Below are 57,671 nucleotides of genomic sequence, written 5' to 3'. Positions count from 1 at the left end.
TTGAAAGCGGCGAACTACTGGCGCCGTCTGAATTTCACGGCCCAGTTCGGTTTAAGGGCGCCGCGGATTTAAAGACGATGGCCAAAGAGGGAGTTGAATACATCGAACTGCGGATGCTCGACCTCGACCCAACCAGTCAAATCGGGATCCGGACCGGGACCCTCCGTTTTATTCGCCTCCTGGCCGGCTACTTCATCATGAACACTGCCCTGGCGCCTAAGGAGGTCCCGGGGGTGATGAAGCGGGCCGACGAAATGAACGAAACGGTCGCCTTAGAAGACCCAACCAAGCCAAGCACCTTCGCCGCCACGGCCAAGGCCTTTATTCGCCACCTGCGGATCTTCGTTAACGAACTGCAGGCCGGCCCGGAATACTTGGAAATCATTGACGACCTGGAATACAAGGTTGACCACCCCAAGACGACCTTGAGTGGCCAACTAGTTGAGCGGATGAAGGATGGTTCACTGGTTGACTACGCACTCCACCAGGCCCGCAAGCACCAGGACGGGGCGATGCTGGCTTTGCGCCCGTTCCGCGGCTTCGAGGAAAACGGGGGCCGCTTGTCGGCCGATGAATTAGCTAGCCAACTTTTTGGCGGAACTTGGAAAACGGAAGAAGCATAATGATTAGGGTGGGCAATCACCAACCTGAGCGACTGGATTTCGCGCTCTGGTTGCGGTGATTGCCCACTTTTTTATGCTTATAATTGCATGAAAAATCAAAAATATTAAATTTAACTGGTTAAATATAAAATAATGGTGTATACTTTTAAAAAATCATGAGAGAGTTCAAATTGAACTCATAAGGAGGAATTGTTATGGCGTGGAAGAAATGGTTGAAAATGTTAATGGTGGCGGCCCTAGTGGTGATGGGGGCGGTGAGTTTAGCCGGGTGTAGCTCCTCTAGCGACTCCAGTGTCCAAGACATCAAAAAGAAGGGTGAGTTAGTCGTGGGAACCTCGGCCGATTACCCACCGTATGAATTCCAGATCGTTAAAAACGGTAAGCAACAAATTGTCGGTTACGACGTTGAACTAGCCCACTTAATCGCCAAAAACATCGGGGTCAAGAAGGTTAAGTTCGTCAACATTGCCTTTCCATCCCTGATTAGTGAGCTGCAAAACAAGAAGTTCGACATGGTGATGGCCGGGATGGTTTGGACCAAGGAACGGGCCAAGGCGGTTAGCTTCTCGAGTACCTACCACCACGGGGGTCAAGTTCTGTTGGTTTCTAAGGCTAACGAAAACAAGTACAGCGGCATCAGCGCCTTGAAGGGAGCCACGTTGGGTGCCCAACAATCCTCCGAACAAGAAACGATCGGGAAGTCCCTTTCCGGGGTAAAGTTGGTCACCGAAAGTTCAATCACGACCCTGTCCCAAGAGGTGAAGGCGGGGACTTTGGATGGGTTGATATTAGCCCAGACCTCGGCGGACGCCTTTGTGGCTGAACACCCTAATGATTACGCCATCGCCAAGAACATTACCTTTAAGATTAGCGCCAAAACTTCTGACCCGCGGGTCGTGGTTCGCAAGTCCGATAAGGCCCTCTTAAAGGTCGTCAACAAGACGATCAAGGACGCCAAGAAGTCCGGCGAATTAGACAAGCTCTTCAAAGAAGCCCAAAAGCTACAATACAGCAACAACCAATAAACGATCGATAGAATTAAAAAGCTGGGGATAACGTCTATCCAGACGAAACCTCCAGCTTTTTGAATTAATTTGCTTACTCTAACTTAGCCCACGGCTTGGTTTTTGGCTGAGTCACACTCTCAATAACGTGCTCCTAACCACGGGTCTAGTAGCTAAGTACGGGTAAAGAACACCGCGTTCCGCGCTAATCTTTCCCCTAGCTTAGCCCATACGACCCGTCAAGGAGGTTAGTCGCACTCAAACGTGAACTACTCGGCCATAAATGACCGAGCTTCTGGGAACACGAAGTAGTATTTAGGATGTTGCTTCTGTATTCAGAATACCTAAACTTACAGAACTCCGTTCTTTTACCACGGCTAGTCCCTAGCCAACGGCTTTTAATCCTCTATGGAGTATATTAACTGCCGCATTAATATCTCGATCGTGATGAGTACCACATTTAGGACAAGTCCATTCTCTAATTTCAAGTGGTTTCTTCCCACTATGGTAACCACACGTGCTACAGATCTGACTGGTGTAATTAGGATTAACAGTAATTAACTGTTTACCGTACCAATCACACTTGTATTCCAGCATGGTTCTAAATTGGTACCAACTGGCATTCGCAATAGCTTTAGCTAAATGGTGATTCTTTTGTAGATTCTTGGCTTTCAAATCTTCAATGACAATCACATCGTATTTTTTAACTAAGGCTGTTGTTAGTTTGTGTAAGTAATCTTGACGTTGGTTCGCTATCCGTTGTTGGTAGCGAGCCTTTTGTTTTTGAGCCCGTTGCCAATTCTGATAATCATTGAGATCCATTTTTACGTCTTTATGATTATGGTTCCATTGGCGAACAGCTACGGTTGCTTGATATTTTCGGCGACTATACTTGCTTTGCCACTTTGTGGCTTGCTTTTCCAACCACTTAGCATTGAAAGTACCAAACTTTTCACCGTCAGAACTAATCGCTAAGTCAGCGATCCCAACATCCAGGCCAACGGTCTTGCCTGTTTTTGGCAATGCTTCTGGAGCAACAGTCTCGACCTGCAAAGATAAGTAGTAGCGACCAGTTGGACCATAGCTGACGGTATAACGCTTAATTTTGCCATTTACAGCTTGAGAGGTCTTACTAGTTCGAATGCTTCCTAACTTAGGTAGCTTCATTCTTCTCTTGGCAATCACTGTGCAGACCGACCGACCAGTATATGACTGTTTGGCGGCGTGCCTGCTTTTAAAGCGTGGATAGCCACCACGATGTTTAAACAGCATCTTAAAAGCTTGGACTAGATTATGGTTCACCACAAGGAAACTAGTCGCATCGCTGTCTTTAAGATAGGGATATTCTTGTTTCAACTGTTTAAGCAAGTAATTCATTCCATATTCATTTACAAAATGACTGCTAGGATTGTTTTGATAGCGTTGCTTAGCCATATCTAGCATGAGATTCCACACTCTACGGTCATTGCCGAACATTTGCCATAGTTGAGCTTGTTGTTGCTTGTTAGGGTACAAGCGTAGCTTGACCCCTTTAATTAATTTGGTCATTCTAATTTCACCTCCTTTTTGCGTTGATCATCAATATACTTGGCTACTGCTTGTTCATTAACGCTCCCAATGCTTTCAACATAATAACTTGGTGACCATAGGTGACGACCTTGCTTTTTCCAGTAGCTAGTTTGTAGTTCTGGACATTCTCGGAAGAGGTGCCGTGCAGAAATGCCTTTAAGCCAGCGCATGATGTTAGTTACAGACAGTTTTGGCGGAGCGCTCACTAGTAAGTGGATATGGTCATCTTTACCAATCTCCATATGAGCAATCGTAAATCCATATTTTGAAGCTATATCATATAATGATTGCTTCAAGACTTCTTCTACGTGTCCTTTCAACACTTTATTACGATATTTAGTTCCCCAAATTAAATGATAATTAAGATTGTAGACTGACGTTCTACCATATGTAATTCTTTTTGTATCTTTCATACCAATAATTATATTACATTACGGTTCGATCATGTGCCCTAAGGGCACAAAAAAAGGCAATTCATCACGTCCTTAAAAGAACGTGTTTCCTTGCCCGCTTTCAAAAAAAGCCCCCAGCATCTGCCGGAAGCCTTAGTAGTGCGGCGAAGAGGACTCGAACCTCCACGGTCTCAATGACCACAAGATCCTTAATCTTGCGCGTCTGCCAGTTCCGCCACCGCCGCGTCAACAAGAAGTACTATACCCGCATCAGTGAATCGATGCAAGCCCCTTTTGAATTTTTTTGACAAGGGTGGCGATTAATGTCAATCTAGTAGGGAGAAAAGGGGGAGAATAGTTTGAACGAACACCGATCGACGACGGGCCGCCCGGGGATTTCCTTACCCCACCAAGAGGGGGACATTGGTGACTTCTTGAAGGTCTTTGCCTGCACGGCGGTGATGGTCCAGCCATTGCTTGCCCAACTGGTGAGACTTTCGACTGGGCCAACGCAGCTTGGCCTAGCGATCTTGGATAACCTGGTTAAGTACACGGCACCCGCCTTCATCTTTGGCATCTTGTACACGACCATCCGTACCCATAGCGGCGCCGGCGTTTTTAATTACCGCCACTACCTGCGCCAACAGTGGGCGGCACTTTTTTGGCCCACCATATACTGGACCAGCGCCTACTTACTTTTATTACCCAAGCTCCAACAAGAGCAACACTACCATAATTGGACCAGTTTCGCCTGGCAATTCGTGAACGGTAACGCGGCGCCCCACCTTTGGTATAACACGATGATGCTCCAGTTCATCATCTTGATGCCCTGTTTTTGGGCCCTCCACCGCTTGGTTGGGAAACGTCCGCAGCGGGGGTGGGTAGTGGCTATCGGTACCGCCTTAATTACGCTAGCCTGGTTGGCTTTGTACCAACACCTAGTGGGCCAGAACCCCGGCCATTGGTATTTGCTCGATCGAGTCTGGGTGAGCTTTTTAATTTATGCGGTGGGCGGGATATTATTAGTTAACTTCCGGCGCCCCTTGCTGAATGTTTTACTGCGCTTTTGGCTACAAGCAACGGTCTTCACCTTGGCTAGCCTTGCCTGGATGATCGTCCAAATGAGAGGCGAGTGGGCCAATTTAAGCGTCGTCAGTTACTACAAGCTTTCCGCCACTCTCTACGCCCTCGGGGTCATCAGCTTAGTGACCATTTGGTGGGTGGTGAACCAATTTGGCCAGTGGCGGGGGAACCTGCGGATTATGCACGGGGTGGCAACGTATGCCTACCGCGCTTACCTAGGCAATGTCTTTTGGCAGACCTTGCTTTGGGATTGGTGGGGTCGTCAATTAGCCACCACGCACCCATGGTTAGCGTTGGCGCTCCTCTGGCCGGCTACTTGGTTGTTAGCGTTTGGTTTTGCCTACCTGTTACACCTGATATGGGGGCGCCGGCCGGTTAAACAAAAATGATTCAAGAACCACTAATTGATTGAAAGCGTTTAATTATCTGGTTTGAAAGGGAATAATTAAAATAGACCACTTGACGAATCGACCAAAGACCGTTATGGTGAGGGTAGTTTAGTTGCCTAGCCAGAATCGTTGGAGGGATTATGCTCAATCTTAATACAACTGCCGCCCAGGTTCCCCAAGAAGTGGCCCGCTTAGACGCCACCACCCAGCGCCAGCTAAACGCCAACGCCGCGGTGCTCGTGCGGGGGCTGCGCCAGGACCTGGACATGACCACGGGAGAATTTGCGACATACGTAGGCTTAACGCCAACTTTAATTTCGTCCATTGAAGAGGTTCAGATTAACGTCTCCTACGCCCTGGTGGCTGACATCGCACACCGGGCGGGAAAACGGCTTAACATTGAGTATCGGTGATTTAAGGGACTGGAAAAGAGCTGTTTTTCCGGTCCTTTTTTATTTTTATTTGACGATAACGACATAAAGTTATATCCTAGATGTGTCGATAACGTTATAAAAAGGAGAGATATCATGGCACAATTAAACCACATGGATAAGCAATTTAAGACCCTCGCTGACTTTTTGGGGACCCACTTTATTTACACCTACGATAACGGCTGGGAATACGAATGGTACGCTAAAAACGACCACACCGTTGACTACCGGATTCACGGTGGGATGGTCGCCGGCCGCTGGGTGAAGGACCAAGAAGCCCACATTGATATGCTGACTGAAGGAGTATACAAGGTTGCTTGGACGGAACCGACTGGGACCGACGTGGCCTTGGACTTTGTTCCAAACGAGCACAAGCTCAACGGGACGATCTTCTTTCCCAAGTGGGTCCAAGAGCACCCGGAAATCACGGTTTGTTTCCAAAACGAGCACATTGATTTAATGCACGAAAGCCGGGAAAAGTACGCGACCTACCCGAAACTGGTGGTGCCAGAATTTGCCACCATTACTTACATGGGGGATGCGGGCCAGGATAATGATGAAGTCATCAACGAAGCCCCGTACGAAGGGATGACCGACGACATCCGTAACGGTAACTTCTTTGACCAAAACTACCGTCGTCAAAAATAGCAAAATAAGAGGAGGTCGGGAAAAAACGATTTTTCCCGGCCTCCTCTTTGGTATAATGTCGTTAATTAACGGGGAAGGGAAGTGATGGGGGTGCCCGCCAAACGAATTTTACCCTACGTCATCTTAGGGATCATTGAAGAACATGGCCAGCTATCCGGCAAGGATATCACCAAGGAATTTACGACCGACATTGGGGAGTTTTGGAAGTCCTCGCACAGCCAAATCTACCCGGAACTGCGGCGGATGACCACCGACCATTGGCTAGCCGTGGTCCCGGACCCGGATAACGATAAGGAAATCCACTACCAACTAACTACGGAGGGGCGCCGGATTTTAAACCAGTGGTTACAAACGCCGAATCAGGCTTTGCCGGTGTCCAAGGACCTTTTTTCGCTCAAGATGTTTTTCATTAAGGACCAAGACGACCCGCGGATGGCCGTGCTAATTGAAAACCAACGCCGCTTGGTGGAAGCAAGCCTGGCCCACTTAAACGAACGTAAGAAGCGGCTGTTTAGTTCGCCCCAAGCGATTCGGGAAAGTTACGGCCACTACCTAATTCTGGAGCGGGCAATCAGCCGCCAGCAGGCCCAATTGCAGTGGCTAGCGGGGTTGACCCCGCCAAAGAAAGGATGATGACGATGGCAGAAGAATGGACCCTAGTATTAGTTAAGCCGGACGGTGTCAAAAACCGCCACGTGGGCGAAGTGATCACTAGAATTGAACGCAAGGGCTACCAGATTATTGACTTAAAGATGATTGAGCCTACCGAAAACAAGTTACGCCAACATTACGCCGATAAGGTCAACGAGCCCTACTTTGCTGGGTTAATGTCTTACATGACCGAGGGGCCAATCGTGGGCATCATCGTGGCGGGGACCAACGTGGTCAAGGCCATTCACCGGATGGCAGGGGCCACCAATCCCGTTGAGGCGGCCTGGGGGACTATCCGGGGCGACTTTGGCCGCGAATGGCCGGACGGTAACTTGCGCAACGTCGTTCATACCTCTGACAACCCGGCCAATGCGAAGCGGGAAATCGAGATTTGGTTTCCGGAGCGAACCGTGGTTGATCAATAGGATGAACAACCTAAGATTAGTTTAGAGTGAAAACATAATAAGGGGCTGAGAGAATGGCGTGTCTCTCGGCCCCTTAATATTTGCTGGTGATTCTATTTTGTAGCTGCTTCTACCCGCCGTTGGTGAACAAAGCGGGTTAAAAGTAAGATGATGACGATTAAAACAACGATGACGAGTAAGCGGGTGTAGTTTCCCTTAAACAAGGCGTCGCCCCCAAAGGCGTAGAGGGCCGAAGTTGGGAACATCCCCACGGCCACCATCAGGATGAAGTTCTTACGGGGGATTTTCATCGTCGCGCAGGCGTAGTTAACTAGCACCGACGGGATGATGGGGACCATGTACCCCACTGTCAACCCTAGGGCGGGATGGCGGTAGTGGGTTAAGCTGTCCAAAATCTTGTTTTGCTTAAATTTATGGGAGAGTTTGACGTGCGATAACAGGGCGGCGACGGCACAATTGCCCAAAATATTCCCCGCCCAGTTAACCAAGAGACCGATCCACGGGCCGTAACAGAGACCGACAAAAACGCAAATAACGGCGTTGGAGAGGCCCGGAATCGCGTTCATTACCCCCACTAGGAGTAACATGAAGATCAGGTCGCGAATACCGTTGCTGCGAATCATGGTTAAGAGCTCGGCCCGGTGAGAGGGGGTCAGGTCCATTAGGAGGCGAATTTCAGGCATGAAGTCGTGCACGAGGGCCAACACCAAGAGGATGATGGCGATCACGCCCGGCCCAATTAGCCAGTACTTATTTAAACGGTGGTTTTCCATGAACTATTTTCTTTCTAAGTTGCTGGCGTAGATGGTGGCCAGGGTGTGGTTGAGCAGGGGGTCGTGGGCGTACAGGTAGGTGCCGCGGACGCCTCGCTTTAGGATGACGTTTAACGCGTTTAGGATCAGACGTTCCTGGTAGTGCTTAACCTCTGCTGGGTCGGTAAGGTCGTCCCGACGCTTGAAGGCCTCACTGTCGGTGAAGCGGTCCAAGTTGACCTGGAGGCGGTTAGTACCGGGAACTTGGGCAATCACCGGCCCGATGATGATCCCGGCGTAATTAAGATCAAAGCCTTGGCAAGTGTAGATCGACCCCACTTCATTGATGGTGCTGGGGATTTCTGCCCAAGGCGTGGCGGTGTAATTGTACTGGTCCCAGGGCATCTTGAAGCGTCCCTCTTGGATGTAGTGCTTACCCCCATCTAAAGTGGAGGGGTACCCCGAGGTTGACAGAATCCGGGAGAGGCCGACCGCCGCGTCCCGTTTAAAGACCTGTTGGCGCATTTTCTCAGCGTCTGTAAAGACCCGGAAGTCGTAGTGGTCGCGGGCATCGGCGGGCAAGGGGTTAATAACGCCGTCGGTGAAGTCGTTCATCCACTGCAAGAGACTGGTTGAGGCGCTCATCCGAAACTGGTGGGTTAAGGTAACTTCTTGGTGAGGATAGCGGTGAGTGATCTGTTCCAAACGGTCCCTAGTCCAAAAGCTCTTCATTCGCAATACCTGGTAGGGGTCAAAGACTAAGATTACCACCCGGGCCCGCTTAATGATTTCTGCTAACTGGTTTTCGTGGTAGAAGTTATTGTAGTGATCGGGCTTGGACAAGAGGAGATGGGCCTCGTCAACGACCACCACGTCGACAGTTTGGTGCTGCTTATCCAGCTGGTTGATAAACGAGGTGGGCCGCATGAAGTTCTTCTTGAGTAGGGCGGCCTGGTCGCCTGCAATTTCCTTATAAACCTTTAAAACCTCCGGGTGATTAACCAAAAAGTAATTGGTGGTCTTAAAGAGGGGGCTGGTTTGATCATTACGCGTCCTTACCTGGAGCTCATTAAAGAGGTGGGATAAGACCACGCTTTTACCGGTACCGGCCTCACCGTAAATGGTAAAAACGGCCGGAGCCGTCCCGGTCAGGTGCTGGTTGGTAAAGTTAAGAATTTGGTGGAGGAGTTGTTCTTGTTCCGGTGTGAGGGGTAACAAGGGGGATAACTTAGCCACCGCTTGGTTGGTATCAGTTTGCATAGGGGACGTCCTTAAACATTTCTTTATGTTTACCATGGTACTGATTCTGCCGGGGAGCGTCAAACGATCGGGCTAAATTATCCCCGGTGGTTGGTAAAATGGTGTAAAATAATGAATGTAAATTATCGACGCATATCAAATTAAGGGGTGTTTAATAACATGAACCTGCATCCAGATTACCTGTTAAACGAAGTCAACGAACCCGAAGACATCAAGGGGATGACCCTCCAACAGCTTCAACAGTTGGCAACGGAAATGCGGACCCTCGTCTTGGAACGCGACGAAAAGATTGGCGGTCACGTCGGTCTAAACCTGGGCACCATGGAGCTGACGATTGCCCTCCACTACGTCTTTGATTCTCCACACGACAAGGTGATTTGGGACGTCTCCCACCAAAGCTACGCCCACAAGATGCTGACCGGACGTAAGCTGGGCTTTTTAGATCCGGACCACTACGAAGACGTCACCGGGTACACAAGCCCTGAGGAAAGCGATCACGACCTGTTTGAAGTTGGTCACACCTCCACTTCCATTGCCTTGGCAGTGGGTGAGGCCGAAGCTCGCGACTTGCAAGACCCGCAGTCCAAAGACGACGTAATTGCCGTGATCGGGGATGGCTCCTTATCCGGTGGGTTAGCCTTTGAGGGACTGAACAACGCCACCAAGGTTAAGGGAAACTTGATCATCGTCGTTAACGATAACGAAATGTCGATCGACGAAAACCAAGGGGGGCTTTACCAAGGGCTCAAGGAACTGCGCGCATCAAATGGTCAAGCAGCGAACAACATCTTCACCTTTATGGGCCTTGATTACCGCTACGTAGAAGACGGTAATGACTTAGCCACCATGATCGAAGCCTTTCGGGGTGTCAAAGACGTTGACCACCCAGTTGTTTTACACGTCCATACCCTGAAGGGAAAGGGCTTTAAGCCGGCGGAAGAGGAAAAAATGCGCTATCACTGGCGCAGCCCCTTCAATCCAAAGACGGGTGCAGACCTTCAACCAGCCCCAAAGGAAACCTACTCCGGCGCCATTATTGATGAATTAGAACGTTTAATTGAAGCCGGTACCCCAATTGCGGCCATTAACGCCGCTATCCCGGGAGCCTTTGACCTCAAGCGCTTCGAAAAGAAGTACCCGGACCGCTACTTTGACGTGGGAATCGCCGAACAAATGTCAGTTTCTTCGGCCGTAGCGATGGCCCAAGCCGGGATCCGACCGGTACTGTTTGAAAACTCGACCTTCTTACAACGGGCGTACGACCAGTTAATCCACGATATGGCCCTCAACGGGGAACCGGTCGTGATGATCGTTCGCAACGGGTCCATTAAGGAAAACTCCGCCACCCACCAAGGCTCCTTTGACATTGCTTACCTGTCGAGCCTGCCAAACGTTGATTACCTAGCCCCAACCAGCGTGGAAGAGCTAATCTCAATGCTTGACTGGGCACTGACCCAGGCCGAAAACCCGGTCATCATCCGCCAACCAGAGCAAAAGCTGCTCCACCGGCCGGCCACCCAGGATAACTACGACACGATCGATTACGAAATCGCCCACCAGGGGAGCGAAGTAGCGATCATGGCCGTGGGGGGCTTCTGGGAACTAGGTGAAGAGGTCCTTGCCCAACTCAAGAGCAAGCTCAACATCGATGCCACCCTGATCAACCCGAAGGCGGTCACCAACATCGACCAACAAGACCTCCACTACTTGCAAGAAGATCACGATCTGGTGGTCACCTTGGAGGACGGGATGGTTGCCGGCGGTTTTGGCGAAACGATTTCGCGCTACTACGGACCAACCAACATGAAGGTGCTCAACTTTGGTTCCCAGCGTGAATTTGCCGATAACGTACCGCTTGACGTCATGTACGAGTGGTACCACTTGACCCCTGAACAAATCGTTGACGACATTGAACGGGTCTTGCACTCAAGTTTATAAAATATTGAAAGAGGTCTGGAGAAAGCTGTTTCTCTGGGCCTCTTGTTGTATTCACGAATGTTAGACAGATAACGTACTCCTCCCTAGCTTAGCCATACGACCCGAATTGGAGGTTGGTCGCACTTCTAATAACGTGCTCTCCAACCACAGGCCTAGTGGCTAAGTCTGACCGGAGAACGATGCGTACCGCATCAACCCCCGTTCTATCCTTAGCCCACGGCCTGCTTGATAGGTTAGATCGCACTCTCTTTTTTTCGTCATTTCCTCCCCTTTTCCCGTACTTAGTTAGTGAGACCAACTACGGGAGGAACAAACCATGTCATTTAAATTCCAAGCACTGGGGCTGGCCCTCACTAGCGGCTGCCTCTTAACCACTGCCACCACCATCACCACTAGGGAACCCCTGGCGCCAGCCAGTAAATCGCCAGCCATAGCGGTGCAGGCCGTTAAACCGGAGTCGGAGGTGTCCAAAGGGGTGGTTAACAGTCCGGCGCCCCAATTAAGTTCACGGGTGGCAACACCAAGTAGTGCGTCAACGCCAAGCTCGTCAGCCAGTTCTGCCCCCACTAGTGCTCCGGCTTTTTCAACTAGTACTACTAGTTCAGTCAGCGAGGTTACTAAGGGTGAGGAGGAGACGACGCCAAGCACCGCGGTATCAAAGGCGAGCGCCGTTACCGTGGCGAGTGCCGCCCCGATGCAACCGCAAGCCAATCAGCCAGAACAGGAACCTACCAGCGCCGCGACTTCAAGTGGGACCAGCGAGAATGAAGCGGCGTTGGCAAGTGATAGTTCGGCTAGTCAGGTGGCAGGGAGTTCGGTTTCTTCGTCGGCCGCCAGTGATGAGCAGGCACCTTCGTCAAACACAGCCGCCGTTAGCCAACCGAGTGGTAGTAGGTCTACCGAAGCATCCGTTACAAGTGCGGCCACTTCCTCGTCACCGGTGGTCGCAAGCTCGTCAGCAACCGAAAGTGCTGCTAGTTCCAGTGGGGCGGCAACGAATTCGACAAAGGAAGGGCGCCCGGTGAACGCAGGGACCGTTGACCAAGTACTCGCCAACATCCTGGGTAAAAAGGCGGCAAGCTCATCAAGCGCCCCCGCTGACGAACGGAGTGGGGATCACCAAGCCTTAAAAAGGGGCGGTGCTTCGTCCACCAACACCCCCCAACGCCAACTCCCCCAAACTGGTAATCAGGGAACGGGCCTGACCATCGCCGGGCTAGGTTTATTTGCAATGGTTGGTAGCGCCCTTAAACGGAGTTGGGTGAGCCAAAAAGTTTAAGAAATTCACATGATTAGCTTGCAATCGCTTAGTTCTAATGGTAATCTAATAAACATATTAAAGACCTGCAAGGAGGAGCCAACATGATTAAGCAATTATCCAACGTTATCGTTACTAGCTCCACCTCAACCACAACAACAACGCTTGTTGGTTGAGGGATTTTGACATGGTCTAATTAGCAGTCAAAAATACCAGGTCCGCTCAACCACCAACATCCTTTCGGTGTTTAATGAGCGGGCCTGGTTTATTTTTACCTGGAAATGAGGAATGCGGAATGGATAAAAAACCTGAACTAGAGCGGTCGATGACGCCGGGTCAGATGGAAATGATTGCCATCGGGGGAACGATTGGCTCGGGGCTATTTATGGGGGCCACGTCAACGATTAAGTGGACCGGGCCCTCGGTCCTATTAGCCTACGCCTTTGTCGGAATGGTTCTGTACGGGGTCATGCGGGCCCTTGGGGAAATGGTTTACCTGACGCCGGGGACCGGGTCGTTTGCCGACTACGGGTCGAAGTACATTCACCCGGTGGTTGGTTACCTGGTGAAGTGGAGCAACGTCTTCCAGTTTATTATCGTTGGGATCTCCGACATCATCGCAATGTCGCAGTACCTAAATTACTGGTGGCCCAACCTGCCAGACTGGGTGTCGGGAATCGTGATGGTCGCCATCTTAACGGCGGCCAACCTGGCCAGTGCCAAGGCCTACGGGCGCCTGGAATTCTGGTTTGCCATGATTAAGGTGGTCACGATCATCGTCATGATCATCTTAGGGTTAATGGTGATTGTGCTGGGGTTCGGGAACCACTGGCACCCAGTTGGGATCTCTAACTTGTGGAGCCACGGCGGCTTCTTCACCGGCGGGTGGATGGGCTTCATGTTCTCCCTGTCCGTGATCGCCGGGTCCTACCAAGGGATCGAATTGTTGGGGATTACGGCTGGTGAATCCTCTTCACCAAAGTACGCGATTGTTAAGTCCGTCAAGTCCGTTATCTGGCGGATCCTGATCTTCTACATTGGGGCCATCTTCGTGATCGTTTCGATCTACCCGTGGAACCAATTGAGCTCGGTTGGCTCACCGTTCGTGGAAACCTTTACTAAGGTTGGGATCACCGGAGCCGCTGGGATCATCAACTTCGTCGTCTTAACGGCCGCCCTTTCCGGGGCCAACTCCGGGATCTACTCGGCTTCACGGATGTTGTTTAAGCTCTCGGTTGACGGGGAAGTTTCCAAGGTCTTCTCCAAGCTGTCCAAGCGGGTGGTGCCAAACGTGGCGATCCTGACGATTTCCGGTTGGATCTCCGTTGGCTTCATCGTTAACTTTATCCTCTCCGCCGTATCTGCCAAGACGCAAAACCTTTTCGTGATCGTGTACTCCTCCTCCGTTTTACCGGGGATGGTACCGTGGTTTGTCATCTTGATGTCGGAATTAAACTTCCGCAAGCAACACCCGGAAGCCTTGAGGGAGCACCCGTTTAAGATGCCGCTCTTCCCGGCTTACAACTACTTCTCCTTAATCGCCTTACTGTTGATCTTGATCTTTATGTTCTTTAACCCAGATACGCGGGTTTCCGTTGCCGTAGGGGTCATCTTCTTAGCACTGATGACGGCAATCTACTTCAGTACGGTGCACAAACGTAAGCAAGCTCAGGCTGAATAAAGGAGCAATGCCGTTATTAAATTCAAGGATGTGGGAAAGTTACGCTTTCCCCATCCTTTTTTATTCCATGGAATTAGCTTTAAACCGAAATTTGGTGCTTCCTTGGTAAAGAGAGTAAAATGAACCATAATAATTCCAATGAAGGGGGCCTTGAAATGGCTAGCTACAATCAAACACTTGCCATGCGCTACAACCGACAGGGGGAGGAGGCCGTCGTTGATGGGCATCTCCACTTAGCGATCAAGTACTTTACGGACGCCATCGCCCTCTGGCCAAACGCCGAGTCCTTTGGCAACCGGGCCTTTGCCTTTTTAGAGAGCGGGGATAGCCGGCCGGAGTGGCGAATGGCCGTCGACGACTTTTTAGTGGCCGCCGTGATTGCCTTTGACGATTACTGGGGCGAAGAAGAGAGTGGGTATTTAACCAACCGGGAACGTCGCGATTACGCCGATTACATTGAGCGGTTCTTAGCCGGCGCTAGCTACACCAGCCTCTTTTTAACGCTGCCGCCAATGGACGAGGAAACCCGTAGTTATTTCCGCCTTTGCTTTTTGGCGATGCTCAACTACTACGATTTCTATGAAGCCCTGCAAGAAGAGCAGGTGGCCAACGACCGCTTCGCTAGCTTCATTAACTCACTTGAGGAGCACGACTTTGATCGCGAAATGGAGATCAACACCGCCCAGATTATTCCTAATTACCGGCAAATCCTTGGCGATTCCCAGCGGGCCGGTCAATACTTGAAGAATTCCCGTCGCGAAGACGCCCGCATCTTAGCGGACCGAAAGATCGGTCAACTCTTTGATATGATGCAAGAAATGCTACGCCGCACCAAAAAGGAGGAATTCTAATGCCCTGCACCACAATTTTGGTTGGTAAAGACGCCAGTCTCGATCACGCCCTGTTAATCGCCCGTCAAGAAGATTACGGTAACGCCTTTAACCCCCAGTCCTTTCGGGTAATTTTACCCCAGGACCAACCCCGCCACTACGCTTCTAAGACCACCGACTTCATCTGTGATTTACCGGAAAACCCGTTACGCTACACGTCCACTCCTGACGTCGATAGTAGCGCCGGTGTCTTTGCGGCGGGGGGAATCAATCAGGCCAACGTGGCAATGACGGCGACCGAATCATCGACCACCAACTCGCGTATCTTAGGGCTCGACCCCTTTAACCAGGAAAGCGGGATTGGTGAAGAGGACTTCGTGACCCTGGTCCTCCCGTACGTTCAATCGGCACGCGAAGGGGTAGAGCGACTGGGTCAGTTGTTAGAACAATACGGGACCTACGAAGCCAACGGGATTGCCTTTGCCGACCAAGACGAGGTCTGGTTTTTAGAAACGATTGGCGGTCACCGCTGGGCAGCGGTCCGGATCCCCGACGACGCCTTTGTAATCGCACCGAACCGGTTTAACATCACCGACTTTGACTTTGAGAGTGCGACCACCTTGGCTAGCCCCGACCTCAAGGACTGGATTGACCAACACGACTTAAACCCAGCCGATGATGGCTATAACCTACGGCAAATTTGTGGTTCCCGCACTTACCGGGACATGCGCTATAATAACCCGCGGGCGTGGTACGTTCAGAAGCTATTCGGGGTGGAAACAGGGGCGGACCCAACCCAAATGGACCTACCCTTTATCTGCCACCCCAAGCACCGGTTGGCGGTTGAAGACATCAAACAGGCCATGTCATCACATTACCAAGGTACCCCGTATGACCCCTATGGTGGTGAGAAGGGGGGCCAGGTCCGTTCAATCGCCTTGAACCGGAACCTAGAACTACACGTCTTAGAAATCCGGGCGGGAGTGGCGCCGGAAGTGGCGGCGGTCCATTGGCTGGCCTTTGGTCCCAACACCTTTAACGCCCTGGTTCCCTTCTATGCCAACGTTACCGACACCCCGAGTGCCTACCGGGACACGAGCGGTCAGTACGACCCGACCAAGGCATACTGGCTAGCCCACACCCTGGCGGCGATTGGCGACCACCACTACCGGGCTTTGGCCCCTAAGGTTGAGGCCTACGAGCAAACGGTAACGGCGCTGGGCCGTCAATTACAAGTGGCCGCCGATGCGAAGGCGGCGGGAGAAGCAGACCTGCCCGCCTTTTTAACCCAAGTCAACGACCAAATGGCTAAAGCAGCGGTCGAGGAGGGGACTAAGCTCCTTGGTGACTGCGTAAAGGAGGCCTTTTTAAACGAGCACCTGCAGTTTTAGAATTAAGTAGCGAACAGGCGTTCCAACGGGTATAATGGGGGTGAGACAACCCAACACCTACGAGGAGGAAAATCATGAAACGCCGACGTAACAAGAAGCAGGGCTGGCGCTGGTTAATTGCCTTCGTCATCCTCTTCGCCCTTGCCTCGGGTATCCCGGGCAAGGCATCTTCTACGACCACCACTAGTTCACCGAGTGCCCAAACCCTGGTTGCCAAGGTCAACTCCCTGGTGGAAAACCTAAGCTACCGGTCGCGCTCGTCGTCAACCAGCGGCTCGAGCACGATGGTCACCCCGAGCAAGCAAAAGGCCGAGGCGGTTTTAACCGCCAACGTTAAGCAACAACTGGGGAGTTCGATCACTTGGAATGGCGATGGGGCCTTCATTATCAACAACAATAAGACCAAGCTCAACGCCAAGATCAACAACGCGCCCTACGCCGTTGACCGGCTCGACAGCCAGGGACGTGCTTGGCAGGGCGATGCCTGGTTAAACAAAACGACGCGCCAATACAAGAATCGTTCCGAAACCGGGAACGGCGCCACTAGTTGGAAACCGGTCGGCTTTATGCAACTGACCAACTTAAAGAACGGCCCGACCCACGCTTATGACCGGGGGCACCTACTCGGCTACGCCTTGGTCGGGGGGCTCTCCGGTTTCAACGCTTCGGAGTCCAACCCGAAAAACATCGCCACCCAAACCGCTTGGGCTAACGAAGCCCGGTCAACCGATTCAACCGGGCAAAACTACTACGAAGGCCTAGTTCGCAAGGCCCTCGACCGGGGTAAGCAAGTCCGCTACCGGGTAACCGACATTTATGACGGTAATAACCTAGTTCCGTCCGGCGCCCACATTGAGGCCAAGTCAAAGGACGGGAGCCTCCAGTTCAACGTCTTTGTTCCGAACGTTCAAAATAACATTACGATCAATTACGCCACCGGGAAGGCCACCGCTACTAACTAAGCAAAAAGACCACTTTCAACCGTCAGGGGAGAAAGTGGTCTTTTTGCTTAGTTAACGTGATCCTCAGCTATTTTTGCTTAGTTTACGTTGCCTACTTCAAAAAGCCCGGGGCGAGAAACTCGGCGTCCGGGTAGTGGTAAAAGCCCTGGCCGGCCTCCCTGCCGTAGTGGCCAGCATCGATCATTTCCTTGAGCTTGTCGGCGACTTGCTTGGCCATTTCATCACCGGTGGCTTGGTGCTTGTTTAAAGAGATTTGGTAAGCGGTCCGTAAGCCCACCGTGTCCAAGATAATGAACGGGCCGGACGGGGAGCCGGTGGAAATCATCCAGTCCTTATCAATTTCGTGGGGGCTAGCGATGCCGTTGACCCACAACGCCATTGCGGCATCGAGAAACGGAATCAGAAGTGAGTTGAGCACGTAGCCGGGTTGCTCTTTGTAAAGGTGGATCGGCACCATTCCGATGGCCTTAGCAAAGTCAATTACCTCCTCCACCAGTTCCGGCTTGGTGTCCGGGTTACCGACGATTTCGGCGACGTTGTACTTCCAAATTTCGTTAGCAAAGTGGATGTGCAAGAAGCGGCGCGGGTCACCAAAGAACTTCACCAATTGACTAGGCATGAAGGTCGAAGAGTTGCTGGCCACGATCGTCTTATCAGGGACTACGGCCTTGAGTTCCTCGTAGAAGGCTTCCTTGACTTCCATGGCTTCCGGCACCGCTTCGATGACTAAATCGGCGTCTTCAACGGCTTCTCTTAGGTCGGTCGTGACCGCGACAATGTTGGCCAGGCCGGCATTAAAATCGGCCTCGGAAAGCTTGAGGTCACGGTGGTAAGCATCCTTTAAGGCGTGCAAACGAGTTTCGGCGCTCTCAACGTGGCGGTTCCAAACGGTGACCCGCATTCCCTTGAGGGCGGATTGGTAGGCAATTTGGCTCCCTAAGGTGCCGGCCCCGGCGATGGTTACATTTTTAATGGTCATAGTGGTCTCCTTTCTTAAAGCAAACGATTAGTTTTGTAATTAGTATATCACGAAATCGTTTTCAAGCTAACGATTAGTTTTGTAATTAGTATATCACGAAATCGTTTTCAAGCTGACGTGGTTAACGGTCCGGCGCCCTGCTTGAGACGAAAAAATGAGGAAATCACGATCCCACCGGGCGAGCGGGGGAGTCTTGTGGTAAGATAAAATTATCATGTGACTAAGGCAAACCACGATGTTTGTCGGTCCGCCCTTGGAAGCGACACCAAATCATCAATGATTTATCAATCGTTTAGCAACGAGGGGAGGGGGTGGCAAGGAGTAATTATGAGAATTACGGCGCCCCCCTTAACGAATCATAATTTACAACAAAGAAGGTTTATTCGATGACAAGCACCAAGACGACCCCCCAACCACGGGACCTGCACAAGATCCACGTTCTCCACGATGGGCAACCGGCTGAACTGGGGATTAAAGAGATTTTTGATCCGGAAAAGTATTCCCAGCTGATCGCCATGACCGGAGCGGTGACGCCTGACTTTATCAACACCTACTTGTCCGATTTTGTAAAGGTCGAAATCGGACTGGGCGCCCGCCAGACGGCGACCGGGTACACCGCCACCGAAACGATCACTAAAGACGCCCTGGCAACGGCGATGTTAAACGCCGCCAACAAGGAAGCGGCCAAGCTTTTTCATGCTTTAACCAGCCAAATGCAGTTAAACGCCGTGTCCGGGCTGTTAAAGCTGGACATTTCGCCAACCCAAGCGGTCCACTCCCGCTTTTACCTGCTCAGTAACCCGACTACCGAGCAAACCCGGGTAGTGTTGGGGTCGGTTAACTTGACCGAAGATTCCTTTGACCCGGCCCACAACCGCTTTGAAGAGGCCCTCATCTTTGACAACCACCCGCTTTACGAAAGCTTGAATAACCACTTTAAGGTTGACATGCTACCGGTGATGCAGCCCTACTTCACTAATGAACTACTCAACGCCGCCGAAAAGCAACTCAAGGCCCTGAAAAAGGACAAGGATGCCGACGCTAGCCAGGTGGTGATCCTCTCTAACGAAGAGACCGACCGGATCGCCCAGGTGGAGTTGACCAACCTCTTAGTCAACGACGTGCAACGTCAGCTTGACAAGGAACTGGTCGACCCGGAACTGCCGCTGGGCTTGCGTAACGTAACGGTCAATTACGCCACCGAAAAGGACGAGGCCGAGCGGGCGATTGAACAGCGTGAAATGATCCTGAAGTTGGAAAAAGAGGCCGTTTCACCGCGGGCAGCCCACCCGAAGCTACGGGAACGGGCCCAGATCAACAAACGGGTGGTGGAAGCCTTCGAACAGGCGGTGACCCCCGAGGACTTAGCGGTCGAAAAAAAGTACACCACCTTCTTGTACGACCGGCCCCTGGAACGCAACATTGCCCGTAACACCACTGGCCTCTACACCCCCAACGACACCGGCACCTACCCCTTGCCGTTTGGGAAGCTGGCAACCGTTTCTGAAATTCGGGAGGGGTTGCACCAAATTGACGCCGTGATCCAGGGCTATGCCAAGTTCGTGGTCGATTACACCCCGGAATACGGGCGCCGGTTCTTTGAGGCAATCCTCTACGGCTTTGCGGCGCCGTTTTTATGGGAAATCCGCACCAAGGCTAGTTTGAACCCCGAGGACGGTAATGACGTGCCTAACTTCTTGATCCTAGGGGCGACGGCCGGGGCAGGGAAGTCGACTCTCTTACGGATCATTAACCAGCTGACCTGGAACACCGCCAACTCGATGATTGACTTCGGCACCATTTACGACACCGATACCCCGCAGCGCAAGGCCAAGACGGTCCAGGCCCTAGAATTGTACATGAAGACGGGCTCCAGTTACCCAGTCCTAATTGATGAAATTGAACCCTACTTCTTCCAGCAACCGCAGTACAGCCGCCACTTGGTCGTCGACACGATGAACCAGTTGGTTAACAGCCCCAAGCCGATCGCACCATTGATCGGGACCACTAACTACAACGGGGGCTTTTCGATGGCCAGAGAAACCGCCCGGCGGACCTACTACCTGCAACTGGATAAGGTGATTGACGACCAGCAAAAATCGGAGGCCACCAAGTACATTTACAACGTCCGCAAGATCTTAAACAACACCCTCTTCAAGGACTTTGTCGTCCGGATGGCCAACCTCTTAGAAGACGACCAAACCCCGTGGCGGACCTACAATAAGGAAACCGGCCTGCTCGACTTCTTGGCCATGCCGCGGCGGATCTTCAAGGAGTACTACCAAATGGTCGACCAACCGCTGCCGGACTACTTCAACGACGGGATTTTCGATGACTTCCGCGAGAGCTCACGCAATCGTTGGGCTAAGCTGTACTTAACCCAAGAGAGCGACTTTGTCTACCGCAAGGAAAACGACAGCCTGCTCTTTGATATCTCCAAGCTCAACTCCTTTAACGGCTTTACCCAAGACGCCGTCGAAGAGTACCGCAACTCCTTACCAATCGAAATTTGCGTCGACGGGATCAACGGTAAAACCGGGAAGTTTGTCGAAATTAAGGCCGGCGCCTTTTACCACTGGTTGGGGATCAACAACCCTCACATGGCGTTGCCAGCCGGGGTGACCGTCCACGAAACCTATGACGTCGCAGAGACGCCACGGGTGCCGTCGGCGATTGAACACGGGCAGGTTTCAAAACCAAAGAAGAAGGGCTTTTGGGCCCGGTTGTTTGGCTAGCATAACTCAATTCAATGGTCTCCAGTCGCACGTAGCGAACCGTGCTGAGGGCCTCTTGTTGTTTGTGCACACATAATCTAACTAGCCAAGCGGAACCGGAAAGGGTATGATGGTCAAGGAAGCAAAGAGGCGGTGACCATGTTCAAGAAGGTTTTACGCCGTGTGGCCATTGGCTTAGCGGTCATCATCGTCGTACTGGCGGGGGTTCAGTTGTACTTGCTGCGGGGAACCCCGGGTAAGGCCATCACCCCCACCAACTCATCGGTAAAGTATTCCGCCACGCCCACCCTCCTGATCCCAGGCTGGGGTGGAAACACGTGGACCTATACGAAATTAATTGACTACTACCAGGACCAAAACATCGCCACGAACGTAATGGTGGTCCGGGTAGCACCCACCGGAGCCGTCCAGGTTTCGGGTAGCTTGAAGGGCAAGCAAAACCCACTGATCCAGTTCATTTACGACTGGAATTATTCCACCACTTACCAGCCCCAGGTGCGGGAGCTAACCCAAGTTTTGCAGGTTTTAGCCACTAAGTATCACGTTCAAAAACTAAACGTGATCGCCCATTCCTACGGGGGAACCGAGCTTTTGCATGCCTACATCGGGTCCAAAACCCTGCAACGAGAAATCGCCTTGCAAAAGGTGGTTTTTTTAGGGGTCCCGGTTGACGAATCGTTTGGGACCAACACCAAGTACACCAAGTGGTTATTCAAAAAGTCTCACGATCAAATGTTTAAAACGATGCTCAAGGAGGTTAAGGAAGCACAGCTACCAAGGGGACTAGTCTTTTATAACTGGATGGGAAGCGACGAGGGGAAATCGACTACTGACGGCGAAGTTCCCCAAATCCAATCACTAATGTTAAAAACCCTGATTAAACACAAACACGTCCACTATCACCAACACATCTTCACCGATACGACCCACACGGAGCTTCACCAACGGGTCAAGATTATCAAGAAGATTGCCCACGTGATTTGGGGGAAGGAGTAGGTGTCTTTTGCAAAAGGAATTTCATCAAGTGACTGGGCTGTTGTGGAAGGGCGAAGAGGAAATGGCCCTTTACCGTCAGTTAAAAGCCCTCGCTGAGCAACGGGGTCAGTCGGTCAGTAAAACCGCTAAGGACTTGGTCAAAGCCGGGCTAAGAAAAGAAGTTGGCCCAACCAAAAATCAATAAGGAAGAGAGAACAACATGCTGTACGCATCCAACGTGCTGGAAGAAGATATTAAATTAAGTGAGGAAAAGAAACCTAGTCCCACTAGTTTACGCGACTGGACAATCCGCCCGTTTACGATTAACGGGATCTCAATGGTCCTCGCCGTTAATCACGAAACCCTGATGCCCGCCATCATTCCGGGAGTGGAATACCTGCGGGTCGGGGTTGAGTTTGTCTTAGCCCAAGTGGTTAAGCAAATCTGCAGCCGCTTGGCCATTAACCCGGATAAGGCGACCCGCTACACCGATCAAATCTTAAACGGCGGGGTGGCCTACCGGAACACGAGCAATGACTTCTTGTTAGAGCGGGCCTTCCGTTACTACGTGGACGCCTTTAGCAAGATCACCCCGGAAGAACTAGAAAGCTACGAGGAAAACGACCTGTTAATGGGGTTAGCGATGGAATCGGTCACCCTCGCGGACCGGGAACGGTTTGGCCGCCAGGAAACGCCGATGATCAACTTTACCGATCAAATCGTCAACCAGGTCCGGATCCCGATGATCACGAACAAGGGGAATTACTTTGTACGGCGTTGGGTGGACTTAAACAACTCCCCAACCTACTTAGCTAACTTTGACGAGCAGGCCCCGGAAGTCCAAGCGGTGTACGACCAATTGATCGACATTAACACCGAACTAATCGCTGACCTGATGACCTGGGTGGAAACCTACACCACAACGGATGAAAAGACCCGGGCCCAGATCAAGGAATTGCTCGATCAATACCTAAACGACTACTTAACCCAGCGGCGGCCGATGTGTGTCATTGATGACCTAACATCGCCCACCGACTTCCTCCTCCAGTGGGAGGCCTTCGCCCCAGACGACGCCGATCCGGAGCCGATTTTATTAGCGTTACGCTACTTGATTATGTACATGCAGACCACCGAAATGCTTTCGATTAAGGATAGCCACGTCCTCATGCGGGCGGTCCAAGTGGTGATCGCCAACCGGTGGGGGGAATCCAACATCGATCTAAACCTGGGCTACAAGGACATGATTGCCCAACCGGATAAGACCACCCAGGAATTCATTGACCTAATGAAGAAGTTTCCGGACTCCTTTTTCGAATTCTTACGTAACCTCTCGCCTCGCGAACGCCTGACGATGATCGACCAGCTGGCGCAACTGAATAAAGAAGACGCCGCGAAAAATTGGAAGGGTGACAATCTTTGAAGAGAAGATGGCTATTCGGCACGGCTCTTGGCTTGCTTGCGGGAATCGGGATCACTGGGGTTCGCCCCCGGAATGTACACGCCCCGGAAGTAATTTCAACCACCAAGCGACTTCAATTAACGCTCAAGGACGTGCTTAAATCCAACCACGTCAACGGGATTCTTTTAATTGGTAGCGATGACACACCCACCGTGATTCAAAACTCACTGGTGGGGGCCAACAGTCAACGGGCGGTCTCTAGCCACCGTTACTTCCCGACTGCGTCGCTGCAAAAACTGTTGACGGGATTAGCCATCTACACCCTCGTCAAGGAGGGCAAATTATCGGTTAACACCACCCTGGCGACTTACTACCCCCAAGTGGCCCACGCGAAGGAAATTACGATTGGGTGGCTGATGAGCCACACCTCGGGGCTTGCCGACACCCAGACGGTCGCCCCACGGGTCCTCATGAGTCAAAGCGAACAGGTCAAATACTCCTTGGCCCACTATAAGTCGAGTGGTAAAGAAACTTGGAACTACTCCAACATCGATTACGTCCTCTTAGCCGCGATCGTTTCCAAGGTCAGCGGCGAAAGCTATGATCAGTTCGTTCGGGACAAAATCCTGGCGCCGTGGGGGATTAAGGAGATTAAACCCTTTAGTGCGCTGAAGGCCAGCCAGGTGTCTAAGAGCCTTTTGCCAACGGCCTCTTGGACGAGCTTGCGGCGGGCGATGTCGGCGACCTTTGGGGCCGGGAACTACTTGGCGACCCCGGTAGGTTATTGGCAATTGATTAGCCACTTGATGGACGACCAGGCAGCCAGCACCTGGCTCCATAAGTACGCCGACCAAAAGACGGTTAGCTACTTTGGCGGGATTTACTTTAGCGGCAATAGTTTCCACGCCAACGGAGGCTACGCTGGTTACTCGGCGATTGCCTCGGGGGACTTTTCGACCCAGCAGCGGATGATCTTTTTCACTAATAACATCAACCTAGGGACCGCAAAAACAATTCGGACGCAACTGAACCGCTATTACTACAGCAAACTGGCTCAGGAACTCGATTAAGGAGGATGTAGCATGTTAAATAAAGACTTTAAGTATCCCGACACCGTTGCCTTTGACTTCGTTATTGACGGACTGAAAAAGCGCGGGGTGGACCTCCACCAGTTGAGTGGGATCGCCTATGATTTACAGCACAACTTCGTGCCCACCATTACCCAGGAGGAGTGCTACCAAGAACTGCTGAACGTGTTGCACAAACGCGAACTCTTGAACAACGCGATGGTGGCGTTGGAACTCGACCGCCTGGCCGAAGAGGGGCAAATTAAAGAGCCCTTATTGACCATCATTAGAAACGACTCCGGCGTCTTCGGGGTTGATGAAGCCCTGGCCCTGCAAACCGCCAACATCTACGGCACGATTGGGGTAACCAACTTCGGTTATCTCGACCGGGTCAAGTACGGGATCATCAAGCAATACGATGAGGATAACGACCAGGTCAACACCTTCATCGATGATTTGCTAGGGGCGATTGTCGCCGCCCTGTGCGGTAAGTTAGCCCACAAGTACGCATAGGAAAGTGATTGGGGAATAACCTTCTCGGCAGGTCGTATGACTAAGCTAGGACGAACGGTTAGTGCGGTACGCACTGTTCTTCGGCCTGCTTAGACACTAGACCTGCGGTTATTTTCCACGCTATCTATCTAACATTCGTGAATACAGCAAGAGGCCGGGGAAAACGGAATTTTCCCCGGCCTCTTCAGTTGAGTTAGAAAATCATCTGCAACCCCATTAGGATCACAATTAAGGAAATAACTGGCTTGCAAATCCGGTCAAAGGTTGCCCGGTTAACCCGGGATAAGACCCGTGGGGCTATAAGCGCCCCGGTTACGGAGCCGATTATCAGTAACAGGGCGTAAAAGTAGCTAACGCCCCCGCCAGTCATGTGCATCACGGCACCAATTAAACTCGTCCAAACGAGGATGAAGCTAGACGTGGCCACGGTGCCCAACATATCTTCGCCCATCGCTAGCAGGCCGGCCATGATCACGCCGCCACCGGAAAGCCCACCGATGCCGATCATTAAACCGGACAAGATGGCGTAATAGGCTGCCTTGACCCGGTCGACGTGGATATCTTCCGTTTGGCGCACCTTGCGAAAGTACATTTGAACCCCTAACACCACCAAGACGAGTCCAATCAGCGGGGCGTAAATCTTTTCGGGAATGTAGCGGGCCAACAAGGAAGCTACGATCACGGTTGGTAAGGCGAAGTACAGAAACTGGCGGGCTAGTTTGACGTTGACGTTGCCGTGACGGTAAAAGGACAGGGCACCAAAGCACAGGGCGGGGATGGCGGTTAGAAGCGAGGTATCCACCGCGTGGGCGGCACTTAACCCGCACAGCCCCGTTAAAACCCCAAGGTACAAAGCGGCCCCGCCACCCCCGGTTGAGATAACGAAAAAGCCAATCAGAAAACCACACACCACTACCAACAAATTTAACGTCAAATCTGCCGCCTCCTTTAACTAAAAACACGCTTATTATACACTATCACCCCCACCTTGGCGCACTAGGGTGGGGGTGAGTTTAGTTTAATTGCCGCTTGGCAACGTCGGTTTTTAATAGTTGGTAGAAGGCCGCAAAGAGGGGCACGGTGAACATCATCCCTAGGATCCCGGAAACCCCGCCACCGACCATGACGGCCACGAAGACCCACACGCTGGGCAGGCCAATCGACTTGCCGACGATCAACGGGTAAGTAACCCGGTTATCGAATTCCTGGAGGGCTAGAATCATCACCAAGAAGATCAGGGCCTTGACCGGGGAAACTGCGAAGATCACGATGATCCCCACGCTGGCCCCCATCAAAGCCCCGATGATCGGTACGAGGGCGGTGACGGCCATCACCGCGCCGACCATTGGTGCGTAAGGGAGTTGGAGAATTAGCATCAAGACGGTGCACGAACACCCGAGCACCACGGCGTCTTTAACTTGCCCCACGATATAGCTAGAAAAGGACTGGTCAAACACCGTCAGTACCCGTAAAATCCGGGCCACTTGCCCCGGCAAGTAGGTGGTCAATAAGAGCTTGAACTGGCGGGCGAGACGGTCTTTAAAGAGCAAGAGGTAGATCGAAAAGAAAATCGCTACGACGGTCGTAGTCAGGGCGGAGACCATCTTGCTAGCGGTGGACATGACCGTGCTAAAGGTGCCACTGGCCCCGTTTAAGAGGTAACTTTGCACCTTAGTCCAATTAATCTTGGAGAGGTCAATTTGTTGCCAGAGGCTCTTTAAAAAGCTCTCGTTTTCTAGCCAGTTGATGAACTGGGGGATGACCTTGCTTTGCCCGGAGAAGAGCAACTTAACACAAGCTACTAACTGGGGGGCCACCACGCTAGAAACCACCCCAATCACCACCACGATTGATAAGTAGGCGAGGCAAAGGGCGGTGACCCGGGCAAACCTTTGGGCCCGCTGTCCCTTAAAGACCCGGTGGTATAAACCTTCGTAGCGTACCATCAACAGGTTAACGATGTAGGCAATCACGCAACCAATCAGGAGGGGCATGGCTGCCGCCAATAATGTTTTCAACAGGCCCGCAACGTTTGGCCAATAGGTAATCGCCAGGTATAAGGCGAAAATAGCCACCACTAAGGGGGCATAAGGGAGTTTGAATAATTTACGCATACAATCCTCCTAACGGTAGACGAGGGTGGCAGCGCCCATCCCGCCGCCAATGCACAGGGTCCCCAGCCCCCGCTTGGCGTTTTGGCGCTTCATTTGGTAGAGTAGGGTCACCAAAATGCGGGCCCCGGAGTCGCCCAGGGGATGACCAAGGGCAATTGCCCCACCGTTGACGTTCACCTTGCTCTCCTCGAAGCCCAATTCGCGCTGGCAAACGATCGCTTGGGCGGCAAAGGCTTCGTTAATTTCGATCAGGTCAAGCTGGTCGGGCGTCATGTCAACCTGGGCGAGCAGCTTCTTGGTGGCCGCCAAGGGGCCGATCCCCATCAGTTCCGGCTTGACCCCGGCCAAGGTGCCGGCCTGCCAGTAGCCGAGAATTTCCTTGCCTTCCGCCAGAGCCCGGCGTTCGCTCATTAGGATTAAAGCAGCGGCGCCGTCATTTAATCCGGAAGAATTGCCGGCCGTCACGTCGCCACCTTCTTTAAAGACCGGCTTTAAGGCCGCTAATTTTTCCATCGTCGTGTCGCGAATCGCCTCGTCTTCTGTAACTTCAAGTTGGTGGCGCTTGCCCTTGACGGTCACCGGCACGATTTCGTCTTTAAAACGCCCCGCGTCTTGCGCCGTCCGTGCCCGCACTTGGCTTTGCAGGGCGAAGTGGTCGAGGTCTTCTCTAGTCACCTGGTATTTTTCGACCAGGTTTTCGGCCGTGCAACCCATTGGGTAGTGGAAGAAGGCGTCTTCCAACCCGTCCTTATACAGGGCGTCGACCAGTTCGGCATTACCGTATTTGTAACCAAAGCGGCCCTTGGGCATCAAATACGGGGCCGTCGACATGCTTTCGGTGCCCCCCGCCACCATCACTTCGGCGTCCCCCATGGCAATCAGCTTGGCCGCTAGGTTAACGGCGTGCATTCCGGAGCCACACATCACGTTAACGGTGGTGGCCGGAACGGTAACCGGCAACCCGGCGGCAATGCTGGCCTGGCGGGCGACGTTTTGCCCCTGGCCGGCCTGGATGGCGCAGCCCAGGTAGACCTCATTCACTTCTTCGGGAGCAACCGCGGCCCGCTCTAAGGCGGCCTGGATGGCAATTGTTCCCAACTGGGCAGCGGTCAGTGTGGCCAGGGCGCCACCGAGCTTTCCAATCGGCGTCCGTGCAGCTCCAACGAAAACAACTTTTTCCATACTTATCAACCCTCATTTGTTTAATATTAACAGTCTCATCTATTTTAACGAAAAAAGCGGGGAGTGACCACTTTGATCACTCCGCCGCCATCAATTAGTTCTCCAGGTAGTTGAGAACGTCGGCTAAGATTTCCTCGGCTTGGGCCTGGCCCTGTTCGTAGAGCTGGCGAATTTTTTTAACGTTGCCCTCTAGACGCTTGACCTTAATTGGTTCTGTCGGGGCGATCACGAAGGCTTGCCGGTCTTTTTCAAGTTGATCGAGCGTTTCGACCTGCTGGTTGTAGACGGTTGGCCGGTTAATCCCGGCATCCACGAAGGCCGGGTAGTCCTTAAAGGAGTGCTGGTACATCTCACTAAGCACCCGGCTGGTCGGCTTCTTGCGGTAGTCACGCGGCCGGGTCCGGACCACCACGATCTTGTCAAAGTCCTGCTCTTGGGCGATGTCGAAGGGGATTGAATCGGCAACGCCCCCATCTAAACAGGGACCGGCGGTGGTTACCTGGGGCTCGGAAACGAAGGGCATCGAAGAAGAGGCCTTCAGGTCGGTGATGAACTCTTCGCCCGTCGCGTTTGTGAAGGTGACGGCCTTCCCGGTTTCTAGAGCGGTGGCGACGATGGTGAAATCGGACGCCGAACGCTGGTAGGCCCGTTCGTCGAAGTTGTGCCAGTCCCAGCCGTGGTCTTCAAACAAAAAGTCCAAGTTCAAAATTTCCTCGCGCTTTAAAAGGCGCAGGGGGGAGATGTAATTGCGGTCGTGACGGTAGTGGGTGTTAACGTCAGCCATTCGTCCGTACTGCTTAGAAACGAAGTTCGCCCCGCACAGGGCCCCGGCGGAGACCCCAATTACCGATTTGAATTCAACGTGGTGTTTTAAAAAGGTATCGGTAACACCGGTGGAGTATTGACCGCGCATCGCCCCACCTTCTAAAACTAAGGCTGCGTTATATAACATGAAATTCCCTCCTGTCGACTAGATACAGAAATTATAGCACCACCGGATTGCCAACATAAGTGACGAAAACCCTAATTTTGCCTAAAAGCGCCTTCATCAATGGATTTTCATTTGGAGGTTGGCGGACTGAAAAGCGGCGATGAGGTCTCGCATGGCGTCGGTGAGCGGACGGTCCTTTTTGGCGCCAATAAAGTAGCGGATTTGGATCAGCGAGGGGTCGAGTGGGTAGAGGTTGATCGGCGTTTCCTTAATCCGTTTGAGGATGCTGGCGGCCGAAATCGTCAAGCCCACCCCCTGAATGGCGAGGTTGGCGACCGTGATGACGCTGTTTGAGACCATCACCACCTTGGGAACCAGCTTCCGGTTTTGAAAGAGGCTGTTAACCTGGTGGCGAATTTCCGATTCGGCGGAGCTCAAGACGAAGGGTTCTTGCAAGAGGTCGTCTAGGTTATACGTTGAAGGGTCGAGGATGAAGCGACCGGGTTGGTAAAACTTGGAGGTGGCGGGGATGATGACGTAGTAGTTCTCGCCGCCGTTAATGTAGGGGTGAATCCCGTAATTTAAGGTTTCGGGGGTTTGGCCCATGTAAAGGTCGGCCTGGTCATTTAAAATCCGCTCCTCGCTTTGGTGGGGGAAGCCTTCGACCACTTGGATCCGGACGCTGGGGTGGTCCTTTAAGAAGCGGGGGAGGATTGCCGGCAACAAGAAGGTTCCCAGGCTCTCTAAAACGGCCACCCGGATGATTTCGGTGCTGTCGTTGGTGTAGCGGGCTAATTGAAGTGCAAGGCGTTGATGTTCGGCTGACAGGTTCTCGAGGTACTGGTAGTATATTTGGCCGGCTTCCGTTAAAGAGAAGGGTAAGCGGTGGCGGTTGATAATTGGGGCGCCCAATTCCTTTTCGATCCGTTTGATTAGCTGGGTCAAATAGGGCTGGAAGATGTAAAGCTCGCTAGCCGCCTTAGTGAAGTTGCTGTGCTTAAGCAAGACCTCTAAGTAGTTGAGCATCAAATCCGGGTCACGCACGTTAACCATCCTTTCGATAACATTTTAGTTATGATCCAATAATAACACAGGTCGTTCCCATTTCCGTTCGGAAGCGCTACAATTTACTCGAACATGAGATTGCTTTCACAAGGGAGCGATGAACAATGAAAGCAGGAACGTACAAAGTAAAAGCTAAGGGGCACGGCTCATCCTTCATGCCAATGGAGGTCACGCTAAGCGACGATGCGATTCAACGGATTCGAGTTGACGCCAGTGGGGAAACAAGCGGGATCGCCGACGAAGTTTTTAAACGGCTTCCGGCTAAGATTGTGAAGGGACAAACGCTAAACGTGGACACCGTTGCCGGGGCGACAATCTCCTCACGTGGGGTCGTTGACGGGGTGGCCGAAGCGATTACCCTGGCCGGTGGCGATGCCGCTGAGTGGAAGCAACGGGCCAAGCCAGAAGCAGCGACTCAGGCCGCTCAAGTTGAGGAATATCAAACCGACGTGGTGGTAGTTGGGGCCGGTGGGGCTGGCTTGGCGGCCGCTACCCGGAGCCTCCAGCACGATAAGCAAGTTGTTATTTTAGAAAAGTTCCCGCAACTAGGGGGCAACACCACCCGGGCCGGGGGACCAATGAACGCCGCCGATCCGGACTGGCAAAGGGACTTTGCCGCCTTGACCGGGGAAAAAGAGACCCTGAAAGAGTTGGCTAACACGCCATTAGAACAGATCGACCCCGAATACCGTGCCGACTTTGAACGGTTACGGGAGCAAATTAAGGAATACATTGCTTCCGGAGCCCAGTACCTCTTTGATTCCAACCTCCTTCACGAAATCCAGACTTACTTAGGGGGGAAGCGTGAAGACCTCGCCGGTCATGAAATTCACGGTCGGTACCAGCTGGTCAAGACCTTGGTCGATAACGCTCTGGACTCGGTCAAATGGCTAGCTGACCTTGGGGTTAAATTCGATCAAACCGACGTAACAATGCCGGTTGGGGCCCTGTGGCGGCGTGGCCACAAGCCGGTTGAGCCAATGGGGTACGCCTTCATTCACGTCCTGGGCGACTGGGTTACGGAACACGGTGCCACCATCCTGACCGAAACCCGTGCCGAACACCTCCTGATGGAAAACGGCCGGGTAGTGGGGGTCGTGGCCCACAAGACCGACGGGACTAAGGTGACCGTCCGTGCTAAATCCACCTTCTTGACCGCCGGGGGCTTTGGCGCCAACACGCCAATGGTCCAAAAGTACAACACCTACTGGGAGCACATTGACGACGACATTGCCACCACTAATTCACCGGCCATCACCGGTGACGGGATTAGTTTAGGCCAGGAGGCAGGCGCTGAGTTGACCGGGATGGGCTTTATCCAGTTAATGCCAGTCTCCGACCCGGTGACCGGGGAACTGTTTACCGGCCTGCAGACGCCACCGGAAAACTTCATCATGGTCAACCAAGAGGGCAAGCGGTTCGTCAACGAGTTTGCGGAACGCGACACCCTGGCCGCCGCCGCGATTGCCCAGGGGGGCCTCTTCTACTTGATCGCCGATGATAAGATCAAAGAGACGGCCTACAACACGACCCAGGAATCAATTGACGCCCAAGTCGAAGCCGGCACCCTCTTTAAGGCAGATACGTTAGCGGAACTAGCCGGGAAGGTGGGGATGGACCCGGCCACCCTGGAAGACACGATTAACAAGTACAATTCTTACGTCGACGCGGGCCACGATCCGGAGTTTGGCAAGAGTGCCTTCCACCTTAAGTGCGAAGTGGCGCCATTTTACGCCACCCCGCGCAAGCCGGCCATCCACCACACGATGGGGGGCTTGGCGATTGATGAACACGGTCACGTGCTAGACAAGGCGGAGCGAGTAATCGCCGGTTTATACTCCGCCGGGGAAAACGCCGGGGGCCTCCACGCTGGGAACCGGCTCGGTGGTAACTCGTTGGCTGATATCTTTACCTTTGGCCGCTTGGCCGCCGATACCGCCGCACAAGAAAACGGCTAGGGGGACAGGACAAATCTAAACATTTGTGCAGTCTCTAAAGCTTCCTGTCGTAAAAAACCGAAATAAAAAAGATCCTGGGAAAGTCTTTATTCCCGGGATCTTTTTTCTACTGATTACTCTTCAAATCAAACTTAACCGTCTTATCGTTCCAAACCGAGGTCTGGTATTGGAGCTGGAGCTTAGAGACGCTCGTGCTTGCCTGGCCGACCATGTTACCGGTCACCGAAGCCCCCTTGTCTAAGGAACCGGCGTTTAAGGTGTTGTCGACGTCGGTGTAGATTTCATCGAGGTCGGTGTTATTCCCGTCGGCGTCGAGCTTAAAGTCATAAGGGTTGTAGTCTTGCGATTCGTCGGTATCGTTGGTGATCGTCACGTTGACAATCACGTATTGCTTACCGGAATCGGGCTGTTCGTACTCGTTACCGGAACTGTACGAAACGCTATTGACCTTAATCTTATAACCCTTATACGAGGCGGTTTGGCCGACCTTGTATACCTTATCGAGTGGGGTGGCCGAACTGCTCGAGCTCGAGGCGGACTTGTCTGAGCTATCCGATGAACCGGAGCCACCCATCCCCGCGGCGACAATCACCACTAACACCACGACCACTAACCAGAACCAGACCCGTTTATAAAAGGGCTTCTTTTCTACGTACACGTGACCGTTATCATCCTTAATTTTTCTTGCCATGAGGCTTCCTCCCGAATAGCAGCTTTTAACGTCGATCAGTAATTGGACGTAGGGGTGCACCCATTTAACCAACCCCCATTGGTTAACGGACCCCGCATTCTTCGATCTAGATTTTCTATCTATATTATAAAGGGTTTGATAAACCGCTTCCACCCCTATTTTATTTGGCGAGGGGGGTTGCTCATTTCTTTTGGCGACTGCTATATTTAGGGTTAACACTTTAGAAGAAGAGAGGGGATTGAATGACAGAATCAAACAAGGGGATCCTCCTGGCCATTTGCGGAGCGTCCCTGTGGGGGGCCTTGGGAGCTGGCGCCCAGCTAATCTTTTCACACACGTCAATGACCGCATCCTGGTTAGTGGCCGTCCGCCTGATCTTTGCCGGCTTAATCATGACGGCAATCGGTTTGGTGCGCAACCCGGGGCAAACCAAGGGGCTCTTAACTAATAGGGGCGACCTAGGGATTTTAATTGCATTTACCTTTTTGGGGATGCTGAACTCCCAGTTTACCTACATGAAGGCGGTACAAACGAGCAACGCTCCGACCGCCACGGTGATTCAGTACCTACAACCGGTGTTAATCATTGTCTGGTTTACCCTTCGTAACCGGGCCTGGCCCAGGCGGCTAGACATACTTTCGATTACAATTGCTCTGGTGGGGACCTTCTTTTTGGTCACCGGCGGACACTTGAACTCGCTATCCCTGACGCCGATCGCCCTGTTTTGGGGGTTAATGTGTGCGCTGGCGGCCGCCATCTACACCGTCTTACCCCAGGGCCTGTTAAGTCGCTACGACACGCTAACCGTCTGCGGCCTAGGAATGCTGATCGGGGGGATTTGCATGAGCCCAGTTTTGGTCCTTACGCCCTTACCCAATATGACGGCCTTCGATTGGGGAACCCTTGTCTACATCGTTATATTCGGAACGATCCTGGCCTACACCCTCTTTTTGAGCAGCATTAATTACATTTCACCAGCCGTCACCGGGATGTTGTCGGCCTTTGAACCACTGGTCGCCACAACCTTAGCGGTGGCTTTCTTGGGAACCAAGTTGACGGCAGCGAGCGTCTTGGGTTCATTATTGATCATCCTGTGCACCCTGATTCAGTCGCTGCCACTCAAACGAATCTTGGATCTTTTGCACCTTGCCAAGCACTAACCATAACCTTTGATAATGAAAGTTGCCCTTACATTAGTCCATTTAAGTAGTGATCGATAAGGAGCGATGCTCAATGTACAACCAAATTACCATTACGCCAACCGAACTGATCGTTTCCCCGGCCGGCCTCGACCGCCTCTGGGCGCTGAAGGGAGCCATTCGGGTGCCTTGGAGGCACGTGACCGGTATCTTTCGTGATCAGGGGGCCTTTGAGGAGCGCAAAGGTTTGCGCTTGCCCGGAACCGCAATTCCTGGTTTATACTACGCCGGTAGCTTTTTTTATGACGGTCAACGCCGCTTCTATAACGTGCGCCGTAATAGTCCGATCGTTGTTATAACGCTGATAAACGAAGGCTACGACCGGCTGATTTTGAGTGTTGAAAACCCCGCCACCGTTATCGAACGAGTGACAGGTAACTTGTTAAACGAGGCGTAAAATAAAATCAAAATTTTTGTTACTCAACCGACTTTTTACCCGGCAACGGCGCGAAAAGCCGGTTTTTGTGTGCTTATAAATAAACGTATTTTTCTTATTTGAAAATCTATTCGATCTATCTTGTCTATCGGGTGTAAAATAAATATAGTCAAAGGGGTCGGGATGAAGGTTATTCAAGTCTCCTCATATACTACTGATAATTCACCCTTTGACCGTATTTTTATCCACTTTGATTTAGTGGATTGGGAATCTTGATCTTCACTCCGATAATTATCATGTACGATTACATATAGACTGGCGGTGGATTTACATGTCGATAAGCGAAGCCCAAAAGCGTGCCAACGTGCGCTACCAAAAGAAGAACCCAGATGTTGTTCGTCGGATTCAATACAAGAGTCGGGGGAAGAACTTTATCCTTAAATCGGCAAATGAACAGGACCTTCGTCAATTTGAAGAATGGATCCAAATCCGCCAGCAACAGCTGACCAACTAACCAGGGACGTTCGAAGGGGCGTTCTTTTTTTTGTGCACACAAAAGCAATTTTATTAAATTAACTGACGCAAACTAGCTCTTCATTCCAATTATCGCCCCTTTATCGACCGGTTGACTTTGTTGTTTTGACAGCGCATACTAAAAAACGAACTATTTCCCGATGAGAGAAATTATTTGCGATAAGGGTGAAGTCAGAGTGAAGAACAGTACACTGAAAATTAAGCTACTGCCGGCTTGGCAACAGACTCAAAGACAATTAGTTCGCCACGACATAATAAGTGATCGATCGATAAAATCATTGCTGGGTGATGGCCCGTTAACCACTTTGGGGGAGGACCTGGTGGAGCGACTATTCATGGTGGCGCCCAAAGAGGAGTTACTGGAACGGTCACTGAAGCTGACCTTGCTTGATGACGATCGGCCCGGTGCCCCCGCCTTTACACCCCCGTTTCACTTCCAGCATAACGCTAAAACCCTCTACTTACGGTGGCTTTGTCACCGGGACCACAACTGCCTGCGGGCGGTGGTGGTGCGGGGGACGCTCAACCTCTTGCAAAAGTACGAGGACCAGTTTGGGCGCTCCCTGCTTCAATTCACGATCGCTAACACCAAGGAAGTGGTCCACCAAATCGTTAGTTCCGGCTTGACCCCGGTGATGATCCGGCGCCACCAGGATAATTTGATTGACTTTTGTGACTTTTGCCGCCTCCATACCCACTGCCGGGTGAAAAACCACTGGCAACTCTTTGAACGGGCCCTCAAGAAAATCGCCCAGTCCAACGACATCTTCTTCACCTCCTATGAGAACCTGGTTTCGCCCAAACTGTCGACGGTTTGCCTGACTGAAGGTAAGCACGGCTCGATCTTGCCCCAGATTATCGCCCTGCTAATTTTTAAGGGGGCGGAGGTCAGCGACACAATTGACTACGGCTTGCGCTACATTCAAAACCGTGACTTGGGCGACCACCGCCTGCGGATTACGACCCGCCACGGCGTCCGGAGCTTACGCCTGTCCGACCGGGAAGAGGAACTGCTAAAGTAACTCGTGGGGGAAAACGAGGATAAGGTCGGCTGCTATTTAATTCACGGCTGCCGGCGGGTACAAAACCAAACGATCAAGCGGTGGGCGATTAACCATAAGCTGCGCCAGCTAGCGGCTGATTTCTACGGCGATCAGGAGCTAATGAGCTACCGGACGATTCGCCGTAGCGGGATGATGTATTGGCTGACCGAGCGGGCCCAGGAACGCTTCGGGGCCGTCAGGGGTCTTTCGGTTGACCAGCGCAACGCCCTGATTGATGAGTTGATGGTAACCTGGGATTTCACCGTCGCCGCCACCAACGGCCGGGTAACCATCCAACGGGTCTGGGATCAGTACTTGGCCTCAACCAAACACGGGATTACGGGGGAATAGCCACGGGATTGACCACGTTTTCAAAGTGAGTGCGGTCTAACCTCCTCGACGGGCCGTAGGGCTAAGGATAGGGCACAGGTTAACGCCCTCGGCGGTGTTCCGTGGCCAGACTTAGCCACTAGGCCCGTGGTTGGGAGCACGTTATCTGACTAACATTCGTGAACACAACAAGAGGCTGGGAGAAAACTGTGTTTTCTCTCAGCCTCTTTAGTTATTTATGGTCAGATTTTTTGTTCTACGTCGGTTACGTGCACGACCAGGACTTTCCGCAGCCAAGGGAAGTTAGCCTTCATCTGGTCGAAGTATTCGCCGCTGGCTAAGAACTCCCCGGTTGCGTGGACGTGGTAGCCCCGCCCCATCCCTTCGGTTCCTGCAAACTTCTTGGAGCCAAAGGCGATCGTTAACGGACTGGACTTTTTCTGGACGTCGGCTTCAATTGACCGCATCCCGGCGGCCGGAATTAAGAAGGTTTGGTCATCAATAACCTGAACGTAGTCGCTCCAGGTGTTAACGACGTGCGCCGGATTACCTTCGACGGAGACGATGGTGACTGGCTGCGGATCTGGCATGATTTCTAATAGGCCCTTGGTAAGGGTGGTACTTTTTTCAAGCATTAAAATGCCCCCATTCTTTTTGATGTACTTACTTTATCGTATAATGGTGTCAGATCTTGTCACCATTGCAAAAAGGGGAAATGAACTTGCAAAAATCCGCCCGCCTCAACCAAGAATTGATTTACCTCAGCGATAAGCACTCCTTTCACTTAAGCGACCTAATGACCACCTTCAAAATCTCTAAGCGGACTGCCCTCCGCGACATTGAAAGCCTAGAACAGTTAGGTCTCGCCCTTTATTCAACGCCTGGTCCGGCTGGCGGCTACCACCTAATTCAAGAGGGGTTGTTAACGAAGGTCTACTTTAACCCTGATGAAATCCACGCCATCTTCTTCGCCCTCAAAGCGATGTCAATGATGAGCGAAACGCCCTTTAACGAACCTTTTAAACAAATTAGGGCCAAGCTCCTCATGAATTTAGCCCCTAATCGCCAAGCGGGGGTTCGGCGGCTAGAAGATGCGGTCGCCTACTACACCGTCCCTGCGGTCAAACACAACCCGTACTTGCGGAACCTATTGACGATTATCTCACACAATCACTTAGCCAGCGTCACCTTTAACGGTCAGGCTCTGACCATCCAGCCCTATCAGCTCCTTTACCGGGACGGCTATTGGTTGGTGGCTAGCTGGGACCCGACCAGTCAAACTTGCTGGAACTACCGGTGCGACTGCCTGACTAGTTGCCAAGAGCTAGCCTCGCCCCTAGCACTAACCAAACAAGAGCTCCAAGCAAAAATTAAGCTCTTTAATCACGGCGAGGGTGGGGTCAAGTTCAAGGCGTTGTTAACAGAGCATGGTCGGGACCACTTCTTGCGGAGTAATTACCCCAGCATGCGACTGGAAGAAAACGCCGGCCGCTACTACTTGACTGGCTATTATAACGAGCGGACCTTCGATTACGTCGTCGACTACCTCTTAACCTTTAGCAACCACGCCAAGCTTATAGAGCCCCAACCGCTAATTGACGGTTATTTAAAAAAATTGCGCACCCTGCTGAATCAGTATGCCGATTAAATGGGTGGAAAATAACTTTCTCGGCAGGACGTCTGACTTAGCTAGGGTGAGCGGTTGGTAGGGTACGTACCGTTCTTCAGACGGCTTAGACACTAGCAGGCTTGCGGTTATTTGCCACGTTTTCTGTCTAACATTCGGGAATACAACAAGAGCCTGAGAGAAAAGCGGCTCTTCTCCTAGGCTCTTGTGCTTAGTTTTTAAAGCTGTGGACGGGGGCGGGGAGTTGGCCACCACGGTGAATCATGGCGGCAGACGAGGCCTTATTGACGCCCATAATTGGGGCGTGGCCCAGTAAACCACCGAACTCGACCGTCTCGCCAACCTGCTTGCCGGCGACCGGGATGACCCGCACGGCGGTCGTCTTGTTGTTAATCATCCCGATGGCGGCCTCATCGGCAATCATGGCGCTGATCGTTTCGGCTGGGGTGTCCCCCGGGATGGCGATCATGTCCAGGCCCACCGAGCAGACCGCCGTCATTGCTTCGAGCTTATCGAGGCTTAAGGTGTGGGCGTTGACCGCGTCAATCATCCCGGCGTCCTCTGAGACCGGAATGAAGGCTCCCGACAAACCGCCGACGTGGCTGCAGGCCATGATCCCGCCCTTTTTAACGGCGTCGTTGAGCATGGCTAAGGCAGCGGTGGTCCCGTGGGTGCCGACTTGTTCCAAGCCAATTTCCTCTAGGATCTGGGCCACCGAGTCGCCAATCGCCGGCGTTGGGGCCAGCGAGAGGTCCACGATGCCGAAGGGAACCCCTAGGCGTTGGGCCGCAATCGTGCCGACTAGCTGTCCCATCCGGGTGACCTTAAAGGCGGTTTGCTTGATCGTTTCGGCGACCACGTCCATGGGTTGCCCCTTGACCTTTTCCAAGGCCGCCTTAACGACCCCGGGACCGGAAACCCCGGCGTTGATGACGACGTCTGGTTCGCTGACCCCGTGGAAGCCCCCGGCCATAAAGGGGTTATCCTCGACGGCGTTACAAAAGACCACCAGTTTGGCGTTGGCCATCAGGTCCAACTCACTGGCCCTTTTGATCACCGTTCCCATGTCCTTGACGGCGTCCATGTTAATTCCGCTGCGGGTGGAACCAACGTTGACCGAGGCGCAGACCAACTCGGTTTCGGCCAGGGCTTGGGGAAGGGAGCTAATTAAAACGCGATCGCCGCTCTGGTAGCCCTTTTGGGTGAGGGCCGAGAAACCGCCGATAAAGTCGATCCCCACGGTGTGCGCGGCCCGGTCGAGGGTCTTAGCGTACTTAACGTAATCGGCGTCACCACTGGCGGCGGCAATTAAAGCGATTGGGGTAACGGTGACCCGCTTGTTAACGATTGGCAGGCCAAATTCGGCTTCAATCTGGCGCCCGACTTTAACCAGGTCCTGGGCCTTAGTCGTGATCTTGTCGTAGATCTTTTGGCAGGCCCGGTCGCTGTCGCTATCGATACAATCGAGCAGGGAAATCCCCATCGTGATTGTTCGGACGTCGAGGTTTTCGTCGGCGATCATCCGAATCGTTTCTTGGATCTTTTCGATTTCCATGGCGCCCTCCTAAAGTTGGTGCATGGCTTGGTAGAGCCGTTCGTTGCGGATGTTAATCTCCACGCCAAGCTGGGTGCCCAGGTCCTTTAAGTCGGCGGCTAGCTTAGTGAAGTCCTGGTCAGCCGGGACTTCAACCATCATCATCATGGTAAAGTAGCCGCTCATGATCGTTTGCGAAACGTCGAGGATATTAATCTGGGCGGTGGAAAGGTAGTGGCTGACCCCGGCGATGATGCCGACTTGGTCTTGACCAACGGTAGTAACAATTGCTTTCATGAAGATCACCTCAATGGTTATAATTTGCTCTAATCATACGGGCTTCCGAACTGAAATGCAATTGTTCTTCCAGACGTTCGGGTCACTTTTTTCTAAATCCCTTATTGACATACAAAAAGTAACCGGTTATAGTTAAAGCACTTTGAAAGGAGGGAACACCAATGACTAACGTATTTACTAAGCAAGCCGTATGTTGTTGTGGAGCGCGTCAATTACGCGGCTCCACTCTTTGGTGTTCCCTCAAACGGGGATAAGCTTAATCCGGAGTAAGTGTAATTGGCGCTGATTCAGCTTGAATCGGCGCCTTTTTTGTATCCTCAGTTAGAAAAGGAGTAACCAAGATGCTAGTTCACAATGTTTACCAATTAATCGGCCACACCCCGCTCTTGGAGTTGCCGCTTGACGTCCCCAACGGCAGCCACGTCTTTGCCAAGTTAGAAATGTATAACCCGGGGGGCTCGATCAAAGACCGCCTGGGGATCGCCCTGATTGAAGACGGGATTTCCCGCGGGGCGATCACGAACACGACCACGATTATTGAACCGACCGCCGGTAACACCGGGATCGGGGTCGCCCTGGCTGCCGCTAAGCACCGCCTCAAGACAATTCTGGTGGTTCCGGAGCACTTTAGCTTTGAAAAGCAGACACTGATGAAGGCGCTCGGCGCGGAGGTAATTAACACGCCGGACGAGGGCGGAATGACCGGGGCCACCGCAAAGGCCTTGGAGCTGGCCGCCAGCATTGCCGATTCCTACGTGCCTAACCAGTTCGCTAACTTCGATAACCCACGGGCCTACGAACGGACGCTGGGCCCGGAAATTATCAGTGACTTAAACGGGCAACCAATCGACGCCTTTGTGGCCGGGGCCGGCACCGGGGGCACCTTTGCCGGAACCGCTAAGGCGCTCTTAAACGTCTACCCGAACGCTTACACGGTTGCGGTTCAGCCCAAGGGATCCATTCTCGATCACCAACCCAAGGGCGACCACCGTACCGAGGGGATTGGGGTTGAACAGGTGCCACCCTTCTTTAGCGGTTTAAAGATCGACGAGGTCCAAACGATTACCGATGACGATGCCTTTGGCTGGGTTAAACGGGCGGCTAGGGAGCTGGGGCTTTTGATCGGCTCTTCCTCTGGTTCGGCCCTGGCCGCCAGTTTGAAGGTCGCCGAAAAACTACCCGCCGGCGCCAATATCGTCACCATTTTCCCCGACTCTAGCGAACGTTACTTAAGCGAAAACATTTACGAATAAAGGAGAAACATTATGAAGTTTAATACCCAATTAATTCACGGCGGCATTAGCGAAGACCCAACCACCGGGGCGGTTTCGACCCCAATTTACCGCTCCTCAACCTTCCGTCAACACGTCCTCGGCGGTGGCACCAAGTGGGAATATGCCCGGACCGGCAACCCGACCCGTGCCTCCTTGGAACTCTTAATGGCCCAACTAGAAGAAGGGGGCGCTGGCTTCGCCTTTGCCTCGGGATCGGCTGCCATCCACGCCGTCTTTTCCCTCTACTCCTCCGGCGATCACTTCATCGTTGGTAAGGACGTCTACGGGGGGACCTTCCGTTTGATCAACAAGGTCCTGAAGCGTTTCGGCCTCGAATTTACGGTTGTCGACACCCAGGACCTAGCGGCGGTCGAAGCGGCCGTGCAGGACAACACGGTGGCCATTTACTTTGAAACACCCACCAACCCGCTCTTGGAGGTTTCAGATATCGAAGCGATTGCTAAGATCGCCAAGAAGCATGGCTTAAAGACAGTCATTGATAACACCTTTGCCACGCCGTATAACCAACGCCCGCTGACCCTAGGCGCCGACATTGTAGTTCACTCCGCCACCAAGTACCTGGGCGGTCACTCCGACGTGGTGGGGGGGATTGCCGTTACGAACGACGAGGAAATTGCCGAACAGTTGGCCTTCATCCAAAACTCAATTGGCGCCGTCCTTGGGCCCGATGACTCCTGGCTTCTGATGCGGGGGATTAAGACCCTCGGCGCCCGAATGCGGATCCACCATGAAAACACCGCCGCCGTCATTGAACTGTTGGAAAAGGACCCGCGGGTTGCTCGGGTACTGTACCCGGGGCTGCCAGATTTCCCGGGACATGATATCGCGGCTAAGCAAATGGACCACTTCGGCGCCATGGTGTCCTTTGAACTGCAAGCGGGGCTCTCGGCAAAGAAGTTTGTCGAAAGCCTGCAGGTGATCACGCTGGCCGAAAGCCTCGGTGGGATCGAGAGCCTGATTGAAGTGCCGGCGGTGATGACCCACGGTTCCATTCCGCGTGAGGTCCGCCTGCAAAACGGGATTAAGGACGAATTAATCCGCTTGTCGGTTGGGATCGAAGACGAAGAAGACCTCGTGGCAGACTTACAGCAAGCCCTGGACCAACTGTCATAAAAAAAAACCGCCAGCGGTGCAAGAGCACCACCGGCGGTTTTTATACGGAAAAGGTCAGGAAAAACATTTTTCCTTGTCCCTTATTTTAATTTGCGTATGTTAGACAGAAAACGTGGTCAATAACCACAGGCCTAGTATCTAAGCCGGCCGAAGAACGATGTGTTCCGCCCCTAGCTTAGTCATACGACCTGCCGAGCAAGTTATTTGCCACTCCCTTTTAATTAGTCGATATCGTTGCAAATTACGACCGGCTTGATTAAGTCCGCCGGCTTGTGGTGCATCAGTTCGATGGCGTCCGGAATCTTCTCGAAGCCTTCGAAGCGATGGGTGATCATTAGTGATGGATCGATCCGGCCGTTCACCACGAGGGCGGCCAGCTTTTCCATCCGCAGGCGGCCACCAGGCATCAGGCCACCGTGGATGGTTTTGTGACCCATCCCAACACCCCAGTCACCGGCGTTGAAGACCACGTCGTCGTGACCGTTTAAGTAGTTAACGTTCCCGATTGAGCCACCCGGCTTGAGCATCCGGACGGCTTCTTCAAAGGTGTCCTTGGCGTTCCAACCGGCGATCAGGACCTTGTCGACCCCTTGGCCACCAGTGGCTTCCAGGATTTGGTCGGAAATCCGGCCGTTGTGGTAGTCAATGATGTCGGTTGCGCCGTACTTTTTAGCCACTTCGACCGTCTTTTCCCGTGAACCAACCGCAAAGACGCGGCCAGCCCCGTGGAGCACCGCCCCGCGCAGGGCCATCAAGCCAACCGGGCCGATCCCAATCACGGCGACGGCATCCCCAAGGGTCACACCCGCCATTTCGGAAGCGTGGAGGCCAGTTGGGATCATGTCGGAAAGCATGCAGGCCTCGGTCGGGTCAATTTCATCCGGTAGGTGAGCCAGGTTCCCGTCGGCGTCGTTAACGTGGAAACGAGTGGCGAAGACCCCGTCCTTGATATTAGAGAACTTCCAGCCGCCCAGCATCCCGTCGGAATCAGTGGCGTAGCCAGCTTGGGAGTAAACGTCAGACCAGTTTGACGTGATCGCCGGAACGAGTACCCGGTCACCCGGTTTAAAGTCCTTGACGTCTTCACCGACTTCCACAACCACCCCGCAGGCTTCGTGGCCGAGAATCATATTCTCCCGTGGCCCTAAGGCATCTTCAAACACGGTGTGGATGTCAGAAGTACACGGGGCAACGGCTAGGGGACGTACCAGGGCGTCACGGCTGCCCACCTTGGGATCTTCTTTTTCAATAAAGCCCGTCTTGTTGGGGCCCAGCATTGCAAAACCTTTCATTCATAACTACCACCTTTCTTGATTAGTTGCCGTCATTCTAACATAAATCATGTTATAACCAAGTCTTCATATGTGAGTTTAATTAATTTCAAAGAAAGCGTTCCCATTCCCTGAAAGGGTTAAAATAACAGGGATTATGATAGTTAAGAAATTGATTGGAAATAAATAAAATGACTGTGATAATCCCGTACGAGGTCACCACAGTCATTAATCATTCTATAATTAGCGGATTATTTAGCTTTTAAATTCCCAACGAAGAGGGACGCCACCCCGGCCACCAAGGCGGAGATGACCAGGCCGAAGAAGGCCGTGTCGTATGAACCGCTCAGCTGAACGATCCAGCCGATTAAGAGGGGACCGAAGAAGCCCCCGAGTTGGCCACCAAAGTTAATCGTCCCGATCTGGGAGCCATAAGTCTTTTGCGGGAAGAGTTGGGCCGCGTAGGAGAAGATCCCGGTGAAGGCTAGCGACTTGACGAAGTAGGTGGCCATTTGGAAGATCACTAACCAAACCAGGCTGGTGGACTTGTAGAGTCCAAACATGGTCAGGACCGTTAAAAAGGAGGCCAGGATAATCATCAGGCGTTCGTGATTTTTAAAGATGTGCACCATTACGTAACCGGAAATCAAGGCCGCAATCCCCCCGGCAATCGTCGGTAGGGGAACTAACCAAGCCAAGTTGGCTAAGTTGATGTGGCGGGCGTTTAAGAAGTAAACCGGCATCCAGGTTTCCATCCCCTTGGTGATAATGTTTAAGGCCAGCCCGATCACCACGAAGGCCCAGACCCGCGGGTCGATTTCCTTCCAGTTTATCTTTTGCCGTTCTTGTTTCGTTACCGTTTGTCCACCGCCGTGACCGCGGAAGAAGAGGTAGCTGACCATCAAGAGTAGGCCAAAGCCCCCCAACCAGAAGAAGGCCGAGCGCCAACCGGTGGCGGCGATGATTGGCACAATGATGAAAGGGGCCAGGGCCGCGCCGGCGTAGTTAGAGGAAATTAAGGCGGCGGTCAGTTGGGCACGCTTGTTGACCGGGAAGTCCTGGGCGACTTGCTTCATGGCGGCCGGTGGGTAAGGGCCCTCGGCGATCCCAAACAGGAACCGAATTACCAAGAGGGCGGCTAAGGACCAGGCCAGCCCGGTAAAGATCGTCATCACCGACCAAAAGGCGAGGGTGGCGATGATCACCTTACGGGAAGAGAAGCGGTCGGTCAGCCAGCCCCCCGGGATTTGCATGATCGTGTAGCCCAAGAAGAAGACGGAACTAGTCGCCCCCAGTGCGGCCGGGCTAACGGAGAAATCCTTGCCGATCGCGGCCAACGATAAGTTAAGCACGGTCCGGTCGGCGAATAAGAGCATGTAACCAAGGTATAAAATTACAAAGGAACCGAGCGACAGCGCCCGGCGGTTGGGTTTTGCATCCATCATTTATTTGTATCTTTCTTTTCTCAATTGATTATTCTGTTGTGGCATGACTAAGCGTTAGCGACCAGGTCTTGTAAGCGAAACTTTTGGACCTTGCCGCTAGCGTTTTTCGGTAGGGCGTCTGTTTGCAAGTAGACCTTGGGTACCTTATAGTGGGCCAGGTGTTCACGCCCGAAGGCCTCCAACTGCTGAAAGTCGACGGGTTGTTTGCTGACGACCACGGCCACGGGAACGGCGCCCCACTGTTGATCATTACGGCCGACCACGGCAATTTCTTGGATGCCTGGGTACTGGCGCAAGACGTTTTCCACCTCGGCGGGGAAAATGTTTTCGCCCCCGGAGATGATCATTTCATCTAACCGTCCGTCGACGTACAAGAAACCGTCTTCATCAAAGTGGCCGACGTCGCCGGTTCGGTACCAGTCGCCATCGTGCTTAGCCGCAAACTTGGCCGGTTGGTTTAAGTAACCCGGGGTTAAGGCCGGGGTCTGGATCTCGATTTCGTGATGCTCACCCACCAAACGCAGCTGGGTGGTAAACAGGGGCTTACCGACCGAACCAAGGTGGTAAGGCGCCTCTTCAGCCGAGAGGGCAACGAACTGCGAGCAAGTTTCGGTCATCCCGTAACACTGGACAACCGGCAGCCCACTTTCTTCGCAGGCTTTAAGGGTTGCCCGGTCAATCGTCCCACCGCCGAGTAGCACCAGGCGAAAGGCCGATGAGTAACAGTGGTCATTTGCTTGGACGTCTTCGAGCATCTTCTTTAGCATGTAGGGAACGGCCGAAATGATCGTAACCGGTTCGTCCTCCAGGATTTGGTTGACCACTTGCGCATCGAAATGGTTGACTAGGCGAACGCCCATCCCGTAAATCAGGCCCCGCATTAGAATTGAAAAGCCCGAAATGTGGAAGATGGGGGCGACGCACAACCAGAGGTCGTTTGGCAACACCCCGAGGTTCAAAGATGACGAAATGGCGGAGGCCAAGTGGTTGCCGTAGGTTTGCAAGACGCCCTTTGGCTGACCGGTGGTTCCCGAGGTGTACATGATCGAGGCCACGGCGTCTAGGTCAACCGTCGGCGTCAACACTGCCGCCGGGGCAGTGCCGGCTGTCAATTCCGAACAGAGGACCCGGTGCCCACCGTAATAGCGGTCGGCTAGTTGGTCATCGACTAAGACTAGGTCGAGCCCCGCGTCGCCGATTTGGCGGCTCAGTTCTTCAGGGGCGAGGCGCCAATTTAGCCAAACGATGGTCTTGTCGGCGGCTAAGACCCCCAGGGCGGCTAAGTAACCAGCCAGGTTATTGTGGGTCATCACCCCAACCCGGGGCTGGTCCGTCTGCGCTTGAATCTGGCCAGCACGGTGGGCGACCAGGGGAACCAGCTGGGCAAAGGTGTAGGCGGTGGTACCGTCGTTAACCGCCACCCGGTTAGGGTTTAGCGAAGCCTGTTTGAGGAGCCAATTTGGAATCTCCATGACGGCCTCCTACGGGAACTTCGGGAACTTATCGAAGTCGGGGTCGCGCTTTTGGTTAAAGGCGTCGCGCCCTTCCTTTCCTTCGTCAGTCGTGTAGTAAAGCATCGTGGCGTCACCGGCAAATTGTTGAAGCCCCGCTAAACCATCTGTATCGGCGTTCATGGCCGCCTTAATGAAGCGAAGGGCGGTCGGTGACTTCTTTAAGATTTCATGACACCAGTCTAAAGTAACTGATTCGACCTCAGCTAGGGGCGCCACCTTGTTAATCCAGTTCATTTGGTAAGCTTCGTCAGCCGTGTAGAAGTGGTTTAAGAACCAAACTTCCTTGGCCCGCTTGTGGCCGATCACCCGGGCTAGGTAACCCGAGCCATAACCGGCGTCAAAGGAACCCACCTTCGGACCCGTTTGCCCGAACATGGCGTTGTCGGCGGCGATCGTCAGGTCACAAACCAGTTGTAAGACGTTCCCGCCCCCGACTGACCAGCCCTTGACCATGGCAATCACCGGCTTGGGGATGATCCGAATCAAGTGTTGGAGGTCCAAAACGTTGAGCCGGGCGATGTGGTCGGGGCCCACGTAACCCCCGTTACCCCGCACGGATTGGTCACCACCGGAAGAAAAGGCCTTATCGCCGGCTCCGGTAAGAATAATCACGCCAATTGTGCTATCATCACGACAGATGTTAAACGCGTCGATCATTTCGGCGACCGTTACCGGGGTGAAGGCATTGTGCTTTTCCGGCCGGTTCATCGTAATCTTGGCGATCTTATCGTCGCGTTCAAAAATAATTTCGGAATACTCCTTAACGGGGGTCCAGTTAGCACTCGTCATAACAAACTCCTTTACAAAATCCAGAGGTACAAAAATGAATTTACTTGAAAACTTAGGCATTCACCAGGACTTGGTGACCAAAGACCGCGTTGAACTCTCCATGCCGGTCCAAGCAAAGCACTTGCAACCGTACGGGATCGTTCACGGCGGAATTAACACCGTACTGGCGGAAACCGCAGCCTCCCTAGGGGCTAACGCCAACGTAGCGCCGGGGCGAATCGCGGTCGGGGTCAATGTTACCACACAACACCTTCAAGCGATACGGGAAGGTGTAATTTTTGTCGTTGCAACTCCCGACCACGTCGGCCGCACACTTCAGACCTGGCAAGCCCGGCTGCTGGTTAACGACCGATTAACGGCTACCGCAACCATCACCCTGATGAACGTCCCAGCACCAACCAACAATCATAAACATTAATTCACAAATTGGCTACTATTATGCTTAGAAAGTTGCCGGGTGACCATTGGGGGATTACCTAAATCACATTTTTTAATTTTATATTATGTAAATCAATCGAGAAGTCGTCGGCTAACTGTTACGAAAGGGGCGCCACTACGCAGTCGATTTAAGTTGGCCCCGATTTTGTATTAGTGTTGCAACCAGTACGCAAAAGCACACATAATTTATCGAGGGGAGGACCAGATATGAGGAAATGGTGGGTGGAATTGAAACTGGTCGTCTTTTGCATCGCCGCTCTTTTCAGGTAATTACTCTAACGGCGCTACTTAGACTCACTTTGGAAAATTTACATTATGGCAGATTGTAAAATTTAAGTGGACAGAAAAACCCATCAAGGTCTTTAATGGTGTTACCACACAATCCATTAGAAAGAAGGACCTTGATGAGCACCACTATTTTATCATTCCAGAACCGTGTTGTCATTGAAACGCTTCATAATGAAGGACGTTCCTTGCGATACATCGCTAACTACTTAGGCTTTAGTAAGACCACCATCTTTAACGAACTTCACCGGCTAAATAGTGAGTACCAGGCTGGGCTAGCGCAAACTGACTTTGAACGAAAGGTTAGTCAACGGGGGCGGAAGTCTTCGCTCACTAAAAACCTTAAACACTTGATCGAGGAAAAAATTCAAGTCCAGAAGTGGTCCCCTGAACAAGTTGCCCATGTGGTGGGGATTGCCTACAAGACGGTCTATAACTGGATTGATCAAGGCTGGCTTGATGTACAGTTGCCCGATTTGCCTGATCATGGAATTCGTCGTCATCGTGCTAAAGAAAAGCGTGGTACGTTCAATCACGGCCGCTCCGTGGTACGTTCAATCACGGCCGCTCCATTGAGGAGCGTCCTCATAAAGTCGAAACTCGCCAGGAATTCGGCCACTTTGAAGCTGATACCGTACTTTCTGGTAAACGTAAAGGTCAGGCTGTGGCTACTTTTGTGGAACGTAAGAGTCGCCTGACAATTGTTAAACGGCTCCATGGTCGCGACAGTCAGTCCATGACTCAAGCCGTACTTGAACTAGCTAGTCAACTTCAAGACAAGCTCAAGACGCTTACCGTGGATCATGGTAAAGAGTTCGCTAACTATCAGACAATTGAACAGCTAACAGGTACTCAGGTTTATTTTGCCCATGCTTATTCACCACATGAACGTGGTAGTAATGAAAACCGTAACCGAGTTTTGCGACGGTTTATTCCCAAGGGACAAGCCATTGAAGAACTAAGTGATCGCCAGCTGGTTCAAATCAATTGGTATCTGAATTCACGGCCACTTAAATGTCTTAACTGGCGCACACCAATCGAGATCTTCCTGCTTAATTTACGTCATTAAATTCGTTCAAGTTATTTCTTACAATCTGCCAAACACAATTATCCACCATCCTTTTTATTAATCCTTCACGCCCATCACGTCATTACTATTGGCGGTGAGGGTGGCTGTATTTGTAGAAATATTAATATTACCAACCATTGCACTCACCTCCTCATTTTTCTAATCAAATTTTAAAACAAACTATAATCAATCTAAGCTAACGTGTCAATAATTTTTCCTCAAGAAATGCCCGCTATCAAACGAATTTATACTATAAATTGTCTGCCTTTGCACCCATCTTTTCTCATCTTTTTTTAATTTTTATCTTGACTTCCCTATCTGCCTAGTGATATAGTACTTAACAATCAATTGAAACAAGTTAAAGACGTTGAGCGAGAAACAGCGATGAGGCCGAAGCAAGAGAGCTGGTGGGTGGTGTGAACCAGTGAGAGGCCGCACCTACTAATCACTCGTGAGTCGTACGCCGAACGGATTCCCTAGTAGAGCGTATTGGTAGCACCCATTACCGTGCCGGCTAATACCACATTATTTGTGGCGGTTGGTTGAGGCGACATTATGTCGTAAAGAAAGGTGGTACCACGCACAAGCGTCCTTTTTAGTTCTTAGATTTATCAAGAGCTAGAAAGGACGCTTTTTGTTTTGATATTAAAGGTGGTGGTGATCATGGCAGACAGTGATATTTCTGACATTAGTAAGATTAAAGGCAACAATACGATAATCGAAAGGAAGTTTTATTATGACAAGGAAAGTAGCAGTAGTTGGAATGGGGCACGTTGGCGCAACTGTCGCCCATTATCTCGTTGCTGGTGGATTCACTGATGATTTAGCTCTCTATGATACTAACGAAGCAAAGGTCCGTGCCGATGCGCTTGACCTCCGTGACGCCATGGCGAATCTCCCGTTCCACACAAACTTAACCGTTAATGATGATTCACAATTAGCTGACTGTGACGTTGTAATCTCTACTCTGGGAAAGTCTAAGCTGGTGGACACACCCGATCACGACCGCTTTGCAGAATTTAAATTTACCCGGACTCAGGTTCCATTGGTCGCTAAGAAACTCGTCGATAACGGTTTTCATGGCAAACTTGTCGACGTTACCAATCCCTGTGACGTCATCACTTCAATGTATCAGAAGCTCACGGGGCTACCAAAGAATCACGTGATGGGTACGGGGACCCTGCTAGACTCCGCACGAATGCGCGCATGCGTTGGGGAAGCCCTCCATGTTGACTCACGATCCGTGGTCGGCTTCAATCTTGGTGAACACGGTAACTCCCAATTTACTGCCTGGTCAACAGTCCGGGTTCTCGGCAAACGAGTACTAGATCTGGTGGATGAACGGCACCTCGACCTTACCGACATGGAAGAACGCGCACGGCAAGGAGGCTACATGGTCTATAAGGGAAAGAAGTATACCAACTACGGTGTTGCTACTGCCGCAGTCCGGCTTACCAATGCCCTACTAAGTGATGCCCGGACTGAAATGCCAGTTTCAAATTACCGTGAAGAATACGGAACGTACCTCTCCTACCCCGCAGTCGTTGGTCGTGACGGGGTGGTGGAACAACTTCACCTGGACCTTACCGCTGCTGAAAAAGAAAAGCTCGCTACCTCTGCCAAATACATCAAGGATCGCCTTGCTGCAGAAGAACAACGGGCAGCTCAACAAGACGCCTAACTTGCTGGTATTAAATGATCTCTCCTCAAACATATCCCTAATAAAGCACCAACCTTATTCTGTATAACTGAAACTTGAAAGCTGATAACCATGTCAAACAGGCGAGGTTATCAGCTTTCAAGTTTCAGTTAATTAATCAACGGCGGAGCCAGCTTAAATAGCTGGCTTTTATTATGCAGAAAGGAGGTAAAAATAGCTAAAGTTCAAAACGAAATGGCGACCCGGATCACTGTTGATACTGTCCAGGCGGCTAATTCCATGCAGGCAATGCGTCAGGCTATCTCAGCCAATACGAATGCATGGAAGGCAATTAAAAATCAACCATTCTGTGACAGAATATTAAGTAGTACTGGGGAGTGAATAAAGATGATGATCGACACACATACTGAAATATATGACCTCCTAAGGGAATATGAACGGACTTGGGTGACCATTACGTTTAAAGACGGAACGTCCAAGAAGATTTTCTTTCTGGATGTTGACGATGAATACCAAGAAAATGATGTGGGACCTGAAAAAGATTGTATCGTATACAATACAACGGATTCGATATCATATGGTAATGGCATCCCGCTAGATAAACTTAAGTCCATTGAAACAATTAAGCACTAGCGTTGGCTGGTGTTTTTTCTTAACCGGCATAAATACGTATCCTCCCAAGTTAGTAAACACCCTGATAAAACCACTTGTTATTTTTGAAAGCGTTTTCTATAATAGTTATGTAATTTATATCACAAGCAAAGGAGACGTGAATTATGAAGATTAAAGCTGCGGTGGTTGAAGAACAAGGTGCGCCATTTACCATTAAGGACGATGTTGAACTGGCTGAGATGCAGGCTGATGACATTCAGGTGCACATGGTGGCTTCGGGGATTTGCCACTCCGACGAAGCCTTGCGTAAGGGTGATGCAGTGATTTCTTATCCTATCGTGCTGGGACACGAAGGCGCTGGGATCGTCGAAAAAGTCGGCCCCGAAGTTAAGGACTTTAAGCCCGGTGACCACGTCATCCTCTCCTTTTACGGGTGCGGAAACTGTGTCAACTGCATGAAGGGGATGCCAACCAAGTGTCTCCACTACGCCGCTAACAACCTGTCAGGGGTGCGTCCGGACGGGAGTGCCCACTTCACCGAAAACGGGCATGACGTGGCGGATATGTTTGACCAATCCTCCTTCACCACGACCACGGTGGTCCGGGAACGCAATGCCGTTAAGGTACCAAAGGAACTGGACTTACGTAAGCTCGGACCATTAGGCTGTGGTTACGTAACCGGGTCAGGGACCGTCTTTAACACGCTCAAGCCAGAACCGGGTTCTACGATTGCCGTAATTGGGACAGGTGCCGTAGGGCTAGCTGCCATGATGGCCGGACGGATTTCTGGGTGCACAACCGTGATTGCCGTTGACATTCACGACGAACGACTTGAATTGGCCAAGGAACTCGGCGCTACCGACGTCATCAACAGTAAGAACGTTGACATGGTTAAGGCCATCCAGGACCTTACCGATGGCCACGGGGTTGACTACGCCGTCGACACGACCGGGGTTTCTAAGGTGATTCAAGACGCGATCAAGGCACTGGCCCAAGGTGGGGTCTTGGCGCCAATTGCCGTCACCGCCAACCACATCGACATCAACACTTGGGATGACTTGTGCCCAGCAGACAAGACGATTGTCGGTGTCAACATGGGGGACTCGATCCCACAAGTCGACATCCCACGCTTGATCAAGTTCTACCAGTTAGGGATGTTTGACTTCGACAAGACCGAGAAGTTCTACACCTTCGATCAGATTAACGAGGCCAACGCCGATTCTGGGTCCGGGAAGACGATCAAGCCGGTCCTGATCATCGATGAAGACTACAAGCCAGGCGAATAGTTACCAAATGTCAAATCAAAAGCCGCCACTTCGCACCTGCGAAGCGACGGCTTTTTCGAGTTCTTACAGTAATTTTTGCACTTTCATGGCAATCGTCTCAGTGAAGATCATGTCGGTAAAAAAGCCCCCCCGTAAGGCCCCCAGGGCAGCGGAGGCTTTGCTACGGCGCTGAACGACGGCAAAGCGACGGGGAACCTGTAAGATTTGTTCCAGTGGTAGCGAGAAGGTCTTATCGTTTTCTTGGTCAATCAAAAAGTTCCCGTTGATGTCGTACGGGCGCCCGAAGGCCATCCCGGCCACTTGGTCTAAGTCGACGCCGGGGAAGATGGCTTCCTTGGCGGAGCGCCAGGCGGGAATGGCGTTGATGGACTCGATCGTGCCCAGTCCCGATAAGAGCATGTCCATCTGGGCGGCATTTTCAAAGGCTTCGGTCATCGAGGGTTCCTGGATGAGGCCTTGGCGGACCTGATCATTGACGATGTAAAGGGGCCCCGGGATGGTGGTGTAGCCGGCGTCGTAACTGGAGGCCGCCTTTTGGACCATTCGCATTGACCCGGATGAAGAGCGGTACTTCATGTTTTCGCCCAGGTACTGGGTGAAGGTCAGGTCATCGGCTTCCTGGAGGCTAAAGGCATCCAAGACGGCAAAGACCGTTTCCCCCCAGGAAAGCCCCACCACATGCGATTGGGCAATGGCGGCTTGAACCTGGTGGGCGGCAAAGCTGGTCAGGACCCCTTGGCGTTTAGAAGGGCTAACGGGTTCCCGTAGGATATAGAGGTGCTTGATGTTCAGGGCCTGGCTTAATTGCTTTTCCAGCTTGGCGTTCCGGGCGTAATCAGTGTGGATGTTAATGTCCACGATCCCGCGCGCCAGGGCCTCGTCTAAGTACTTGGTGATCAAGTAGCGTCAGAATAGGGTTACCTTGATCCGGTACCCTTTTATTTACATAATATAATTAGGAGGAACTAACAATGGTGAGCAAGGTATTTGAAGGGACCAATGTAGAGATCCCAGCGGTCTTAGCCAACCGCGACCGGCGGGTAGCCACGCAGGCACAGTTATTAAGAGAACACCCTTCCCAGGTGGTGGTCGCCTGCAAGCTAAATATCCCGGGGCCAGTCAAGAACAGCGCTGCCATCCAAGCCTTCTTTACCGCCGGCTTAGCACGCCTTGAGGACCAGTGGCTAGCGTGCGGACAACCCTTTGAAATTGCGACTTCTTGGGAGGATGCTCCAACCGGTCCGGAACGTTTCTACCTATTATATAGCGCTGGCGTAACCGTCAAGGAGGGGACCGTCCACTTCGAAGAGCGCCAACCAGCCAACCGGCTCTTTGACCTCGATGTGTTAATCACCAACGGCGGGGAATCCCACTCACTTTCGCGGGGGGATTTTGATCTTACAGTTCGGACCTGTCTAATCTGCGGGCGCCCGGCTAAGGAATGTGGACGGTCACGGCGCCACAGCGTTGAAGAACTACAAGCCCGGGTGGCCAAACTAATTGACGAAGCAACCGCGGCTAACCAACGGGAGACTGTTGCTGAGCAACTGGCGGACCAAGCGGTGAAGGCAATGTTAAACGAAGTCGTCACCTGGCCCAAACCAGGATTGGTTAACCCAGTTGAGCACCGCGCCCACCCAGATATGGATGTCTTCACCTTTATTCAAAGCGCCACCAGTCTACGCCCTTACTTTAAGCAGGCGGCCACGGCCGGCCTCAATTTCCCGACCGAACAACCTGCGCCCCTTTTCTTTAACCAACTTCGCCTCCTCGGTCAGCGGGCCGAAACGACGATGTTCAAAGCAACAGCGGGGGTTAATACTCACAAGGGCACCATTTTTTCGCTGGGCATTTTGACTGGAACCGTGGCGACGCTGAAGGGGCGTCAGTTGCCAGTTACCCAGTTGAACGTTCAACGGGTTGTCAAAGAGATGTTGGCTAACCTATTGGCGACCGACCTGGATGGCTTAAAGCATGGCCAACAGCTGACCGCCGGGGAGCGCCAGTACCTAGCCTACGGGCAAACCGGGATCCGGGGGGAAGCGGCGAGCGGTTTCCCAACCGTTTTCAAGTATGGCCTGCCGACCTGGCGGGCTAACTGGGGGATGAACCAAAATGACCGCCAGCTAACCACCTTCTTGAAGATTGCCCGCCACACCGATGACACGACCCTAGTTAAGCGGGCTGGGGACCCAGCCATCTTAGCATGGAAGGACCAACAGTTAGACCGTTTCTTTGAGCTCGGTGGTCTAACAACGAAACAAGGTCGTCAATTCTTGGTCAACCTAGAGAAGGACTTTTCTGACCGCCACCTCAGTCTGGGTGGGGCGGCCGACCTCCTGATTGCCACCATCTTTTTGGCCAGTGTGATGGAAGGGGATAATGATCATGGAACTAAGAACTGATGATGGACTCCGCCTTAACTACCAAGTCGTTGGTTACGGCCAAAGCCTGATCTTCATCCACGGCTTTGGTGGCTACCAGCAAGTTTGGACGCGTCAAGTTGAATACTTTACCAGCCGCGGCTATCAGGTCGTAACCTACGACCAACGTAATCACGGTTCCTCCCAGTTTGATCCCAACCTCGACAGCATTCACCGCCTCAGTAGGGACCTCCAAGAGTTGCTCGCTTTGTCAACCATCAACTACCCCATCTTGATTGGTCACTCAATGGGGGCTAGTGTCATCTATGACTTCTTAACCCGGTACCCTAACTATCCGTTGGCGGGGGTAGTGGCCGTCGACCAGAGCCCGCGCCTGATTAATTCGCCATCTTGGCCCTATGGCTTCATGAAGGTTACCCGTGCCAACTACCAGCAGGGTCTACTTGCACCCGGCGTATCAGAAACGCTACACGGCATCGACCAACACGTTTATGACCAACTCCGGGTAGTTAAACAGCAGTTTCCTTTCGACCGGGCGGCCAACCGGGAACTAGTTACCGACGTCGCGCGCCAAGACTTCCGGCCAACCCTAGCAACCACCAAGGTGCCGACCTTATTGGTGACCGCCAACCAAAGCCCCTTTTACCAATCAGCCTACGCAACGGTGGCTAAGGATAACCCAATGGTCCATCACGTTTCAATTGACCAGTCCGGCCACGTCGTCATGGCCGAACAGGTAGCCGTCTTCAATCAAGTAGTGAGTCAATTTTTACACCAGCTGTAATCCTCCCTTAGCGGGGGATTTTTTAGTAGGGGAGAAGTTGTTTAAATTATATTATGTTAATTAAATGATTTGACGTTCAGCGATAATGAAACGGACAAGTACCCATTAACCCGACTGAAATTTTGTCTGAGAGCGAATTTACTGTTCTGGGGATTTGTGGCGCCAAAATGGGGCCTATAATATACAAATAGGCCCCCGAGAATGCCGTTTTAATAGGATCTAAAATTGACGGTTTGGGTGATGAGGACTATAATTGAGGATAGCTAAAAAACAGCCCCCAGGAAAGAAGTGATCTTTTGAAGCAGTTGGTACTCCCCATTAAGGACTCCCAGATGTTATCCCAGGTATTAGCGACCTTGCGTGACAATTTCAAGTTTGGTCAACGCAACTACACGATCTTCCAAGTCGGGAAGGCGACCCTGTTGCGGGTGTCCGACGTTATCAGTTTAAAAAAGGCTGACGTGTTTGATGAAGAAGGGGAGGTACGACGCAACGCCTTCATCGTCGACAAGAAAACCCACAAGCAAAACACCCTTTATTTGAAGCCGGTCGAAAAAGACCTCAAGCGCTACGCCCGTTGGTTGACCAACTACCAATTAGCTAACCCGGACTGCCAGGTTTATACCAGCGAATGGCTTTTTCCCTCCTTTCAACGCCCGGAACGCCACATTACCGAGCATCAGTACTATAAAGTCATGCACAAGGTGGGGGATTTACTCGGCTTAAACTACCTCGGTACCCACACGATGCGTAAAACTGGTGCTTACCGGGTGTACGTACAGTCCAATTACAACATTGGACTCGTAATGAAGCTGCTCAACCATTCCAGCGAGGCGATGACCTTGGCCTACTTGGGGCTCGACCAGCAGAGTAGGGAAGACTTGCTGGATCAAATCGACTTCGGCGGTATCAACTAATTACATTATGTTAAGTAGATGAAAATAGGGCTTATCCAAGTTTTCGCTCTAACATAATTAACCGTCAGTCAATTATGTTATATGATACGAGCATCAAGGAAAGGGAGGTGCACTTTGAAGCGTGAAGAACAAGTCCGCTTAACCAAGCAAAAACTACTAACGGCGGCGGACCAACTAATCGTTAAGGAAGGCTACGCAGCGGTGTCGGTCGAACGAATTACCAAGCTGGCCGGGGTTTCTAAGGGAACCTTTTATACCTACTTTAAAAAGAAGGGGGACTTAATGATCGCCCTGAGTCAACACCGATTTGCGGCGATTAATGACCAAATCCCGATTCTGGTCAACGGCGATCCAGTCGAAGGGATTCGTCACTACTTAATGAGTTACCTCAAGGTGGTCACCGATCAATCGACCTTAGCCATGGTCCGGAGTTGGCTCCGCTTTATCTTGGACCCCTCTAATGGACAAATTGGTAAGTTTGAAAACGACCGGCGGGGGATTGAACGACTCTTACAAGGGTTGGTTGACCACCAACGTTTAACGGCGTCAACCCCTGTGGCAACCATCGCCAACCTTTTAACGGTGGAACTCTATGGCATTTTAGTCGCTTGGGGGGTTGATGACCAAGCAAGCCCTGAACAACGCTTACGCGACTACTGCGATGTCGCCCTCGGTTCCATGCTAGCGCCTTACTTAGTAAAATAGGGGCGCCCCTTTTTTATCAAAAATAATGACCATCAGTCAATTAAGAGGCGGAACTTATGAACGTTACCATTTTAGCTGCCAACGGGCAGATTGCCCACCTAGTTGAAGAACGGCTGTTAACTGAACCAACCTTTAAAGACATCCAATTAACCCTGATGCTCCGTCATCCGGAACGACTTTCTGAATTGAACGACAACCCGCGGGTGACCCTGTTAGACGGGGATTTAACGAATCCCACTGACGTCATTCAGGCGACAAAGGACGCCGA

At 52.1% G+C, this 57,671-nt stretch carries 56 protein-coding genes, 1 tRNA gene and 1 pseudogene (1 of these 58 running past the window's edge); 38 read left to right on the top strand and 20 right to left on the bottom strand.

All coding sequences use genetic code 11. The features are described 5' to 3' along the window. A protein-coding gene (locus FG166_RS05460; protein ID WP_003682937.1) for a glutamate--cysteine ligase crosses the window boundary here: on the top strand, window positions 1-623 show its 3' end. The gene continues 751 nt to the left of window position 1, outside the view; only the last 623 of its 1,374 coding nucleotides appear in the window; the start codon falls outside the window, past its left edge; the stop codon is at window positions 621-623. A gap of 194 nt (window positions 624-817) precedes the next feature. Further along, window positions 818-1,648 carry a transporter substrate-binding domain-containing protein gene (locus FG166_RS05455; RefSeq protein ID WP_003682939.1) on the top strand — a complete coding sequence of 277 codons (831 nt, stop codon included), beginning with the start codon at window positions 818-820 and terminating at the stop codon, window positions 1,646-1,648. A 363-nt stretch (window positions 1,649-2,011) separates the two neighbouring features. On the opposite strand, the gene FG166_RS05450 is transcribed toward FG166_RS05455, so the two are convergent. From FG166_RS05450 to FG166_RS05440, 3 genes are all read right to left on the bottom strand, one after another. Then, complete coding sequence (locus FG166_RS05450; RefSeq protein ID WP_003684331.1) at window positions 2,012-3,175, bottom strand: RNA-guided endonuclease TnpB family protein; 1,164 nt, start codon at window positions 3,173-3,175, stop codon at window positions 2,012-2,014. Then, a complete protein-coding gene (gene tnpA, locus FG166_RS05445; RefSeq protein ID WP_015638546.1) occupies window positions 3,172-3,609 on the bottom strand; it encodes an IS200/IS605 family transposase in 438 nt (145 codons plus the stop codon). Before tnpA ends, FG166_RS05450 begins: the two co-directional genes overlap by 4 nt. 139 nt (window positions 3,610-3,748) lie before the next feature. Then, window positions 3,749-3,833 (bottom strand) — tRNA-Leu (locus FG166_RS05440). Between the two features lie 114 nt (window positions 3,834-3,947). Here FG166_RS05440 and FG166_RS05435 point away from each other — a divergent pair. The 5 genes from FG166_RS05435 (at window position 3,948) to ndk (ending at window position 7,215) form a co-directional block, all read left to right on the top strand. Further along, window positions 3,948-5,060 carry a hypothetical protein gene (locus tag FG166_RS05435; RefSeq protein ID WP_003682941.1) on the top strand — a complete coding sequence of 371 codons (1,113 nt, stop codon included), beginning with the start codon at window positions 3,948-3,950 and terminating at the stop codon, window positions 5,058-5,060. A 140-nt stretch (window positions 5,061-5,200) separates the two neighbouring features. Continuing rightward, window positions 5,201-5,473 carry a helix-turn-helix domain-containing protein gene (locus FG166_RS05430; protein WP_003682943.1) on the top strand — a complete coding sequence of 91 codons (273 nt, stop codon included), beginning with the start codon at window positions 5,201-5,203 and terminating at the stop codon, window positions 5,471-5,473. Window positions 5,474-5,605: 132 nt separating this feature from the next. Next, window positions 5,606-6,139 (top strand): phenolic acid decarboxylase, encoded by a 534-nt coding sequence (locus FG166_RS05425; RefSeq protein WP_035431029.1) that lies wholly within the window; start codon window positions 5,606-5,608, stop codon window positions 6,137-6,139. A 90-nt stretch (window positions 6,140-6,229) separates the two neighbouring features. Beyond that, on the top strand, window positions 6,230-6,772 hold the full coding sequence (locus FG166_RS05420) for a PadR family transcriptional regulator (RefSeq protein ID WP_003684722.1): 543 nt from the start codon (window positions 6,230-6,232) through the stop codon (window positions 6,770-6,772). A gap of 5 nt (window positions 6,773-6,777) precedes the next feature. Continuing rightward, a complete protein-coding gene (ndk, locus tag FG166_RS05415) occupies window positions 6,778-7,215 on the top strand; it encodes a nucleoside-diphosphate kinase (protein ID WP_014562434.1) in 438 nt (145 codons plus the stop codon). A 92-nt stretch (window positions 7,216-7,307) separates the two neighbouring features. Here ndk and FG166_RS05410 read toward each other — a convergent pair whose 3' ends face one another. Both FG166_RS05410 and FG166_RS05405 read right to left on the bottom strand, forming a co-directional pair. After that, window positions 7,308-7,988 carry a TVP38/TMEM64 family protein gene (locus FG166_RS05410; RefSeq protein ID WP_003682951.1) on the bottom strand — a complete coding sequence of 227 codons (681 nt, stop codon included), beginning with the start codon at window positions 7,986-7,988 and terminating at the stop codon, window positions 7,308-7,310. A gap of 3 nt (window positions 7,989-7,991) precedes the next feature. Continuing rightward, entirely contained in the window at window positions 7,992-9,227 is a 1,236-nt protein-coding gene (locus tag FG166_RS05405; RefSeq protein WP_003682953.1) for a DUF2075 domain-containing protein, read from the bottom strand. Between the two features lie 159 nt (window positions 9,228-9,386). Between FG166_RS05405 and FG166_RS05400 the strand changes: the two genes are divergently transcribed. From FG166_RS05400 to FG166_RS05375, 6 genes are all read left to right on the top strand, one after another. Beyond that, window positions 9,387-11,165 (top strand): 1-deoxy-D-xylulose-5-phosphate synthase, encoded by a 1,779-nt coding sequence (locus FG166_RS05400; protein WP_003682954.1) that lies wholly within the window; start codon window positions 9,387-9,389, stop codon window positions 11,163-11,165. A gap of 316 nt (window positions 11,166-11,481) precedes the next feature. Further along, the gene (locus tag FG166_RS05395; RefSeq protein WP_003682956.1) at window positions 11,482-12,444 is read left to right on the top strand and encodes an LPXTG cell wall anchor domain-containing protein; all 963 of its coding nucleotides are present in this window, start codon (window positions 11,482-11,484) and stop codon (window positions 12,442-12,444) included. A 274-nt stretch (window positions 12,445-12,718) separates the two neighbouring features. Beyond that, entirely contained in the window at window positions 12,719-14,104 is a 1,386-nt protein-coding gene (locus FG166_RS05390) for an amino acid permease (RefSeq protein ID WP_003682958.1), read from the top strand. Between the two features lie 155 nt (window positions 14,105-14,259). After that, complete coding sequence (locus tag FG166_RS05385) at window positions 14,260-14,955, top strand: hypothetical protein (protein WP_014562428.1); 696 nt, start codon at window positions 14,260-14,262, stop codon at window positions 14,953-14,955. Then, entirely contained in the window at window positions 14,955-16,325 is a 1,371-nt protein-coding gene (locus FG166_RS05380; protein WP_003682962.1) for a C69 family dipeptidase, read from the top strand. Before FG166_RS05385 ends, FG166_RS05380 begins: the two co-directional genes overlap by 1 nt. Window positions 16,326-16,399: 74 nt before the next feature. Continuing rightward, entirely contained in the window at window positions 16,400-17,287 is an 888-nt protein-coding gene (locus FG166_RS05375; RefSeq protein WP_003682964.1) for a DNA/RNA non-specific endonuclease, read from the top strand. Window positions 17,288-17,378: 91 nt separating this feature from the next. Here the strand turns inward: FG166_RS05375 and FG166_RS05370 are convergent, their stop codons facing one another. Further along, on the bottom strand, window positions 17,379-18,266 hold the full coding sequence (locus FG166_RS05370; RefSeq protein WP_003682966.1) for a 3-hydroxyacyl-CoA dehydrogenase: 888 nt from the start codon (window positions 18,264-18,266) through the stop codon (window positions 17,379-17,381). A 386-nt stretch (window positions 18,267-18,652) separates the two neighbouring features. Between FG166_RS05370 and FG166_RS05365 the strand changes: the two genes are divergently transcribed. The 6 genes from FG166_RS05365 (at window position 18,653) to FG166_RS05340 (ending at window position 24,955) form a co-directional block, all read left to right on the top strand. After that, the gene (locus FG166_RS05365) at window positions 18,653-21,001 is read left to right on the top strand and encodes a phospholipase D-like domain-containing protein (RefSeq protein WP_003682968.1); all 2,349 of its coding nucleotides are present in this window, start codon (window positions 18,653-18,655) and stop codon (window positions 20,999-21,001) included. Window positions 21,002-21,139: 138 nt separating this feature from the next. After that, entirely contained in the window at window positions 21,140-21,997 is an 858-nt protein-coding gene (locus FG166_RS05360) for an alpha/beta hydrolase (protein ID WP_003682969.1), read from the top strand. Between the two features lie 7 nt (window positions 21,998-22,004). Then, the gene (locus FG166_RS05355; RefSeq protein ID WP_003682971.1) at window positions 22,005-22,181 is read left to right on the top strand and encodes a hypothetical protein; all 177 of its coding nucleotides are present in this window, start codon (window positions 22,005-22,007) and stop codon (window positions 22,179-22,181) included. 15 nt (window positions 22,182-22,196) lie between these two features. After that, window positions 22,197-23,396: a hypothetical protein gene (locus FG166_RS05350; RefSeq protein WP_003682972.1), complete on the top strand. Its 1,200-nt coding sequence runs from the start codon at window positions 22,197-22,199 to the stop codon at window positions 23,394-23,396. Further along, the gene (locus FG166_RS05345; RefSeq protein ID WP_003682973.1) at window positions 23,393-24,445 is read left to right on the top strand and encodes a serine hydrolase domain-containing protein; all 1,053 of its coding nucleotides are present in this window, start codon (window positions 23,393-23,395) and stop codon (window positions 24,443-24,445) included. Before FG166_RS05350 ends, FG166_RS05345 begins: the two co-directional genes overlap by 4 nt. Window positions 24,446-24,457: 12 nt before the next feature. Beyond that, window positions 24,458-24,955, top strand: coding sequence for a phosphatidylglycerophosphatase A family protein (locus FG166_RS05340; protein ID WP_003682974.1), 498 nt, complete (start codon window positions 24,458-24,460; stop codon window positions 24,953-24,955). 193 nt (window positions 24,956-25,148) lie between these two features. Here the strand turns inward: FG166_RS05340 and FG166_RS05335 are convergent, their stop codons facing one another. From FG166_RS05335 to FG166_RS05315, 5 genes are all read right to left on the bottom strand, one after another. Further along, window positions 25,149-25,889 (bottom strand): sulfite exporter TauE/SafE family protein, encoded by a 741-nt coding sequence (locus FG166_RS05335; protein ID WP_003682975.1) that lies wholly within the window; start codon window positions 25,887-25,889, stop codon window positions 25,149-25,151. Window positions 25,890-25,968: 79 nt separating this feature from the next. Further along, complete coding sequence (locus FG166_RS05330; RefSeq protein ID WP_003682976.1) at window positions 25,969-27,069, bottom strand: AI-2E family transporter; 1,101 nt, start codon at window positions 27,067-27,069, stop codon at window positions 25,969-25,971. A gap of 9 nt (window positions 27,070-27,078) precedes the next feature. Then, window positions 27,079-28,251: an acetyl-CoA C-acetyltransferase gene (locus FG166_RS05325; protein ID WP_003682977.1), complete on the bottom strand. Its 1,173-nt coding sequence runs from the start codon at window positions 28,249-28,251 to the stop codon at window positions 27,079-27,081. 94 nt (window positions 28,252-28,345) lie between these two features. Then, complete coding sequence (locus FG166_RS05320; protein ID WP_003682978.1) at window positions 28,346-29,203, bottom strand: patatin-like phospholipase family protein; 858 nt, start codon at window positions 29,201-29,203, stop codon at window positions 28,346-28,348. A gap of 96 nt (window positions 29,204-29,299) precedes the next feature. After that, entirely contained in the window at window positions 29,300-30,226 is a 927-nt protein-coding gene (locus FG166_RS05315; protein ID WP_035431004.1) for a LysR family transcriptional regulator, read from the bottom strand. A gap of 125 nt (window positions 30,227-30,351) precedes the next feature. Here FG166_RS05315 and FG166_RS05310 point away from each other — a divergent pair, with 125 nt between their 5' ends. Beyond that, a complete protein-coding gene (locus FG166_RS05310; RefSeq protein WP_003682980.1) occupies window positions 30,352-32,205 on the top strand; it encodes an FAD-dependent oxidoreductase in 1,854 nt (617 codons plus the stop codon). Between the two features lie 106 nt (window positions 32,206-32,311). Here FG166_RS05310 and FG166_RS05305 read toward each other — a convergent pair whose 3' ends face one another. Beyond that, the gene (locus FG166_RS05305; RefSeq protein ID WP_035431007.1) at window positions 32,312-32,896 is read right to left on the bottom strand and encodes a DUF4352 domain-containing protein; all 585 of its coding nucleotides are present in this window, start codon (window positions 32,894-32,896) and stop codon (window positions 32,312-32,314) included. A 242-nt stretch (window positions 32,897-33,138) separates the two neighbouring features. On the opposite strand from FG166_RS05305, the gene FG166_RS05300 reads away from it, so the two are divergent. From FG166_RS05300 to FG166_RS09585, 5 genes are all read left to right on the top strand, one after another. Next, entirely contained in the window at window positions 33,139-34,056 is a 918-nt protein-coding gene (locus tag FG166_RS05300) for a DMT family transporter (RefSeq protein ID WP_003682983.1), read from the top strand. Window positions 34,057-34,129: 73 nt separating this feature from the next. Continuing rightward, a complete protein-coding gene (locus FG166_RS05295) occupies window positions 34,130-34,492 on the top strand; it encodes a PH domain-containing protein (RefSeq protein WP_003682984.1) in 363 nt (120 codons plus the stop codon). A 310-nt stretch (window positions 34,493-34,802) separates the two neighbouring features. Then, the gene (locus FG166_RS05290) at window positions 34,803-34,985 is read left to right on the top strand and encodes a hypothetical protein (RefSeq protein ID WP_003682985.1); all 183 of its coding nucleotides are present in this window, start codon (window positions 34,803-34,805) and stop codon (window positions 34,983-34,985) included. A 340-nt stretch (window positions 34,986-35,325) separates the two neighbouring features. Beyond that, a complete protein-coding gene (locus FG166_RS05285; RefSeq protein WP_240839888.1) occupies window positions 35,326-36,027 on the top strand; it encodes a hypothetical protein in 702 nt (233 codons plus the stop codon). A gap of 3 nt (window positions 36,028-36,030) precedes the next feature. Further along, the gene (locus tag FG166_RS09585) at window positions 36,031-36,399 is read left to right on the top strand and encodes a hypothetical protein (protein ID WP_003682990.1); all 369 of its coding nucleotides are present in this window, start codon (window positions 36,031-36,033) and stop codon (window positions 36,397-36,399) included. A 221-nt stretch (window positions 36,400-36,620) separates the two neighbouring features. Here FG166_RS09585 and FG166_RS05275 read toward each other — a convergent pair whose 3' ends face one another. Then, window positions 36,621-37,013, bottom strand: a complete 393-nt coding sequence (locus FG166_RS05275; protein WP_003682992.1) for a hypothetical protein — start codon at window positions 37,011-37,013, stop codon at window positions 36,621-36,623. An 80-nt stretch (window positions 37,014-37,093) separates the two neighbouring features. Here FG166_RS05275 and FG166_RS05270 point away from each other — a divergent pair, with 80 nt between their 5' ends. After that, window positions 37,094-38,026, top strand: a complete 933-nt coding sequence (locus tag FG166_RS05270) for a helix-turn-helix transcriptional regulator (RefSeq protein WP_003682993.1) — start codon at window positions 37,094-37,096, stop codon at window positions 38,024-38,026. 190 nt (window positions 38,027-38,216) lie between these two features. Here FG166_RS05270 and FG166_RS05265 read toward each other — a convergent pair whose 3' ends face one another. After that, window positions 38,217-39,560, bottom strand: a complete 1,344-nt coding sequence (locus tag FG166_RS05265) for a PFL family protein (protein WP_003682995.1) — start codon at window positions 39,558-39,560, stop codon at window positions 38,217-38,219. Window positions 39,561-39,569: 9 nt separating this feature from the next. After that, on the bottom strand, window positions 39,570-39,836 hold the full coding sequence (locus FG166_RS05260) for an ACT domain-containing protein (protein WP_003682996.1): 267 nt from the start codon (window positions 39,834-39,836) through the stop codon (window positions 39,570-39,572). Between the two features lie 341 nt (window positions 39,837-40,177). On the opposite strand from FG166_RS05260, the gene FG166_RS05255 reads away from it, so the two are divergent. Both FG166_RS05255 and FG166_RS05250 read left to right on the top strand, forming a co-directional pair. Next, a complete protein-coding gene (locus tag FG166_RS05255) occupies window positions 40,178-41,089 on the top strand; it encodes a PLP-dependent cysteine synthase family protein (protein WP_003682997.1) in 912 nt (303 codons plus the stop codon). A 12-nt stretch (window positions 41,090-41,101) separates the two neighbouring features. Then, on the top strand, window positions 41,102-42,244 hold the full coding sequence (locus FG166_RS05250; protein ID WP_003682998.1) for a trans-sulfuration enzyme family protein: 1,143 nt from the start codon (window positions 41,102-41,104) through the stop codon (window positions 42,242-42,244). Window positions 42,245-42,465: 221 nt separating this feature from the next. On the opposite strand, the gene FG166_RS05245 is transcribed toward FG166_RS05250, so the two are convergent. The 4 genes from FG166_RS05245 to menB form a co-directional block, all read right to left on the bottom strand. Further along, window positions 42,466-43,536: an NAD(P)-dependent alcohol dehydrogenase gene (locus FG166_RS05245; RefSeq protein ID WP_003682999.1), complete on the bottom strand. Its 1,071-nt coding sequence runs from the start codon at window positions 43,534-43,536 to the stop codon at window positions 42,466-42,468. A gap of 230 nt (window positions 43,537-43,766) precedes the next feature. Continuing rightward, window positions 43,767-44,960 (bottom strand): MFS transporter, encoded by a 1,194-nt coding sequence (locus tag FG166_RS05240; RefSeq protein ID WP_003683000.1) that lies wholly within the window; start codon window positions 44,958-44,960, stop codon window positions 43,767-43,769. Between the two features lie 47 nt (window positions 44,961-45,007). Then, window positions 45,008-46,432 carry an o-succinylbenzoate--CoA ligase gene (gene menE, locus FG166_RS05235; RefSeq protein ID WP_003683001.1) on the bottom strand — a complete coding sequence of 475 codons (1,425 nt, stop codon included), beginning with the start codon at window positions 46,430-46,432 and terminating at the stop codon, window positions 45,008-45,010. A 9-nt stretch (window positions 46,433-46,441) separates the two neighbouring features. Next, window positions 46,442-47,263: a 1,4-dihydroxy-2-naphthoyl-CoA synthase gene (gene menB / locus FG166_RS05230; RefSeq protein WP_003683002.1), complete on the bottom strand. Its 822-nt coding sequence runs from the start codon at window positions 47,261-47,263 to the stop codon at window positions 46,442-46,444. A 34-nt stretch (window positions 47,264-47,297) separates the two neighbouring features. Between menB and FG166_RS05225 the strand changes: the two genes are divergently transcribed. The 5 genes and pseudogenes from FG166_RS05225 to FG166_RS05205 all read left to right on the top strand — a co-directional run bounded on the left by FG166_RS05225 (window position 47,298) and on the right by FG166_RS05205 (window position 52,613). Next, the gene (locus FG166_RS05225; protein ID WP_003683003.1) at window positions 47,298-47,681 is read left to right on the top strand and encodes a PaaI family thioesterase; all 384 of its coding nucleotides are present in this window, start codon (window positions 47,298-47,300) and stop codon (window positions 47,679-47,681) included. 424 nt (window positions 47,682-48,105) lie between these two features. Continuing rightward, a pseudogene (locus FG166_RS05220) lies at window positions 48,106-49,055 on the top strand (IS30 family transposase). Between the two features lie 736 nt (window positions 49,056-49,791). Continuing rightward, on the top strand, window positions 49,792-50,736 hold the full coding sequence (locus FG166_RS05215) for an L-lactate dehydrogenase (protein WP_003683006.1): 945 nt from the start codon (window positions 49,792-49,794) through the stop codon (window positions 50,734-50,736). 366 nt (window positions 50,737-51,102) lie between these two features. Beyond that, window positions 51,103-51,348 (top strand): hypothetical protein, encoded by a 246-nt coding sequence (locus tag FG166_RS05210; protein ID WP_003683007.1) that lies wholly within the window; start codon window positions 51,103-51,105, stop codon window positions 51,346-51,348. 143 nt (window positions 51,349-51,491) lie between these two features. Further along, window positions 51,492-52,613, top strand: coding sequence for an NAD(P)-dependent alcohol dehydrogenase (locus tag FG166_RS05205; RefSeq protein WP_003683009.1), 1,122 nt, complete (start codon window positions 51,492-51,494; stop codon window positions 52,611-52,613). 63 nt (window positions 52,614-52,676) lie between these two features. On the opposite strand, the gene FG166_RS05200 is transcribed toward FG166_RS05205, so the two are convergent. Beyond that, complete coding sequence (locus FG166_RS05200) at window positions 52,677-53,513, bottom strand: sugar-binding domain-containing protein (protein ID WP_003683010.1); 837 nt, start codon at window positions 53,511-53,513, stop codon at window positions 52,677-52,679. 71 nt (window positions 53,514-53,584) lie between these two features. On the opposite strand from FG166_RS05200, the gene citG reads away from it, so the two are divergent. From citG to FG166_RS05175, 5 genes are all read left to right on the top strand, one after another. Continuing rightward, window positions 53,585-55,018: a triphosphoribosyl-dephospho-CoA synthase CitG gene (citG, locus tag FG166_RS05195; RefSeq protein ID WP_003683013.1), complete on the top strand. Its 1,434-nt coding sequence runs from the start codon at window positions 53,585-53,587 to the stop codon at window positions 55,016-55,018. Next, the gene (locus tag FG166_RS05190) at window positions 55,002-55,781 is read left to right on the top strand and encodes an alpha/beta fold hydrolase (RefSeq protein ID WP_021349263.1); all 780 of its coding nucleotides are present in this window, start codon (window positions 55,002-55,004) and stop codon (window positions 55,779-55,781) included. The genes citG and FG166_RS05190 overlap by 17 nt, the downstream gene beginning before the upstream one ends. Window positions 55,782-56,077: 296 nt before the next feature. Next, window positions 56,078-56,698, top strand: a complete 621-nt coding sequence (locus FG166_RS05185) for a tyrosine-type recombinase/integrase (protein ID WP_003683018.1) — start codon at window positions 56,078-56,080, stop codon at window positions 56,696-56,698. A 114-nt stretch (window positions 56,699-56,812) separates the two neighbouring features. After that, window positions 56,813-57,403: a TetR/AcrR family transcriptional regulator gene (locus FG166_RS05180; RefSeq protein ID WP_137876803.1), complete on the top strand. Its 591-nt coding sequence runs from the start codon at window positions 56,813-56,815 to the stop codon at window positions 57,401-57,403. A gap of 56 nt (window positions 57,404-57,459) precedes the next feature. Beyond that, a partial coding sequence (locus tag FG166_RS05175) for an NAD(P)H-binding protein (RefSeq protein ID WP_003683023.1) occupies window positions 57,460-57,671 on the top strand: 212 nt, incomplete at its 3' end.

The organism is Limosilactobacillus fermentum (assembly GCF_013394085.1).
Classification (GTDB): Bacteria; Bacillota; Bacilli; order Lactobacillales; family Lactobacillaceae; genus Limosilactobacillus; species Limosilactobacillus fermentum.
The sequence above is the reverse complement of the archived record's forward strand: the minus strand, read 5'-3'. Positions and strand labels throughout refer to the sequence as shown.

Excerpts from the sequence above, each read along its gene's own strand:
- FG166_RS05455 (WP_003682939.1), top strand. The coding sequence starts at position 818 with ATGGCGTGGAAGAAATGGTTGAAAATGTTAATGGTGGCGGCCCTAGTG.
- FG166_RS05450 (WP_003684331.1), bottom strand. The coding sequence starts at position 3,175 with ATGACCAAATTAATTAAAGGGGTCAAGCTACGCTTGTACCCTAACAAG.
- tnpA (WP_015638546.1), bottom strand. The coding sequence starts at position 3,609 with ATGAAAGATACAAAAAGAATTACATATGGTAGAACGTCAGTCTACAAT.
- FG166_RS05430 (WP_003682943.1), top strand. The coding sequence starts at position 5,201 with ATGCTCAATCTTAATACAACTGCCGCCCAGGTTCCCCAAGAAGTGGCC.
- FG166_RS05425 (WP_035431029.1), top strand. The coding sequence starts at position 5,606 with ATGGATAAGCAATTTAAGACCCTCGCTGACTTTTTGGGGACCCACTTT.
- ndk (WP_014562434.1), top strand. The coding sequence starts at position 6,778 with ATGGCAGAAGAATGGACCCTAGTATTAGTTAAGCCGGACGGTGTCAAA.
- FG166_RS05410 (WP_003682951.1), bottom strand. The coding sequence starts at position 7,988 with ATGGAAAACCACCGTTTAAATAAGTACTGGCTAATTGGGCCGGGCGTG.
- FG166_RS05405 (WP_003682953.1), bottom strand. The coding sequence starts at position 9,227 with ATGCAAACTGATACCAACCAAGCGGTGGCTAAGTTATCCCCCTTGTTA.
- FG166_RS05400 (WP_003682954.1), top strand. The coding sequence starts at position 9,387 with ATGAACCTGCATCCAGATTACCTGTTAAACGAAGTCAACGAACCCGAA.
- FG166_RS05395 (WP_003682956.1), top strand. The coding sequence starts at position 11,482 with ATGTCATTTAAATTCCAAGCACTGGGGCTGGCCCTCACTAGCGGCTGC.
- FG166_RS05390 (WP_003682958.1), top strand. The coding sequence starts at position 12,719 with ATGGATAAAAAACCTGAACTAGAGCGGTCGATGACGCCGGGTCAGATG.
- FG166_RS05385 (WP_014562428.1), top strand. The coding sequence starts at position 14,260 with ATGGCTAGCTACAATCAAACACTTGCCATGCGCTACAACCGACAGGGG.
- FG166_RS05380 (WP_003682962.1), top strand. The coding sequence starts at position 14,955 with ATGCCCTGCACCACAATTTTGGTTGGTAAAGACGCCAGTCTCGATCAC.
- FG166_RS05375 (WP_003682964.1), top strand. The coding sequence starts at position 16,400 with ATGAAACGCCGACGTAACAAGAAGCAGGGCTGGCGCTGGTTAATTGCC.
- FG166_RS05370 (WP_003682966.1), bottom strand. The coding sequence starts at position 18,266 with ATGACCATTAAAAATGTAACCATCGCCGGGGCCGGCACCTTAGGGAGC.
- FG166_RS05365 (WP_003682968.1), top strand. The coding sequence starts at position 18,653 with ATGACAAGCACCAAGACGACCCCCCAACCACGGGACCTGCACAAGATC.
- FG166_RS05360 (WP_003682969.1), top strand. The coding sequence starts at position 21,140 with ATGTTCAAGAAGGTTTTACGCCGTGTGGCCATTGGCTTAGCGGTCATC.
- FG166_RS05350 (WP_003682972.1), top strand. The coding sequence starts at position 22,197 with ATGCTGTACGCATCCAACGTGCTGGAAGAAGATATTAAATTAAGTGAG.
- FG166_RS05340 (WP_003682974.1), top strand. The coding sequence starts at position 24,458 with ATGTTAAATAAAGACTTTAAGTATCCCGACACCGTTGCCTTTGACTTC.
- FG166_RS05330 (WP_003682976.1), bottom strand. The coding sequence starts at position 27,069 with ATGCGTAAATTATTCAAACTCCCTTATGCCCCCTTAGTGGTGGCTATT.
- FG166_RS05325 (WP_003682977.1), bottom strand. The coding sequence starts at position 28,251 with ATGGAAAAAGTTGTTTTCGTTGGAGCTGCACGGACGCCGATTGGAAAG.
- FG166_RS05320 (WP_003682978.1), bottom strand. The coding sequence starts at position 29,203 with ATGTTATATAACGCAGCCTTAGTTTTAGAAGGTGGGGCGATGCGCGGT.
- FG166_RS05310 (WP_003682980.1), top strand. The coding sequence starts at position 30,352 with ATGAAAGCAGGAACGTACAAAGTAAAAGCTAAGGGGCACGGCTCATCC.
- FG166_RS05305 (WP_035431007.1), bottom strand. The coding sequence starts at position 32,896 with ATGGCAAGAAAAATTAAGGATGATAACGGTCACGTGTACGTAGAAAAG.
- FG166_RS05300 (WP_003682983.1), top strand. The coding sequence starts at position 33,139 with ATGACAGAATCAAACAAGGGGATCCTCCTGGCCATTTGCGGAGCGTCC.
- FG166_RS05295 (WP_003682984.1), top strand. The coding sequence starts at position 34,130 with ATGTACAACCAAATTACCATTACGCCAACCGAACTGATCGTTTCCCCG.
- FG166_RS05290 (WP_003682985.1), top strand. The coding sequence starts at position 34,803 with ATGTCGATAAGCGAAGCCCAAAAGCGTGCCAACGTGCGCTACCAAAAG.
- FG166_RS05275 (WP_003682992.1), bottom strand. The coding sequence starts at position 37,013 with ATGCTTGAAAAAAGTACCACCCTTACCAAGGGCCTATTAGAAATCATG.
- FG166_RS05270 (WP_003682993.1), top strand. The coding sequence starts at position 37,094 with ATGAACTTGCAAAAATCCGCCCGCCTCAACCAAGAATTGATTTACCTC.
- FG166_RS05265 (WP_003682995.1), bottom strand. The coding sequence starts at position 39,560 with ATGGAAATCGAAAAGATCCAAGAAACGATTCGGATGATCGCCGACGAA.
- FG166_RS05260 (WP_003682996.1), bottom strand. The coding sequence starts at position 39,836 with ATGAAAGCAATTGTTACTACCGTTGGTCAAGACCAAGTCGGCATCATC.
- FG166_RS05255 (WP_003682997.1), top strand. The coding sequence starts at position 40,178 with ATGCTAGTTCACAATGTTTACCAATTAATCGGCCACACCCCGCTCTTG.
- FG166_RS05250 (WP_003682998.1), top strand. The coding sequence starts at position 41,102 with ATGAAGTTTAATACCCAATTAATTCACGGCGGCATTAGCGAAGACCCA.
- FG166_RS05245 (WP_003682999.1), bottom strand. The coding sequence starts at position 43,536 with ATGAAAGGTTTTGCAATGCTGGGCCCCAACAAGACGGGCTTTATTGAA.
- FG166_RS05240 (WP_003683000.1), bottom strand. The coding sequence starts at position 44,960 with ATGATGGATGCAAAACCCAACCGCCGGGCGCTGTCGCTCGGTTCCTTT.
- menE (WP_003683001.1), bottom strand. The coding sequence starts at position 46,432 with ATGGAGATTCCAAATTGGCTCCTCAAACAGGCTTCGCTAAACCCTAAC.
- menB (WP_003683002.1), bottom strand. The coding sequence starts at position 47,263 with ATGACGAGTGCTAACTGGACCCCCGTTAAGGAGTATTCCGAAATTATT.
- FG166_RS05225 (WP_003683003.1), top strand. The coding sequence starts at position 47,298 with ATGAATTTACTTGAAAACTTAGGCATTCACCAGGACTTGGTGACCAAA.
- FG166_RS05215 (WP_003683006.1), top strand. The coding sequence starts at position 49,792 with ATGACAAGGAAAGTAGCAGTAGTTGGAATGGGGCACGTTGGCGCAACT.
- FG166_RS05210 (WP_003683007.1), top strand. The coding sequence starts at position 51,103 with ATGATGATCGACACACATACTGAAATATATGACCTCCTAAGGGAATAT.
- FG166_RS05205 (WP_003683009.1), top strand. The coding sequence starts at position 51,492 with ATGAAGATTAAAGCTGCGGTGGTTGAAGAACAAGGTGCGCCATTTACC.
- citG (WP_003683013.1), top strand. The coding sequence starts at position 53,585 with ATGGTGAGCAAGGTATTTGAAGGGACCAATGTAGAGATCCCAGCGGTC.
- FG166_RS05190 (WP_021349263.1), top strand. The coding sequence starts at position 55,002 with ATGGAACTAAGAACTGATGATGGACTCCGCCTTAACTACCAAGTCGTT.